This window comes from Labrys sedimenti, assembly GCF_034424805.1.
Taxonomy (GTDB): Bacteria; Pseudomonadota; Alphaproteobacteria; order Rhizobiales; family Labraceae; genus Labrys; species Labrys sedimenti.
The window spans coordinates 171,231-227,934 of record NZ_JAXOUF010000007.1 but is presented as its reverse complement, the minus strand read 5'-3'; the positions used below and the strand labels follow the sequence as shown (position 1 = coordinate 227,934).

The window sequence follows — 56,704 nt, the reverse complement described above, 5'->3', positions numbered from 1 at the left end:
CTGACGGTGGAGGGGATTTCCCGCCGCTTCCGCCGAGGCGGCAAGGCCGGAGGCACGCTGCAGGCTCTCGACCGGGTCTCGTTTGCCCTGCGCGAGGGAGAGATCCTGGGCGTGGTCGGCGAGTCCGGTTCGGGCAAGTCGACCATCGGCCGGATCGTCGTCGGACTGGACAGGCCGGACGAAGGCCAGGTCAGGCTCGGCGACAGCGTCTATGCCCATGCCGGCGCCATGACCCTCACCAGGCAGCAACGTTCCGCCATCCAGATGGTTTTCCAGGATCCCTATGGCAGCCTCAATCCGAGGCGACGGATCAGTGCCATCCTGGCGGAGCCCTTCATCATCAACACGGATCTGTCCGCACCGCAGATTCGCTCGCGCATCCGCGACCTCGTCGAGGTGGTCGAGCTGCCCCAAGACGTGCTCGATCGCTATCCCGCCCAGCTTTCCGGCGGGCAGCGCCAGCGCATCGCGATCGCCCGCGCGGTGGCACTGGAGCCGCGCGTGATCGTGGCCGACGAACCGGTATCGGCCCTCGACATCACCACCCAGGCCAGGATCATCGCGCTGCTGCGCTCCCTCAGAAGCCGGCTCGGCGTCTCCATCCTGTTCATTTCCCATGATCTGGGCGTGGTGGCCGATCTGTGCGATCGCGTGCTGGTGCTGCAGGCCGGCCGCATCGTGGAGGAGGGGGCGACCGCGCAGGTCTTCCGGCGTCCCGGGCAGACCTATACGCAGGCGCTCATCGCAGCCATTCCGGGGCAGAAGGCGAGGGATCTCAACCGGCATGAAAGGCTGGTCCTGCATGGTTGAGGCGACCCGGACTTTTACCGAGGGCCCCGAGCAGGTTTCCTCCCGCCTTGAACTGAGGCGGCCGCCGAGCGGCCTATGGGCGGTGCTGGCGGAGCCATCCGTGCGCTTCGGCGGACTGTTGGTGCTCGCGGTAGTGGCTGCGGCGCTGCTGGCACCCCTGGTGGCGCTCTGGCTCGGCCACGGACCGACGGAGCAGTTCAGCGACATCGCCCTGTCGGAGGATGGTTTGCCGATCGGGCCGAGCTGGGCCTTTCCGCTCGGCGCCGACGGCGATGGCCGCGATGTCCTGGTCCGCACGCTCTATGGTGCGCGCGTTTCCCTGCTGGTTTCCATCCCCGCCACGACGCTCGCCATGGTGGTGGGAACCTCCATCGGCCTGATCGCCGGCTATTTCGGCGGGCTGGCGGACCGGGTGATCTCGCAGGGCATCGACGTGGCCTTGTCCTTTCCGTTCGTGGTGACGGCGCTCAGCCTGCTGGCGCTCAACCGCGGCGCCAGCGGCCAACCGATCGCCGATCCCCTGCTGGTGGTGGTGCTGATCATCGCCTTGTTTTCCTGGACCTATTTCGCCCGCCTGACACGGGGGCTGGTACTCTCGCTGCGGCACAGCCCCTTCGTCCAGGCCGCACAGACACTGGGGGCCAGCCGTAGGCGGATCCTGATCCGGGAGATCCTGCCCAATGTCGCACCGGCTGCCCTTGTCTATTGGGCGGTGCAACTCCCCAACAACATCGTGGCGGAGGCGACCCTGTCCTTCCTGGGCGTCGGCATCCAGGCCCCGACGGCAAGCTGGGGCAACATGATCGCGGATGCCCAGCGATCCTCGCTCTACCAGCTGCAGCCCTGGTTCCTGTTCGGGCCCAGCATCGCCCTGTTCCTGACGGTGGTGGGCTTCAACACGCTGAGCGCGGGCCTGCGCAACATCCTTGATCCCCATCGGCGCTGAGGGAGGGATCATGCTGCGCTTCATTCTTGGCCTGGCCGTGCGGGCGATCTCCACCCTGCTGATCGTCCTGGTCATCGCCTTCTTCATCACGCGGCTCGCCTACCAGAATCCGGCGGTGATGCTGGCGCCGCGCAATGCCAACCAGCAGGCGATCGATGCGGTCGCCCATGCCCTGCGGCTCGACGAGCCCTGGCATGTCCAGCTCTGGCAGTATCTCTATCGCGGGCCGGACATCCAGGGTGCGGCGATGGGGCTTGCGCACTGGCCGCCAGGCCTCGGCTATTCCTTCCGCAAGCAGACGGGCGTTGCCGAGTTGATCCTCGACAAGGTGCCCGTGACCTTCTCGCTCGCTCTGGGAGCGCTGGTCATCTGGATGGTGGTCTCGCTGGTGCTGGGTATCCTGGCGGCGCGGCGGCCGGGCTCCCTGCTTGACCATGCCCTGGCGGCCATCGCCTATGTCGGCCTGTCGGTTCCCATCTTCCTCTCCGGGATGCTGCTGTCCTTCTTCCTGTTCTACCAGCTCTCGACCGTGGGCATCGACTGGTTCCCCAGCAGCGGTTATGTGCCCTTCTTCGACCATCCCTTCGAATGGGCCCGTCATCTGGCCTTGCCCTGGCTGACGCTGGCGATCGCGGAGATCGGCATCTTCCAGCGCGTGGTGCGCGCCGCGATGCTGGACGTATTGGGAGCGGATTATATCCGCACCGCCCGGGCCAAGGGCCTCAGCGAATGGCACGTCCAGGTCGGCCATGCGCTCAAGGCCGCCCTCAACCCGATCATCACCCTGGCCGGGCTGGAACTGGCGGTGATCATGGGCGGGGCGATCGTCACCGAGCAGATCTTCGGTCTCGATGGTGTCGGCAGGCTGGCGATCAATGCTGCGCTGGACGGGGATTTTCCCGTGGTGATCGGCACCACCATCTTCACCGCGGCGATCTTCGTGGCCTGCAATTTCCTGGTCGATGCCGTCACCCGGCTGCGAGACCCGTTGGCGATGGCTGAATGAACTGTCGGCGGGGTTCTACAGGCTTGGTATCGCATAGGTGCGCATTTGAAACATTGAGCAGGGAAATGGCACGTTTCCCGTCCCAAATTCGAGGAGGGGCAGCCTTCGCTGCGGTGCGAAACAACCCGCTGCCATATTCCGTGGGATCCTGTCCGATGCTGTGGGTCAGCGTACCCTCAGCGTGACCGGATGATGGTCAGACCCGTGCCGGCTTGCCTCGCGCGCGGCGGGAATATCCGGGCGTTTCATGTTCTTGAACATGAAACCATCGAGATGTCTTTGCGTACCGTCGCTGCCCAGATGAGTTGGCTCTTCGGGCATTGCGTAGCCGACGCTATGGTGACGCATTCTGTTCGTTTCATAAGAGCCGCTCGCCTGAAGCGGGGTTTCGCTCATGAGATCGAGCCGCGCCACATTCCACTTGTGCTGGACCTGTCGTTCGGACCGCACTTTCCCGTCGACAAGGCGCCTGCCGCTGCCCCCTTGCAGCGGCTGCATCAGACTACCATCGGCAATCTGCTTGGCGAGACCCGTCTCCACGGCCTGTTTCTGCGCGTGCTGTCGCAGATCAGAATTGAAGTCGCCTGCCATGATGATGCGCTGATCCTTGAACGCGCGGCCGAGTGCCGTCAACGTCGTGTGCGCATCGCTGATGGCGGCCTGGCTGGCCTCCGCATGAAAGGATGTCACGACGCATCCTCCATATTTCACGCTGACCGCGGATCGCCCGGTGGCACTGTTCACGCCGGCACTCTCGTCCCCTGGCAGGTCCTCCAGGCGATCAATCCTAGCGATGATGCCGACGGTGCAGCGATTATTGTTGAAATGTCCTGCCTGCTCACGCGAAACGAACACATATTTTGCCTGAGGGTTTCGTTCCTTCAGGTCAGCAACTCCGCACCTTCGGCCACTCGTGCGGTTCTCCCTGCTGTCCCAGTCAACGACGGTGCCATGAGCGCCTCCCAGCATTTCCGCGACCTGCTCAGGCTTGAGACCGCCACACTCCTGCAACGCGACGACATCGTTTTCCGCACAAAGCTTGGAAAGACCTCTCTCCTTTTCCGGGTTCCCCGATGGGTTTCCCTGCATGTTCCATGTGGCAACCCGGAATTCGGCCGTATGATCCGGCATCACATTCTCCATTGGCAAATCGTTGCGAAGTTCGCCAACGTCAACGATGCCCGACCTGGGGCGATCGGGGCAGGCGAGGGCAGCAGGTCAGGAGTAGAGTTCGTCAAGACTTCTGCGCAGCAGCTCTCTATGAGCCTGTGAGCCATCGACCGGCAGCAGAGTTCGCTTTGCGATCTTCCAACAGCTATCATGGCGTTCCAGCTCCCAGCGGTTCACCACGGCCCGATGGATCCGATATCCCATCGACACGCCATGGTTGGGGAGAGCTTTTGGCTGGCCATCGTGATCGAGGTGAACGATCTGAAGGTAGGACGTCACCACAGCGCGATCGCCTCGCAGGTCGATCAGCGGCAGGCCGGCAAAATGGGCGAGGCCGCCGGCAATCGCCTGGCCATGCTCGGGGCGCTCGATAAATGCGGCGATGTCCCTGGCGCCCTTTGCACCATCCAATGCCGGGCCACGGTCAAAAATACCGTCCTGTGTGTAGACAGAGAGGGTGTAATCGGAATGTCCAGTGTCGGCACTTGGCGGGTGAGAGGCTATGAGCTCGTAGATCGCAAGTTTGTCCTCGACGGTGCGCAGGCGGCTCTCGAGACTGTTCTGGGCAGGTGAATTCATATCCAATGTCTTTTGTCTAAATTCATGTTGGCAACGGAGGCACCTGTCGCCGAACTGCTGGAAACGAGCTGGAGAAAAGGAAAGGTCGAAGCGGGAGTTTTTCCACCCCATGACAAGATCCGGTTTTTCCTCGCGTGCGACCGGGGGCAAACGCACGGACCGGATTAGCTCTGGGGTGCTGTTTCTCGTCTCGCCTGGTGTTCTGCTGCGATTTGATTGTGTCGCTGAACAACTTCCTCGATGATAAATTTCATTAGATTTTCAACGAAGTCATGATCGAGGCCGGCATTCTCCGCAAGGATTCTCAATCGGGAATATTGACGGCTTTCCCGGTATTTATCCACGGCGGGCAGATTATATTCAGCCTTTAATACGCCAACCTCATTGGTGCACCGGAACCGTTCGCCCAGAATACGAAGAAGGGCAGCGTCGATATTGTCGATTGTATGCCGGTATGATTCAAGCTGAGCCGCAACGTCGCAATTTTTCATGAAATAAACCTTCTACTCACCATAAACTGGGAGGCGCCAGAACAGAGCACTGTCTTCGGCGGCAGAGTTGCTCTGCCTACCTTCTGAATGGTAGATTGTCAATATTGTCTTGGAGGATTGGGCTGAAGTCACGCATCGCCGGGCTCCCGAAGGCTTGTGCAGGCAACCACGGATGATCTCGTCCAGCCTCCACTGCAGCGGCCGGCAAAGTGTACCGCTCGGCAAGCGAGTGCCACCACAAACATGGCGGGCAGCCAACCCAAGTTCGATATTTCGCTCTCTTTTTCGGAGGAGGAAGGCGGGAGAGCGCCCATGCAGATATCAGGACCGGGGCAAGGCAAGCATTTCTTCTCCTGCATTTTATAGGTACACGCTTCGCTGGCTGACTTGGCGTGGCTGGCTGACTTGGCGTGTTACCCTCACAATATCGCGCTGCCATCGACATGAGGGCGGCAGATTTCAGACAGGCTGGACGCGCTGGGCTGGCTCTTGGGATGCCTAGGCCGCGCACGCTCAATTGCGTGGCAGAGGAAAATCAGATTCACGCTTGACAGTCTCCCTACTGAAAGGTAGACAAATTCCATGAGCAATCTTTCGACGACGTCTGACGATATCCTGGCCTCTGCGCGTTCACACATCATGAATGGCGGCTATAACGGCTTCAGTTACGCCGACATTGCGGAAGTCGTCGGGATCCGCAAGGCCAGCATCCATCACCATTTTCCAAGCAAGGTGGATCTGGTCCGTGCGCTCGTGCGGCGATATCGTGAAGAAGCCGAAGCGGGGTTGGCGGGGCTTGAGCGGAACGTGCGCAACCCTGTCGAACTGCTCAATGCCTATGCAGGCTTCTGGGCCAGGTGCATTGAGGATGCGAGCATTCCTTTTTGCGTTTGCGCTTTGCTTGCCAGTGAGTTGCCAGCGCTCCCGCCGGAAGTTGCGGTGGAAGTAAAGGCCTTTTTCCGGTTTCTATCGGCTTGGCTGACGGCGGTCATGGAACGCGGCTCGAAAGAGGGAGCCTTGAAGCTGTCAAGCGAGCCTCGGATCGAGGCCGAGGCGTTCATGGCGTCCGTTCATGGGGCAATGCTCTCCGCCCGCGCTTACGGAACTCCGGACGTGTTCGCCGCCATTCTGGCGCCTACGCTGAAGCGGTTGTCGTCGACTGCTGCTTGACAACGCTCGGGGCGGCGCAGTCTGCCCCGCGCAGCAATTGCGATTGAAAAAACTACCAACTAGTAGGAAGTTATTGTGATGATCAAGAATTTTTTTCCTGCGCTTGCCCTCGGTCTGTCGGCTCTCTCCTCGGCGGCCATGGTGGCATCGCCCGTACATGCCGAAGATAAGAAGGCAGGGCAGATCCATGTCCGGGGCAGCATTCTCAATTACAGCGGGTCTACGCTCAAAGTGAAGACTCGCGAGGGAGAGACACTCGATGTCGCTCTCGCCGATGGCTGGAAAGTATCCAGCGTGGCGAATGCGAAGGTAGCCGATATCAAACCCGGCGATTTCGTTGGTATTGCATCACTGCCCAAAAAGGGGGGCGGGGACGGTGCGCTCGAAGTGCTCATTTTCCCGCCGGCACTCAAGGGCACGGGGGAGGGCAGCTATGGTTGGGATCTCAAGCCCAACAGCAGCATGACCAATGCGACCGTGGCGGATGCGGTCAAAGGTGTCGAGGGCAGGACGGTCACCGTGTCCTATTACGGTAAGGAAAAGAAGATTTCCATTCCGGACGGTACGCCGGTCGTCACTTTTGCGCCGGCGACCGCGGACGATCTCGTTCCCGGTGCTGTCGTCTTCGTACCTGCCGAAAAGGCCGGGACCGGTACCGGTACCATCGCCCATCAGGTCCTTGTCGGAAAAAATGGCGTAGTTCCGCCCATGTGAGGCGCGTCGCTGTCGGTCGATCCGGTCGCTCGGCCGGTTCGATCGGCGCGGCCTGAAAATACCGTCTGACCTGAGAGTAATGAAGGCCAAGAACAGAGGGCGTTGTCGTGAACGGGAATGCTAGCAATGATAATACCCAATGTCGGCGAACGGTGTTCATTCGCCGCCACGCCCTCAGCACGCGGCTCACGCATTGGTTGAACGCGCTTTGCCTGAGTTTCCTCCTCTTGAGTGGACTTCAGATCTTCAACGCTCATCCCGAATTGTACTGGGGTCACTATGGAGCGGACGGTGATCATACGGCCTTGACCATCGGTTCGCAGGGCGAAGGCGACGAAGCGCGCGGCTTTGTGCGAGTCGCGGGCGTGCAATTTGCGACAACCGGTGTTCTCGGAGTGTCGGACGTGGAAGGCGAGCCGACATCGCGGGCTTTTCCGGCATGGGCCACGATACCTTCGTTCCAGGATCTGGCGGCAGGACGGCGCTGGCATTTCTTCTTTGCCTGGCTGTTCCTCATCAACGGCATCTTCTACTTCGGTTTCAGTGTCTTGAACGGCCATTTCAGGCGAGACCTGGCACCGACGACCCGAGAGCTTTCACCGCGCCATCTGTGGCGCGAAGTCCTGGATCACGCCCGTCTCCGCTTCCCGGAGGGCGAGGAGGCAAGACGCTATAACACGTTGCAAAAGCTTACCTATCTCGCCGTGATTGTCGTTCTGCTGCCCCTGATGGTCCTTACGGGCCTGACCATGTCGCCCGGCATCGACGCAGCTTTTCCCGCATTGGTCGATGTCTTCGGGGGGCGTCAATCCGCCCGAACCATCCACTTCATCACGGCATCGCTTCTGGTGCTGTTCGTCGTCGTCCACATCGTGATGGTCGTGCTGTCGGGCGCTTGGAACAATCTGCGCTCGATGATCACCGGCCGCTACGCCATTCACGCAAAGAGTTCCAAATCATGAGTCACCTTCTTACCCGTCGCCGGTTTCTGATTGGCGGCATGCTGGGGGCCTGCGTCCTGACCCTTCCCGGCTGTGACGCGTTGGAGGAAAATACCGATATTGATGCCGCCCTCCGTTCAGCGGAGAAGCTGACCATGACGGCTCAGCGGCTGCTTCAGGGGCGTGATGCTTTGGCCCGCGAATTTGCGGAGGCCGATATTTCGCCATCCTTCCGGATGAACGGTACCAATGCTCCTGACAGCGACGAATATGCCGAGTTGGCCGAAGGCAAGTTCGAGGACTGGAGATTAAGGATAGACGGCTTGGTGGAGAGGCCTCAGGAGGTCTCCCTTGTCGAGCTCAAAAAGCTCCCGGCACGCACCCAGATCACGCGCCATGACTGCGTCGAAGGATGGAGCGCCATCGGCAAATGGACTGGTGTTTCGCTTCTGAGCCTTTTGAGTTTGGCCGGCCTGAAGCCTACGGCGCGCTACGTGGTCTTCCATTGCGCCGATGAGCTCGAGAAGACGCTCGATGGGAGTGGTCGGTATTACGAGAGCATCGATCTCGTTGACGCGTTCCACCCGCAGACCATTCTCGCCTATCAAATGAATGGCAAGGACCTGAGCATCGGCCACGGTGCTCCACTGCGTCTGAGAGTCGAGCGCCAACTCGGTTACAAGCAGGCGAAATACATCATGCGCATCGAACTCGTCGATAGCTTTGCCGGCTTATGGGGTGGAAACGGCGGCTATTGGGAGGATCGAGGATATGAGTGGTACGCAGGGATCTAATTCGTGCGCACCCAGGCTCGGCCCACGTTCTCCCTGCTTTGGCGCAAATCACATCCGCTGCCGGCAAATGGACCGTCGAGACCGGAAGAGAGAGCAGCGCTACCCGCGGGATCCAGCCTGTTCAACCGAGCCGATATGCACGGCATCACACGCTGACATCAGCCGATAAACAAACCCCTTTCGACATCTCATAGGAAATTATCATGCCTGTCGATCAGACGAACTTAGCGGCAAGTGACAAGGATCATTGGTTGAAGCGATATTATTTCGTCCGAGCTGTGTTTTCCGGAATCTGGGTTGCAGCGGCATTGACTGCCGGTCGCCATTCTTTTCCCGTCGCGGCGGTCCTGCTCATCCTGTATCCGGCCTGGGACGCCGTGGCCAACTTCGTCGATGCAGCGCGAAACGGCGGCCTGGCAAATAACCGGAGCCAGGCGATCAATGTGGCTGTCAGTTCGGCGATGGTCGTTGCCGTGATCATCGCGCTCACGATGAACATGAATTGGGTTCTCGGCGTCTTTGGTCTCTGGGCTATCTTTTCGGGTCTCCTGCAACTGGGCACGGCGCTTCGCCGCTGGAAGACGAGCGGTGGCCAGTGGGCAATGATCCTCAGCGGCGGCCAGTCGGCTGCGGCAGGTGCCTTCTTCATCGCCCAGGCGCGAATGCCGGAACTGCCGTCGATTGCCGACATTGCAGGATATGCGGGCCTCGGAGCCTTTTATTTCCTGGTTTCGGCTCTATGGCTCAGCTTCAGCGATATGCGTCGCGCAAGAGCATAGATGCGGCCTGTCGTTCGACTATTACTGACAACCTATTCGCCGGCTGCGCTCAGAGCTTGGAGCCATAGTCCGACGCCTGATTGAGCGCGGTGTGGCTGAATCATCATGTGAAGACCCATCCTCATCATGTCAGGCAGCCTTTCTGACTGGTCGTCATGAGAACGATCGACCTAGCGTGAGCAGGCGATAGGCCTGCGAGGCTGAAATTCCTTGAGTGCCCACCCCCTTCAACGATGGGAGGGTGGGCATTCGGCTGCGCGCCGGTAAGGCGCCTACCAGCCCTGATCGATTGGCAGAACGAAGAGTTCCGCAACGTTGACATGAGCCGGCGCTCGGGTGGCGAACAGGATGGTCTCGGCGATATCCTCGCCCTTCAGGAAGGTCATCTGCTTGGCAAGGCCGTCCATCTGCTGGCGGTAACCGGAATCCGTGATCTGGTCATAGAGTTCGGTGGCGACGGCGCCGGGCTGGATACAGGTGACGCGAATATTGTGCATTTGCCCGACCTCCATACGCAGGCCATCGGAGAAGGCGGTCACCGCGTGCTTGGTGGCGCAATAGACCGAGAGCCCCTTGAAGACCTTGCGGCCGGCGATCGAGGATGTATTGAAGATGTGCCCTGAATGCTGCTTGATCATCTGGGGCAGCACCGCCGCCGTCGTATTGAGCAGGCCCCCAATATTGATGTCGATCATGCGATGCCATTCGCCAGTCTTGAACTGGTCGATATCGGAGAGCGGCATCAACCCGGCATTGTTGAAGAGAATGTCGATCGAACCGTAGGCTTCGATCAGCCCCTTGACGCCAGCCTCGACGGAGGCCGGATCGACCACGTCCATCGGGATGACGAGAGCTTCGCCGCCCTCCTTGGTGATGTCGGTTTTCAGCGCTTCGAGGCGATCGGTACGCCTGGCAGCAATGCCGACCTTGACGCCCGCGCCGGCGAGCTTGAGGGCCGTCGCCGCGCCAATACCGCTCGATGCGCCGGTAATCAGCGCGACCTTTCCATTGAGGTTGGTCATGGCTTGTCTCCTTGTTGCCGCCGAACCCGATCCGGGGAGCGGAAGGGCGTTCGCTTTCGGCAAGGTGGAAGCTAGGAAACTTCAGTCTTTCTCTCGCCCGGCGCCTTGCGGAGGCTGTCGGGATCTTGCTCGTTTCTGACTTCCGGTGAGCTTGGCGCTTCAGCCGCGGCGGTAGTCGCTTGGCGAGAGGCCGGTTTCACGACGGAAGATCTGAGCGAAATGGCTGGGGCTGGAGTAGCCGACGGCCATGCCGATCTCGAGGATGCTGGAGTCGGTTTCCTGCAGCAATTGCTGCGCCTTGGCCACTCGCTGGCGGATGAAGTGGAGCGACGGAGAAAGACCTGTCGCCTTCTTGAAAAGCCGACTGAAATGGAACTCGCTCATTCCCACCTCATGTGCCAGGCTGCTGAGATCGAATGGCTGATCGAGCCGGGCTGTCATGAAGGCGGTTGCCCGCCGCAGTTTCGAGCCGGGTAAGGCGTTTTTGATGCGCATATCGGTATCTGCAACCGCATAATGGCGTACCAGATGCACGGCTAGGCCCTACGCCAGCCCTTCAACAAACAACGCGCTTGCTTTTCCTGGCATGGCCAATTCTCCATGAAGGAGGCTCAGGATGTGCGTGAGCGTGGTGTCGCGCCCCCCGGAGACGTCCTTCACGGTGACGTCACTGCCGGCTTTTCCGAGAAGCCCGCGCACGACCCTCTCGAAGAGTGGGACCGAGAGATAGAGGTGCATCACCTGAAAGGGTTGATCGCCATCGGCCTGCCATTGCAGTTCATAAGGAGTGGGCGACCTCGTCAGGAAGAAGTCGCCCACGCTGACGCGACTCGTGGCCCATTCACCTCCAAGATCCCGTTCCGCGACGGTGGCGCTGCCCGACACGACCCAGACGATGAGTGGTTCGGCAACGGCAGGAACGAGGAAAAAGTGTTGATCGCGATTGCGTGAGAAGACCTGCACGAAAACGTCTTTCCATGCCGGCCCGTCGCCGGTGATCAATCGAGTGCCGCTGATATGGTTCTCGAGCCCGATTGGAGAGGTGCGCTCCGGGGGCGGAGCGGATACGTCCTTCAAAGTCAATATCGTCTCCGTTTGGATGGGTATCGGATGCGGTCGAAGAGGGCGGTCGCGAGCGTCGTGGGATCATCGCATGTGTTGAGGCTTCCGTTCCACCGGTCGAGCGGCGGTCCACCTGCTTCTTCTCGGCGCCAATGCCGGGAACACGGAGACGCTTATTCGGTAGCCGAACTCGGGTATCTCGCTATGGAAGAACTGAAGCTCGCAATGCAGCTTCGCGTCAGGAATGGCGCGATCGAAAATCAGACCGTCAAGCGCATCCTCGCTTCAACCGATGAAGCGGCGCGGGCAGCGCGGGGACTGATCGTGTCGCAATGCTGAGTGTTACAATGCGATTTTAAAGCTGGTTACGGGACCGGCATGTCCCGATATCCAGAACGCGATCGAGCTTATCCATGAGAAACGCAAGGTCCTGATCTCCCAAAGCACTAGCCAGCCAAAGCCATGTCGATGGCAGCCTCGCAATGGATCAGCGCGGTATCGAAGACGGGCACGGAGACATTGCCCTCGTTGAGCAACATGCCGACTTCCGTGCAGCCAAGAATCAAGCAATCGGCGCCGTTCACGATCAAACGCTCTGCGATCGCCTCATAGATCGAGCGACTGTCCTCTGTCGTAATGTCCTTACAAAGTTCATCGTAGATGATGCGGTGTACCTCGGCGCGGTCGGCGTCAGCGGGAATAACAGGTTCGAGCGCGGCCGCCTTGAGGCGATCGGTATAGAAAGTCTGCTCCATGGTGAAAGCGGTCGCTATCAGGCCAGGCTTGGTGAGGCCGGATTTGACGATCCGATCCGCGGTCGCATCCGCGATGTGAATCAAGGGAATATTCACGCCGCTCATCATCTGCTCAGCCAGTTTGTGCATCGTATTTGTCGCCAGGACGAGAATATCCGCGCCGCCGCGTTCCAGTGCTTGTGCCTCGACATTCAATCTGCGCCCAGCTTGATCCCATTGACCGTTGACTTGCAGCATTTCGACCTCTGCGAAGTCGAGTGATCGGATCAAAAGTTGCGGAGAGTGCAAACCACCAAGGCGCCGGCGTGTGATATCGCAGAGTTCGCGATAGTAGATCTGCGTCGATGCGGCAGACATTCCTCCCAATATGCCAATGGTCTTCATGTATTTTCCTAAAAAAATTACGATTTTTAAATTCTCACAGAATTCAGATGTTTATATAAATTTCTTCAATCATGTCTCATCTTAAGATCATCCCCTGGGGTATATTATTGGCTATGAGCTGTTTGCGCGCGACTGTATCAGGCTTCCAAAGGCTTCGTGTCTTGGAGCGCAGCTTCCTGCGGTGGCGCTCCTGCTCAACCACCGCGCAGCAACCGATTTCAGGAAGCAAGCCAAGCATGGCTATGCGGCGGATCACCCATGGAAATTGCGTTACAACACGAAACCGCCCGTTTCTAGCCCGTGATGCGAGGTCCAGTAAACATCGATAGGCTGAGGGAAAACACAACGTAAGAGCAAATCCTGCCCGAGCAATCACCGATACCCACAAGCCCCGCCCGTGGACAGAGCTCGTTGCATTGAGGCCGGGCCTTGCCGCCACTCCGACCCAGCCAGCCCAGGATCGTGCCCAGGTTGCCGCGCAGCCTCGCATGGAGATCGTTCCATCACGGTCCGGCCGTTGCGGACTGTCTCCATGACGCAGACGATCTCCGTCACACCTTGCAATATCGCCAATGTGACAGACACAGCCTCTGAGAAGCAGCTCGCCCATCCTCCCCAGGTGGTTTGGCCCCATCCTCAACGCGGCTCTCGAAGCGAATAGCTGGACGGATTGCCCGGTGGAGCTCCCGATGCGAATTCCGCCCGTCGCTACGCCGCCTGACCGGCAGCTTCGAGGATCAGCCCGGCTATGTCATCGGGCCGAGAGATCAACGACAGGTGGCTTGCCGCCACCTCGAGGGTCTTCGCCCCCATGCGCTTGGCCATGAAGCGCTGCAGATCGGGATTGATGGTGCGGTCTTCGGTGGAGACGGCATAGAAGCTCGGTTTGGACCGCCACGCCGCCTGGGACACCTTACCAGCCAGCAGAGCCTTGTTGAAAGGCTGCTGCGTGGCATAGAGCACTCTTGCCCTGGCCTCTGGCAGATCGCCGGCGAAGTCGCGCAGGAATGCTTCTTCGCCGAGGCGCCCCTCATCACCATCGAACAGGATGCCGGCGCTCGCCGGGGGCGTGGGATAGGTCTTGGCTAGCGCTGCGTAGTCTTCGTTCGCATCCGGAGCGCGGGCCGCGACATAGACCAGCGCCGAGACGTTCGGATGCATACCCGCCTCGGTCACGATCATACCGCCGAACGAATGCCCGACCAGCACGGTGGGTCCCTCCTGCCGTGCCAATACGCGCTGAGCCGAAGCGACAGCATCCGGCAATGTCGTCAGTGGATTCTGCACCGAGGTGGCGTTCAGCCCTTTCACCTGCAGGCGGGCGATGACGTCGCTCCAGCACGAACCATCGGCGAAGAGGCCATGGACGAACACGACGTTGCGTGCGGCGACGGGCTTGTCGGCCGCGGCTGCGGAACGCGACGCGAAGAGGGAAGTGGCGACCCCGGCGAGGACGGCTTTCGAGAAGGTACGACGACTAATCATGGCAATTGTCCCGATGTTTGTTCGATCCGGCACGCTGGAGAGCAGCATGCTTCTCTCGGGTCTTTCGTCCTGTCATGCGCCCGCGTTACACACGCAAGCTGTAGTTGCCCTGCAATCCGCAAAGGAGAAACGTCTCTCTCGCGTAAGAGACCGGCATGAATGCGCGCGAGACTATATGGAGCCAGGTCATGCGCGGCCGGCGGGAGGAAGCCCGGTCGCGCCATCGCATGGATCGGGCAGGACTTCGGGAGCGGTTCAGCATCGAACCGCTCGTCGCGGAAGTAGGTAAGGGCCCGCTGAGCCTGCACGAGCATTTTCGCGCCGTGACGGCGATACCGCCGCTGCAATTCCAGAAACAGCGTCGTGTGCAGGACGTGCGCAGCCTGATGCTGGTCCAGGACATCGACACCCGGCTGCACTCTTCCGCGTAGGCCACCAAAGTCCTTCGCAGTTCAGTCGTGAATATCGCCACCACTTTGGAGAACCGCCGGCGCGTGACATAGCCCGCTTGGCCGTAGGCTTGAGCCTGAGGGCGAGGTTCAGCGCTTCGAGGTGATTACCGGCGCGGTGGCCGAGGGCGCAGGAGCGCCGATGACCGAGGGCGGGCTTGCTGCGACACTGGCATTATCGTCCCGCCTTAAGGGATCTCGTGCCGAATATGGTCGCCCATGAGAGTCGTTGCTTGCGCAGGAGCATGATGGCATCGATTACCACCACGATCACGAGGACGAGACCGATCACCGAACTCTGCCATTCGGAGGGAACTTCGAAGAGATTGAAGGCATTCGTCATCAGGCTGATGAAGCCCACACCCAGCATGGCACCGATCAAGGAGCCCTTGCCGCCGGCAATGCTGCCGCCGCCCACGAGGCAGGCGATGATGATGTTCATCTCCAGTCCGACGCCGAGATAGCGATTGGCCATGCCGATGCGTGCCGTGACCAGCACGCCGGCCAGAGATGCCATCAAGCCGGAAAAGACGAAGACGCCGATGCGCAGGCGGGTGGCGTTGATGCCGATCATGCCGGCAGCTTCGGGATTGCCGCCGAGGAAATAGAGCCGGCGCCCCAGCACGGTGCGGCGCAGGATGAACTCGCCGGCAATCACCAGCCCCAGCGCGAAGATGAACATGCCGTAGATCCCGAAAACCTGGCCATTGCCGAGCAAGGTGAAGGTGGCCGGAAATTCGGTGAAACCGCCGAGGCCGGTACCAATCAGCATGACCTCGACCAGCCCGCGGACCATGTACATCATCCCGAGCGTGGCGATCAGGTGGTTGATCCTGAAGACCGCGACAAGGATGCCATTGGCGAGGCCGATCACCGCACCGACCGTGAGCCCGCAGACGATCGCTCCGGCCATGCCGAAGCCGGCCGACAACGCATAGGCCGTGACGATGCCGGACAGGCCCATGACCGCCCCGACGGACAGATCGAACAGCCCGGTGATGAACAGCACCATCATGCCGATGGCGATGATCATGTTCGGTGCAAGGCTGGTCTGCAGCGAGTCGAGATTGTTGGCATTGAGGAAGGCCGGTGCGCCGAAGGCCAGCAGCAGCACGAGTGCGGCGACCACGCCCAGCGTGATCGCCTCCTGTTCCAGTCGCCAGCGCTTCAGGAAGGGCATCGTCTCGGGGGTGGCGGAGTGGGCTGCCATTTCTGTCTCCCTCAGACGCGATGACGGTTGAGGAGCGTGTCGATCGCGACGGTGGCGATCAGCAAGGCTCCCACGACGAATTGCTGGAAGACGGGTTCGATGTCGTACATCGCCATGCCGTTGATGATCACGGCAAGCAGGAAGAGGCCGAGCACCGATGCGGCGGCATTGCCGCGCCCGCCATAGAGGCTGGCGCCGCCGAGCACGGCGGCGGTGATCATGCTGAATTCGAGCCCGACGCCCATGTTGGAATCGGCGTGGGTGATGCGCGAGGCGGTATAGATGCCGGCGATACCGGCCATCAGGCTCGACGCCACGAAGGCAAGCAGCTTGATGCGGCCTGTGCGGATGCCGTAGATCGTCGCCGATTGCAGGTTTTCGCCGATGTAGCACATCTGCCGGAACAGCACGCTGCGCCATTGGAAGAGCAGGGCGGCGATCACCAGGACGGCCATGGCGATGATGGTGAGGTTGACGCCGAAAAAGGCCTGGCGGGCCAGGCTGCGGAACTCGCGCGGGAAGATGTTGCCGCGCAGCGTTGTGGTCATCACGCCGACGATGCCGCGCACGATCAGCATGGTGCCGATGGTCAGCATCAGGGAATTGATGCGGAACCGCACCACCAGGAAACCGTTGACCAGGCCCACCACGGCGGCAGCACCCAGGGCGAGCGCGATGGCGAGCGGCAGCGAGAGACCCTGCAGCAGGAGATAACCCGAAAGGACGCCGGAAAGCGCGTAGACCGCGCCGACGGAAAGATCGATTTCGCGCAGCACCATGACATAGGTGAAGGCAAGCACGACAAGCGCCTCGATCGAGACGGCGAAGGCGAGCGAATAGAGATTGCTGGCAGTCAGGAAATTCTCACGCGTGACGGCGAGAAAGGCGCAGAGCGCGATGGTGATCACCAGGAGAGGGATCGTTCCGAGGCGGGCGCGTCGGCGGGCAGGGGCCGCGGGCGCCGCGGCGGCAAGCGGGGCTGTCTCTTGCTGGCTCATCCGATCCTCACTTGTTGCCTGCGGCCAGCGCCATGACCTGCTCTTGCGTCATCGCGGCGCCGGTGAGCCAGCCCGCGACCTTGCGGGCGCGCATCACCAGGATGCGGTCGGCGAGAAGCAGGATCTCGGGCAGCTCGGATGAAAACACCAGGAGGCTGCGCCCCTCGTCGGCGAGGTCGGTCAGCGCCCGGTACACATCCACCTTGGCGCCGACGTCGATGCCGCGCGTGGGCTCGTTGACGATCATGACGGTAGGATCGCAGGACAGGCAGGCGCTCAGCATCACCTTCTGCTGATTGCCGCCGGAGAGTTCCCGGGGCGGCACGTTCGTGCCGGCGACACGGATGGCGAAACGCTTGATCGCTTCGCCGGCCCGCGCCGCCAGGCTCCTTTCATTCAGAAAGCCCAGACGTGAGAAACGGCGCAATACCGGTGCCGAAACATTGTCGGCAACGCTGCGCTGCATGAAGAGGCCGGCATCCTTGCGGTTGGCGTTGAGATAGGAGACACCCGCCGCCATCATGCGGCGCGGCTCGGGCGAGGCGACGGCCCTGCCGGAGATTTCCATCTGCCCCCCTTCGAGCGGATCGAGGCCGAAGAGGGAGCGCGAAAGCTCGGCCGTGCCGGAGCCTTCGAGCCCGTAGACGCCGACGATCTCGCCGCGGCGCAGCGAAAGGGAGACGTCCTCGAAACCGTCCTGCCGCTTTGCCCCCTCGACCTTGAAGACGACCGGTTCCTCGCTTGCCCTGGCAGGGCGGTCGCGGTGATGCACTTGCGCCAGCTTGCGGCCCACCATGCGGCTGACGAGGTCGCTTTCCTGCAGACCCTGATTGTCGAGGGTCTCCACCACGGCGCCATCGCGCAGGACGGTGATGCGGTCGGAGATGCGCATGACGTCACCGAGCCGATGGGAGACGAACAGGATCGTCTGTCCCTGGGCCCGGAGCCTGGCGAGCAGGTTCAGGAGGATATCGGAATCGTGGGCGTTGAGGCCGGAGGTCGGCTCGTCGAGGATGACGATCTTGCGCTCGACATTGACGGCCCGCAGGATTTCGATGATCTGGCGCTGACTCGGAGTGAGCTCCAGCACGCGGGTGCGCGGATCGATGTCGAGCTCGAACATCGCCAGGAGTTCGGCCGTGCGCCGGTTCATCGCCGTGACGTCCACGAGCCCGCCTCGCAGGGGCGGGCTATCGACGAAAACATTCTCGGCTACGGTCATGTTTTCGAAGACGGCGAGTTCCTGGTGCACCATGGCAATGCCGTGCCGGGCGGCATTCGAGGGCAGGAACTCGGTGACGGTCTCGCCATCGATGACCACAGCGCCGGTCGTCGGGGTGACATCGCCCTTGATGATCTTGAGCGTGGTGCTCTTGCCGGCCCCGTTCTCGCCGAGGAGCGTGTGGATCTCGCCGCGCCGCACGGAGAAGCTGATGCCGCCGAGGGCCTTCACCGCGCCGAACGACTTGGTGACATCCTTCAGCGAGAGGACGATGTCGGCCATGGCTGGCATTCCTGTCTTGATGATCCGAAGCGGTCTTCGCGACGGACCTTCGCCCGCAGAAGCACGTTCTGCAGGCGAAGGAGCGAGATTGGCGAAGGGCGGGCTTACTTGAACTTCGGCATGTTGGCGGCCAGGAAGTACTGGATGTTGTCCTTATCGATCACCTGAGTTCCCATGTAGATATATTGCGGGAAGGGGATGACGCCGGCTGCCTTGTTGTCGCTGGAGATCGGCACGGTGGCGAGGCCGACCTTCTCGTCGTTGTAGGCTTCCAGCAACTGGATCGCCATATAGGCCTGCAGCGCCGTCTTGTTGACAATGGTGGCATCGATGTCGCCGCTCTGGACGCATTCGAGGACCGGCGCCTCGCGATCGTGCACGATAACGGTGAGGGGCTTGATGTCCTTGTCGAGCTCCTCGGCCGCCAGGCAGATGCCGGTCCCGGACGAGGAATCGAGCCCGATGACGCCGGTCATGTCCTTATAAGTGTTGAACATGGTCTTGGCGGCGTCGATCGCGGTCTCGGTGGTCGCCTTGTCGTCGACGCGGCCGAGCAGCTCCCACTGCGAATTGGCCTTGAGGTAGTCCATCAGGCCCTTGAACTTGGCGTCCGTGTTGGAGGCGCCCCAATTGCCGGAGACCACCAGCTTGCCGGTTTTGCCGGCCCGCTTGATCAACTCCTTGGCCGTGTCCACGCCCGCCTCGTAATTGTCGAGGCCGACGAAGGTCAGCGCACCGCTGTCGGGTGTTACCGCCTCGATCACCACCACCGGAATGCCCTGGCTCATGGCGCGCTTGATCGCCGGCACGGCGCCCGGCTCCCACAGCGTGGTCACGATGCCGTCCGGCTTCTTGGCGATGGCCTGCTCCACAGCTTCCGCATGGGCCACGGGATCCCAACTCTGGGGGCCGAGCGTGACGATGTTCACACCGAATTTCTTGGCGGCATAGTCCATGCCAAGTAGAGAATCGAGAAGATAGGGGTGTCCCTGCAACTGAGAGGCGTAGTAATACGTCCTCTTATGCTCCTGAGCTGTGCTCTGGCCACTGAAGACGGCGGTCGACAGGGCAAAGGCTGCTGCTGCCAGGCAGGAATATAGTCTTTTCACGGGCTTTCTCCCTCACAAGTTCTTGTCGCTTCCCACTTCGCGGGGAAGTTCGATTGGCTGAAACGCTAGCATCGGCGATGTGGGGTGTCTAGATAGAAATTTCCTTGCATGGTGCAAAGAAAGAAAGTTACTTTCACAAATGAGGGCTCCGAATGATGCTAAGCAGAGCGCCCGACGAACGGTTTTTGGGAGTGGCTCGTGCAAGGACCGCAAACGGAGATTACGCGACGCATCAACGCCCTGCGCGGCGGACTCAATCCGACCCTCAGGCGCATCGCCGATTTCGTGCTGGACAGGACGGCCGATGCCAAGGCCATGAGCATCAAGGAACTGGCCGAAGAAGCCGGCGTTTCCCAGTCTTCCGTCAGCCGTTTCGTGCGCCTGGTCGGCGCCGACTCCTATCAGGAATTCCGCATCATGCTGGCCGAAGGGCTGACGCGCAAAGCGGCCCGGGGCAGGGCGGCCGAGCACGAGGTCTATGAGGGCATCGCGCCGGGGGACGATGCCGCCGCGATCATCGCCAAGGTGTCGCGTCGCCAGGCCGAGATCATCACGGGGGCCACGATGACGCTGGATCCCGCCGAATTGTGGAAGGCCGCGCTTCTGGTTTCTGCGCACCACACCATCGTGTTCTTCGCGGTCGGATCCTCGCTGCTTGCCGCCGAGAATGGCGTCATGCGCTTCCTGCGCATCGGCAAGGCCTGCATCTTCAACCGCGATGCCAATATCCAGATGTTCTCGGTGGCCGGCCTCGCCGGGCGCGCCGTCGCCATCGGGATCAGCGACAGCGGCCGTACCAAGAGCACGGTGGAGGCACTGCGCGAGGCGAAGGCTCTGGGCATGCCCACCATCGCCATCACCTCGGCAGGCAGTTCGCCTCTCGCCAAGCAGGCGGACGCCGTGCTGACCCTGCCAGGCGCCGCACCCGAGCCGACGGGTGGCGAAGGCATGTATGAATCGATGGTCTCCAAGATGGCGCAGCTTACCGCCATGGATGCGCTCTACGCGCTGGTGGCCCTCCAGGATCACGAAAAGGCTCTCGAGCGCCTCGACTACACCGATGGCGTCATTGCCAGAAGCCGATTGAAATAAGCGAGTATCTCATGCGCCGTGCCGCCTTTCCCCAGATTTCCGCGCCCTCCGGATTGCCCGCCTTTAATCGGAGCTGGCCCTTTGCCGGCGGCGGTATCCGCGATATCGGCATGGGTGGGCGCTATATCGAGGAGCGGCAGGTGCCGGCGGGGCCGGACGAGGTGATTGCCCGCATCGACGCCGTCTGCATCTGTTCTTCGGACATCAAGATCATTCGCATGGGCAAGGCCCATCCGCTGTTCGCCGATCGTGACCTTGCCGACAGTCCTGCGGTGCTCGGCCACGAAATGGCGCTGACGATCGTCGATGCCGGGGCCAATTGGCGCGATCGCTTCCGGCCCGGGGACCGGCTCGGCCTGCAGCCGGCCATCATGGTCGAGGGCAAGCGCCGCACCGTCGGCATGGATCTGCCCGGGGCTTTCGCCGACCATATCCGCCTCGATGCGCGCGTGCTGGCAGGCGAAGGGCCCTATGTCTTCCCGGTGCCGGCCGATGTCAGTGCCGCCACCATTGCCATGCTGGAGCCCTATGCGTGCGTGGAGGCGGCCTATCGTCCCAATTGCCGTACGAGCCTGAAACCCGGTGGCCGTCTGCTGGTAGTGGAGACCGCGCCGGGGACGCACTTCGATCTGCCGGCGCCGACGGGCGAGGTCGTCCTGGTCGGCGCCGGAGAGGCAGCGCGGGCCTGGGTAGCCGGCGCTGCGACGGTCACAAGCCATGGGAGCCTGGATGGCTTTGCAGCCTCGGAAGCTGGGCAGGCGAGCTATGACGATATCGTTCTCTCCGGCCCGCTCGACGCGGAGGCGACGGCCCAGGTAGCGGGTCGCCTCGCCAAGGGCGGCCTGATGGTCCTGGTCGGCGCACAATGCGCGCGCGAGAATGTCATCCTCGATGCCGCGCGCATCCACTATCACGAGCTCTCCTTTCTGGGCGCGCCCGGCCCCTCGCTGTCGGACGCCTTTCTGCCCGCGCGCACGCGCTTCGAACTGCGCTCCGGCGGCATAGCGCTGGTGCTGGGTGCGGGCGGCGCCATGGGGCGCATTCACACCCACCGTGCCCTGGAGCTGAAGGACGGGCCGGCGACCATCATCGCCACCTCGCGCAAGGGTGCCCGGCTCAAGGCGCTGGAGGAGGACTTCGCACCGCTTGCCCGCCAGCATGGCAAGACGCTGGTGGTGATCGAGGACAGAGAGGTCGAGGCCTGCGTCGGCCGGCTGGCCCCCGAAGGCTGCGACGATGTGGTGGTGGTCGCGCCGGAGGTCGCGGTGATCGAGCGCGGCGCCCGGCTGATGCGGGCCGACGGCATGCTCGTACTGTTCGCCGGCATGCCCTTCGGCCAGGCCTGCGCCTTGCCGCTTGGGCTGGTCTCCAGCGGCAATGCGCGCATCACCGGCTCCACCGGCTGCACGGTCGCCGACCAGCTCGCCGTCCTCGATCGCGTGATCGAAGGCTCGCTCGAACTCTCGGGCAATCTGGAGGCGGTGGCAGGGCTTGGTGCCCTGCCGGATGCGCTCGAAGCGGTCAATGCTGGCAAGGTCTCGGGCAAGATCGCCATCTATCCCGCTTTGCTCGACCTGCCGGTGACGCCGGTGCGTGACCTGCGCCAGCGCGATCAGCCGGTCCGCTGGTCGCTGGAGGACGAAAAGCGCCTTTTCGACGGTGGCGCGTCCAGGGCTTCGCAAGGCTGAGCCGACACGACTATCCGCCGGCGCGCAACGGGCCGGTGGCGCGATAATGGCGGGATGAAACTGCCAAGGCCAATTCAGGGAGAGACGCCATGGCAAACGCCGTGATCGGCATCGATATCGGCACGACCGGCACGAAGACCGGCATCTACGACGAGACCGGAAAGCTGCTGGGCTCGGCTTTCGAAGAGTCGGTCCTGATCTATCCCAAGCCAGGATGGGTGGAGCAGCGGCCCGACGATATCGAAGGCTCTGTTCATCGGACCATTCGGACGGCGATGGAAGCGGGTGGGGTGAACCCCTCCGATGTGGTGGCAATTGCCCTCGATGGCCAGATGGGCGGTGTATGCACCGTCGACGATGATTGGAATGCACCTACGCATTACGATTCCTGGCTCGACAATCGTTGTGCCGCCTATCTGCCCGGGTTGAAGAAGCGTGGCATGGAGATCCTGCAGGCCTCCGGCTGCACGCCTTCCTATAATCACGGGCCGAAGATCCTCTATTGGAAACACGAATTCCCCGAGGTCTGGGAACGCATCCGCGCCTTCGTGCAACCTGCCGCCTATGTCGCCGGGCGCCTGGCCGGTCTCAGGGGCAAGGACGCTTTCATCGACAGGACCTATCTCAATTTCTCGGCTTTCGCTGACACGGCCAATTGTCGGTGGAACGAGGATCTGCTCGCCGATTTCGGCCTCGACACGGCCAAGCTTCCCCGCATCGTCGAGCCATGGGACGTGGTGGGCAGGCTGACGCATGCGGCGGCCGAGGCCACCGGCCTCGTCCAGGGAACGCCGATTGCGGCCGGGTGCGGCGATCAGGCTGCGAATGTGCTCGGGGGCGGCATCGTCGATCCTGGCATGATCTACGATGCTTCCGGCACGGCTTCGGTGTTCTCGATCGTGCTCGATACTTTTGCCACCGATACCACCCATCAGGCCCTGATGACCTGTCCCCATGTCGTGCCCGGGCTCTACTATGCCATGGCCTATGTCGCCGGCGGCGGGTTGAATCTGCGCTGGTTCCGTGATGCGATCTGCGACGCGGAGAAGCCGCAATGGGAGAAAGAAGGGCTCAACCCCTATGACGAACTTGGTCGACTGGCCGAGTCCGCACCGCCCGGTGCGGACAAGCTGATCTTCCTGCCGCACCTAGGGGGGCGCAATACGCCCAACAATACGGATATGCGTGGCGCCTTCGTCGGCCTGACCTGGCGTCATGGAAAGGCTCACATGGTCCGTTCGATCATGGAAAGCATCGGCTATGAATATCTGCTCTATCTGCGCTCGGTGAAGGCGCTCGCTCCCGATCTCGTGCCGACGCGTGTCACGAGTATTGGCGGAGGAGCCCGTAGCCAGACCTTCCGCCAGATCAAGGCCGACATCCTGGGCCTGGCTTATGGGCGTCTCGATCGCGACGAGTTCGGGACACTGGGCAGCGCCATCGTAGCCGGCAAGGCTGTCGGCCTGTTCAGCGACATGGCCGATACAGCGCGCCGGTTCGTAAGGGCAGAGGGGGAACCGACCTGTCCAGACCCCGAGCGGACGGAATTCTATCAAAGCTATGCGAAGTTCTATGCCGACATGCTGGACGAGTCCGCCGACTTTTTCGGCAGACTTTCGGCGATATGATCTGCGATTGGCGGATGGGCCCGTGTGCCCCAGGTGCTTGAAACCAGACACCGGAACATCATGCCGTCGAGACCTGCGACACCCGACACAGGCAATGTCAGGGCAAATTGCGCGTCACGCTTGAAATCGTCGCCGAAATGTCTCGGCCCCAGCATGGCCTCCTTGCCTCAAAATGAGAGAAGGAGGCGTCCACAAATCTGGGGGGTGTCAATCTTCGCCCAATGCTCTTCCCATCCGTTTCAGTCATGTCTTTCGGTCTTGTTGGCATTGTGGGGGCCAAGGCGCTGCCGACAGACGACTGCCAGCACAAGGAGCGCTGCGATGATTTCCGCCGGATGGGGAGCGAGTGCGGCGCTCGCTAGGATCAGGGCGGCTGCGACGACAAGAAGCCATTGCATGGCGCCACGATGGATTGCGCGGTCACGCACCAGCCAAAGCGACCCGAGGTAGAGCGCGATCGGAATGGCGATGGCAAAGGAAGCGATTTGCGCAGGAACCTCGGTGCGCTTGGTAGCGAGAGCTAGGAAGACTGCAAAACCTGCCGCCGTTGCAGCGCCGGCCGCGAAGAGCACGTAGTGGCCATAGGCCCAGACCAGGACGGAGCCGAGGTTGCGACGAAGCAACTGCTCCTTTCGGTCGAAATAGAGGCCCCACATGGAAAATGCGATAACGGAACACAGGCCAGCCAGCCAGAAATGCCCGAGGTCCGGCGTCCCAGAGTCCGCGATGATTTTCGCAACCGCGGCGAAGCATTCGCCGAGGACGATGATATTGAACATATTGTAGCGGTCGACGATGTGACCATGGTGCCAGCTGGTGGTGGTCTGCCGCTCCGCGAACGCGGGCACCGCCAGCTCGCCAAGAACACCCAGCACGAACAAAAGCGGATATATGGAGCCCTGCGGCGGAAGGATGGCGATCACCATCATCCAATAGAGTTGCATCGTGCCGATCCCTGCTGCATAGCGCAGGGCCATCGTTCGGGCGGTTCGATCGCCATTGGCGGCCCCCAGCCATAACACGATCATGCCGGCCCGCATGATGACAAAGCCGGCAAGCGCAAGCCAGATCGGCTGGTCGCCGTAAGCGATCTGGATCCCGGCGGCCAGCACCAGCGATCCGAACATGATGATCATCGTCAGAACGCGAAACGCGGTCGACTTGCTGTCATAGGCCGAAGCGAACCACGTGTAATTGGCCCAGGCCAGCCAGGCCATGAAGAAGCTGCTCGCAAACCGGACGGCGCCGGCGGCAACATGGCCACTGCCGACTTCCTGCGCCAGGCCATGGGCGGCGGCTGCGACTGCCACGGCGGTCGCCAGGTCGAACATCAGTTCCAGCGAGGTCGAGCTGCGGTTCGCCTCATGCTGATCGCGGGGGATGAGTTGAAAGATCATCGCCGGAAATGCCAAAGGCCGCCCGCCGCGCGGACGCCGGACCTCGCGATCGGGACAAGGGGTGGCCTGGTGAGCTGACTCATTGTGTCAGCTCGGCTTCTGGGCGCTCTGCGGCGAATAGAAAGCCCCGATCAGGAACAGCAGAAGCGTGGGCAAGAGCATCCCGGCGACACCGACCGTTTTTTGTGCGAAAGCGCCCGCGCCGCATCCTGCGACGAAGCCGATGACGAGAATGATCGAGGTCAGCGACTGCCCCCACTCTTCGGGGCGCTCCTTGTAGCCGATAAGGCGGCGCATGCCCGCGACCGCCAGACCGGCGATATTGCCTGTCATCAACGAAAATGGCGGCCCGAGCCTGGGATCGAGGCGCTCGATCGCCGTCAGCATGCCCATCGCAACGACAGCGAAGAGCGCACAGGCCGAGTCAGGGCCGGTTTGGGTGATTGCAAGAACCGCCGAGATCGCGAACGCGCAGGCTGCGAGGACGATCGTGCAGGATGTGGCGCGGCGCAGCGGCCCAATCCAGGCGACCAGGATCGCCGCCAGGCCGGCGCCCAGCATGAAGAGCGGGAAGGTCAAGAGCTGCAGTCCGTGCAGGCCGCCTTTCTCATGCCCGATCAGCCCCAGTCCGAGGAGGATTACATTGCCGGTGACCAGGCCGACGAAGAGCCCACCCAGATGAATGAAGAACAACGCATCAGCGAAGCCGGAGATGAACGCCAGAATGAGTGAATTGCCTTTGCTACGAAGTGTTTTCAGCATGTTCTGCTGCCACCCCTTTCTTTTTCTGAGATGTAACTCGACGGGACCGGGACGCGCATTTCCCATCGGTCAAATCGGGGTCAGGCGATATCCGGCTCAGGATCAAGGTGGATCGAGACGACGGTCGCGAGCGCGATCAATGGCGGGAGGAGGAAGGCATGAAGGCCAAACAGGATGAAGATGAGCGCGGCTGCGCCGCAGCCGGCTGCAAAAGCGACGATGGCCGGCACCATCTTCATGAGACGGCCTCGGATGTCTGAACGTTGCTGCTGCGATGCGCTTGCGGACAGCAGATCGGCCAAGTCCAACATGATTTGAGTGGTCGTGCCCGTCATGAGTGTCGAGGGAGGAATTTTCGGCAGATGAACGCGATGGGAGGCGTTCTGAATAGCCATCGCACAGACCAAAATCATGCCGGTCAGGATGGCCCGCCAGCTGTCGCCATCGGGGAACGGCCCCCAGGTCAATGCAAGAGCCGCGGCGATGGCGAGCAGCAGCACCTTGATGCCGAGCATGGTCTTCAAGGCCGCGGGGCCCGATGCACCGAAGCGAAGGCTGATCATCCGCGCCAGCAGGATCGTCAGGCAAAACACCGGAAGCGCGAGAAGCTTGGCGAAAGCACCTGAGGTGCCGTTCACGAGTGCGGCGCCGAATGTCACGAAGTTGCCTGTCACATGCGCTGTAAATAGCCCCTGCAGCGCAAGGAAGCCGGCGGTATCGACATAACCGCCGTTAAGACTGAGCAGGAATGATGTGCCCTGTTTCAATTGCTGATTCCTTCTTTCCGACGGCTGCGGAATATCTCCATGTGCTTATCGGAAGTGGCTTCGCGTCATCGCGGCCTTTGCTGCAAGATCAGAACGATATCGCTGCCCAAGCCGCGGCGAACGATCCGGACTTTCCGCCCGCCTGCCGAATCCGCTTTCCGGGCGTGTAGTTTACATAGGTGCCGCCGAAGGTCAGGTGTTTGGTCGGCGTCCAGGTGAGGGCCGTGGAAACCTGCTGGCCCATGTACCGGCCTGTGCCGCCAGCTGTAGCTGCGACCGGGGTAATTGCCGGTCCATAGAATGCATCGGCCGTCGCTTCCTTCCAGAGCGGATTCCAACCGACGTTCAGCACGACGTTCTTCACCAGCGTCAGCGTCAGATTGGGCTGGATGTCGACGAGGTTGGCGGGACCGACCAGATTTGCTTCGGAGAAATAGGGCAGCTTCGGGAACAGCGGATTGAAGGTTCCGAGCGTGCCATCGTGCAGATTGTGGTCACCGCTGATTACATCGGCGTTGAGACCGATCCGAGGCGAGAACGGTACGCCCTGGAACGTGTAGCCGAGCTCGGCCGAGACGGTCCACGCCCGGATATCGGCTGCGCCGAAGCGGCCGAATTGGTAGGCGCCTTCCAGGTCCCAATCGAAATTGTCGGTTTTGCCGAACAGGCGTGCGCCAACAGTGTGCCGATGCTCATTGCCGGTGCCCCGGGCGAACTTTGCATCGTCGCGGTCGAGGCCGAAATAGTAGAGATCGGCCTTTAATGCAGGGACACCGGGAACGGGACTTGTGGCATAGACGCCCCAGAAGGCCTGGCCGGTGTCCGATTTGTCGTCGAGCGCGCCGGGGAGCAGCGAAACCGGGCGCACGAGAAAGGCATCGATGCGCGTGTCCGGCGACGCTATCCAGGCGGCGCGGACACCATCGAAGGCGCGGCGGATGTTCGGGCTTTCACGCACGGAGACGAGGCGCGAAGAACCGAAGCTCATCTCCTGTCGCCCTGCCCGAACCATGAAGCGTCCAGCGGCGGAAGGGAGCGTCAACTCGCCATAACCTTGCATGAGATCGAAGCGATCAAACTGCGTTGCCGGAGGCGTGCCGTTCCAGGAAGGAGCCTGCCCGCTGCCCAGTTGGACGAAGGTTCTCAAATAGGGCCCGAAATGAAAGTCCGCCGAAAGGAACGAGCGGATGAGCAGGACGTCATTGTGTTCGGGCTTGGCCAAGCCGAAAACCGGATGGTTCGAGGACTCTGCGCGAAGCCGCAACTGCCCCCCGAAATCGACATAGACGCTGCCGTCCGAGGAGAGCGGGATGTTCTTCAACGCGTCGAAGGGATCCTTGTCGGATACACCGTTTGAATTGGTCTCCTGCGCCATTGCGGCGCCACCCAACGTCAGGCCGCACAAGGCAAGTGCGACACAGGATAGACGCGCCATGGGCAACTTCCTTTCTTTTGGCGTGAGGAGCCAGGTGATCGATCAGGGCTCATTGGGACGGCGCCTGCACGCACGGCTCGCATGTGCATTGCGCCGGTGGTCAGGCGAACCTGCTGGAGCTTGGGGGCGACAGCCGGCTTAACGCTGTCCGTCACGCGCGCTGTCCTTCGTCCTGGTCAGATCGTCGATGGCGACGAGAATGAATCCGCCGATGAGGCCGAGATGCTCGAAGAAGGCGTTCATCGCCATCATCCGCCCCTGGCCGGCGGGGATCTCCCAGAAGCGCAGGGCAACGAAGGTCGCTATCAGCGTGAACCCCGCCAAGGCGAGGGCTGCGAGCCAGCGCCAGAGACCGAACAGGATCATCGCGCTGGCCGCGAGCTCGAAGACGATTACTGCCACCGCGAATGTCGGTGCCGGTGACAGTCCGAAATGCGTCATCTCCGCGATCGCGCCGTCGAAATCGAGGGCCTTGGTGACAGGACCCTGGATGTAGGCCGCGCACAGGCCGAGATAGGCAAGGCTTCGCATGGCGGCCGATCCGAAGACCGGACGCACGGCCGTGGCCAGTCTGGCCACGACGGTTGTTGGGGCATTCGGCGAAGCAGTCACGTCACACCGCCCAGCAGGAGCATCCGAGCGCTCCCCAGAAGCTCCTGAGGTCGGAGATCGGCAGCTTCGAGCCCCAGGCGCCGGCGTGGTCGTGACCATGTACGCCGCAGGAGGATCGACATCCGCACGAAGCGGCCGCCATGCGCTGCAGCGAATTCTTGCCTGCACCCTCCGGTTCACCCCAGGCCGCATAGCCCTTGAAGCTGCGTACCGGCGACCAGTCCGGCATCGCCGGCGGGACCGGGTTCTCGTCGAGCTTGGAGAAATCCCCGGCGCCGTAGACGATCTTGCCGCCCACCATCGTCAGGTCCGAGGTGAGGAAGGAGATTTCGTCGTCCGAGCAATCGAAGAAGTCCTTGCTGGGCACGATTGCGTCGGCGAGCTGGCCCTTCTCGATGCGTCCCCTCTTGCCCTCATCGTTGGAGAACCAGGTGACGTTTTCCGTCCACATCCGCAGCGCGGTCTCGCGATCGAGGCAATTGCGTTGCGGATAGAGACGCAGGCCGCCGATCGTCTTGCCGGTGATCATCCAGCTGAGCGAGACCCAGGGATTGTAGGACGCAACGCGTGTCGCGTCCGTACCCGCCGAGACCTTCACGCCCTTTTCGAGCATGCGGGCAACCGGCGGCGTCACCTCGGCCGCGCCGGCGCCATAGCGCTCGACGAAATATTCGCCCTGATAGGCCATGCGATGCTGGACGGCGATGCCGCCGCCAAGCGCCGAGATGCGATCGATGGACTTTTCGGAAATGGTCTCGGCGTGGTCGAAGAACCAGTTCAAGCCCTGAAGCGGGATATCCCTGTTGACCTTCTCGAACACGTCGAGCGAGCGCGAGATCGTTTCGTCATAGGTCGCATGCAGGCGCCATGGCCAGCGGTTCTGCGCCAGCACGCGCACGACCTCCTCGAGTTCGCCCTCCATCTCCGGCGGCATGTCGGGCCGCGGCTGGCGGAAGTCCTCGAAATCAGCAGCCGAGAACACCAGCATTTCGCCGGCGCCGTTGTGGCGGAAATAGTCGTCGCCCTGCTTGTATTTTACTGAGGAGGTCCAGTTGAGGAAGTCTTCCTTCTCCTGCTTCGGCTTCTGGGTGAACAGATTGTAGGCGAGGCGGACGGTCAGCTGGCCGTCGTCCGACAGCTTCTGGATGACGGCATAATCTTCCGGATAGTTCTGGAATCCGCCACCGGCGTCGATGGCGCCGGTCACGCCGAGACGGTTGAGCTCGCGCATGAAGTGGCGGGTGGAGTTGACCTGATAGTCGAAGGGAAGCTTCGGGCCCCTGGCCAGCGTGGCGTAGAGAATGGAGGCGCTTGGCTTGGCGAGCAGGAGGCCGGTCGGATTGCCGTTGGCGTCGCGGGTGATTTCGCCGCCGGGCGGCTCGGGCGTGTCCCTGGTATAGCCGACCGCGCGCACCGCCGCCGCATTGAGCAGGGCGCGATCGTAGAGATGCAGCAGGAAGACCGGCGTGTCGGGCGCGGCGGCATTGATCTCCTCGATCGTCGGCAGGCGCTTTTCGGCGAATTGATGCTCGGTGAAGCCGCCGACGACACGGACCCATTGCGGAGGGGGCGTCACCGCGACCTGGCGCTTCAGCATGTCCATCGCATCGGCCAGCGAGCGAACGCCATCCCAGCGCAACTCCATGTTGAAGTTCAGCCCGCCACGAATGATGTGCAGATGGTTGTCGATCAGGCCGGGCAGCAGGCGCCGGCCCTTGAGGTCGATTTTCCTGGTCTTGTCGTCGGCGAACGCGAGCACGTCCTTGTCGCTGCCCACGGCGAGAAACTTGCCATCCTTGATGGCGACGGCGCTCGCGACCGGGTTTGTCCGGTCAAGCGTGGTGATCTTGGCGTTGTGGATGACGGTATCGGCATTCATGGCGGGATCTCCGTTTGAATTGCTGTCGCCGGCGCGGGCCCGCGAGACGATCGTCGGGAGCGCGAGGCCGGATACCCCGCCGAGAAAGGCGCGACGGGTGGTCTTCATCAGGTCTTTTCCTTCGATGTTTCGGAGGCCTGCGCGATATGGCGGCCCGGCAGCTGGCCGAAGACATGGGTGATGGCATGGCTCTGGTCGCAGGCGGAGGCGAAGGCCTTGCCGGAGATCACCTGTTTGCCGACCGGGATGATCTGCTCACCGACGAGAATGCCCAGGAGACCGACGAGCGCTACGACCGGAGGCGCGGGCGAACGAACATCCAGGAGGCTGTAGATCAAGCCGACCAGCAGGCCGGCGCCCAAGGATACGAGATAGAGTTTCATCAGATAGCTTCCTCCGAGATCGGAGCCATGCATGAACCTGCGGGCGACGGCGCAGCGCGTGCTCCGTCGCCCATGCCCCTTCGAACCGTCCGGATGTTGGTTCGCAGCGGGGAGAGAGCGGTTCAGATTTGCTTTGCGGGATTGGGGCCGATGCGCTCGCCGTGCTTCACGCGCTCGGGCGCCTTGTGCACCATGGTGTAGGCGTAATCGACGCCCATGCCGTAGGCGCCGGAATGCTCCTTCACGATGTTCATCACTGCGTCATAGGTGTCCCTGCGCGCCCAGTCGCGCTGCCATTCCAGCAGGACCTGCTGCCAGGTCACCGGCACGACTCCCGCCTGGACCAGACGGTCCATGGCGTATTTCTGGGCATCGGCGGAGGTGGCGCCGGAGGCATCGGCGACCATGTAGATCTCGTAGTCGGTGTCACGCATGCAGGAGAGCGCGAAGGTCATGTTGCAGACCTCGGTCCACAGGCCGGAGCAGACGATCTTCTTGCGGCCACCCTCGGCGTTCTTCGCCAGGGCATCGCGAACGTTCTGGTCGTCCCAGGAGTTCATCGACGAACGCTCGAGAAGCTGGTTCTCGGGGAACACGGCGAGCAGTTCGGGATAGGTATTGCCGGAGAAGGCCTCGGTCTCGACCGTCGTGATCGTCGTCGGAATCTTGAAGGCCTTGGCGGCCTTGGCCAGGCCGACGACATTGTTCTTCAGTACTTGCCGGTCGATCGATTGCACGCCGAAGGCCATTTGCGGCTGCTGATCGATGAAAATGACCTGGCTGTTTTGAGGTGTCAGAACTTCGTGAAGTTTGCTCATGTCTAGTCTCCGTTAAAAGCTCGGGATTGGTTGGCCGGCCTCGCGCCCCGTGCCATCAAGCGCGAGATCAGCGCGCCGCGACGAGGGCGGACAAAAGCGCACGGATGTGATCGACTTCGTCGTCGTTGATCTCGTGGCCCATGCCCGGATAGATTCTCTCGACGACTTGGCCGCCGAGGGCCGACAACACGCGGCTGCTTTCACGCACCCGTTCGACAGGGATGTGCGAGTCGATGTCGGAGCAGCCCAGGAAGACCGGCGTATCTGCGAGCGAGCCGGCGTAGTCCCGAGGCGTCTTGTCGGGACCGATGAGGCCTGCGCTCAGGCCGATGATCGCGCCGTAGCGGCTTGCGTTGCGGGCCGCAAATTCCAACGCCAGGCAACCGCCTTGGGAAAAGCCGAGCAGCGCGATCCGGGCTGGATCCACATTCTTGTCCCGCAGCCACGAGACGGCATTGCCGACCTCGGCGAGCGAACTGGAGAGATAGGGTTCGTTGCGATCGAGCGCGGCCAGGAATGACTGCGGATACCAGGTGCCGCCTGGCGCCTGCGGCGCAAAATAGGCGATATCGGGCTGCTCGAAGATGTCGGCCAGACCGAACATGCTCTCGGCGGCGGCCCCGCGCCCATGCAGAAGAATGACGGCCGCTTTGGCCTTGTTCAGCGATGCCCCCGTCGTTGCAATGGAGTAGTTTTTGCTCATGCTTCTCTCCATCCATTAAACGAAGTGGCTGTGCGTGCGGGAACAGCCGTTATTCGCGACTGATCGCGTTCGACGAGATAATTATCGGTGTGTCGTTTTCGGAATAAATTTCAGATCAGTTGGCGAAATACGTCACCGTTACTTGAGGTCATTAGAAATCATACTTGTGATCTCAAGAACATGTGCCGCAACACCTCGCGAATGCAATCTTTATCTCACGCGGCGGACGATAGTTTCGTTCCGATGTATTGACAATATCAAATCGTATGGCGTACTTGTCCACGATATGGCGACAATCTGACGGCATCGACCGAGCACCGATGGTTGGCGCGGCCGGTGTGGCAACCTGTGGAGGCACGCTTGGACAAACTGACCAATATGAAGGCGTTCACGAGGGTCGTGAACCATGGCAGCTTCAGCGAAGCGGCGAGAGAGCTGCGCCTTTCCAGATCGGCCGTCAGCAAATATGTCATCGATCTCGAGATCGAGCTCGGTGTGCAACTGCTCAATCGCACCACGCAGAGCGCTGCGCCAACCGAAGTCGGCATGCGTTATTACGAGCGATGCCTGGCCATCCTCGCCGAGATCGAAGATGCCGAAACCTCGCTATCGCAGTTCCAGGTCGAGGCTCGCGGGCTGTTGCGCGTCAATGCGCCGATGTCGTTCGGGACGATGTTTCTGGGACGGTTGATCGGCCAGTTCATGGCCCAGCATCCGGACCTCCAGATCCAGCTGGTCCTGAGCGATCAACAACTTGATACGGTGCAGGAGGGCTTCGACGTCACGATCCGTTTGACGGATTCGCCGCCGCCCAATCTCGTGACCCATGAAATCGCGTCGGCGCCGCGGATCATATGCGCATCCCCGGCCTATCTGAAGGAGAAGGGCATTCCCCAGCATCCAAGGGACCTGCGGGACCATGCTTGCCTGCACTACGGCTATCTCGAAACCGGTGCGCAGTGGAAGCTCACCGGCAAGGACGGTGACCACTGGGTACCGGTGTCGTGGTGCCTGTGCAGCAACAATGGCGAGGTGCTGCGCGACATCGCCGTCGAAGGGCGCGGCATTGCGCTGCTTCCCACTTTCATCGTTGCCTCCTGCTTGCGCGACGGCACCCTGAAGGAGGTATTGTCGGATTATCATGCGCCCGAAATGTCGATCCACGCGATGTTCCCGCCAACGCGCTACCTGCCGTTCAAGCTGAGGGTCTTCATCGATTTCCTCATGAAATCACTCGCCGACGGTTTCAATTTGCCAACAGGCGTCATGCCTGAGCAGGATGGCAGCAGGAATTCTTGATTGCCGGGCCGAGACTCACGGCGATTGCGCATTCTCCGTTTGCTCGGTTCTGATTGTGCGTCCGGTGCTACTCCGATGATCTCGGCGGCTGCCTTTTCAAGGCCGGCACGGGGTGAAGACCGAAACAGCGGTGCTTTCGCGCGCTGTTGTCTCAATTCGTCCCTGTTCCACGCCTTGCGCCCTCAAGCAATTTCATTCGCACGGTGCGATAATCGAGTATACGTTCGATATTCGAACGGCAGCCGAGGATGATGAAGGTGGAAAAGGACGGTGACATGATGGGGGGCTTCGCCAAGGGGCTCGCGGTCATCGAAGCTTTCGACGAAGACCATGAAGCCCTTTCGATCGCCGATGTCAGCCGCTTGACCGGGCTCGACCGGGCAACGGCGCGCCGTTGCCTTCTTACCCTGCTCAAGGGGGGATATGCCAGCACGGACGGGCGGCTTTTCACCCTGACGCCGCGCGTGCTGCGCCTAGGCTATGCCTATCTTTCGGCCGCGCCCTTGCCAAGGCGCCTGCAGCCCTTCCTCGAAAGGCTGTCCGAAACCACGCAGGAAAGCGCTTCCGCCGCCATAATGGACGGAAGCGACGTGATCTATGTCGCGCGGGCTGCCCAAAAGCGGGTGATGTCGGTCGCCCTCAATATCGGCAGCCGCTTGCCGGCCTATTGTTCATCCATGGGCCGGGTCCTGCTCGCCGCCCTGCCGCCCGAAGAGGCGCGGGCCTTGCTCCAGGGCAGCGAACGGCCAGCGATGACACCAAGGACACTGACCGATGTCGACGATCTCATGGCCGAGCTCGAAAAAGTGCGCCGGTGCGGCTACGCCCTCGTGGATCAGGAACTCGAACTCGGCCTGCGCTCGATCGCCGTGCCGATCGTCACGACGGGCGGGCGGGTTGTCGCGGCCCTGAACACCGGCGCCCAGGCCGCCCGGGCCTCCAGCACGCGCCTGAAGGCGGAAGTCCTGCCGCTCCTGCTCGATGTGCAGGCGCAATTGCGGCAGGTGCTGGCCTGACTGAAGCGGCAGCAGGTCCCGCGTTCACGTTCGCGCGCGTTCGCGCCATGCCAGCGGCGTCAGCCCCAGCCGCCGGCTGAAGGCACTCGTCATGTGCTGCTGGGAGGCAAAGCCGCAACTGGCGGCGATTTCCCGCAGTGGCACCGAGGTTGCGGTGAGCTGATGTTGCGCGACCTGCATGCGCCGTTCCAGGACGAACTGGTGCAGGGGCAGGCCGGCTTTGCGCTGGAAGCGGCGGCGCAGCGTGATCACCGGCATGTCGAGCAGATCGGACAACTCGGCCAGGCTCAGCCGTTCGGCGATATTGGCGTCGATATGCTCACGAAGACGGGCATATTCGCGGTCCGAAAGCGGACCACAGGCGGTCTTGCTGACAAATGCGCGCAGCGAGCGGAAGACATCCACCAGGGCAAGTTGCGAAACGGCCTCCACGGCGATGTTGTCGGGATGCGAGGAGGCATTGAACAGGGTGCGCGCATAGGCTACCAGGCCGGCAATCGAAGGGGAGGCGATGTTGTCGATGCTGGTGGGGACGGGATCGAGGCGGTAATCCGCGCCCAGCAGTTTCTGTTGCAGTGCGGGTGCAAAGCGGAAGGCGGCAAAGCCGGCGGATACTGTACTGGCCTCGACTGCGACGCGGCCGCCGGCGGGGTGGAAGGCAGCGGTCAGGGCATCGAAACGCATCGCGGCCGGGCTGCGTCCGTCATAGCCCGTCTTCGCCTCGATCGCGCCGAGCAGGAGGCAGACGACATCGGCGTCGTTCTCGAATTCCAGCCGATAGGGCTTGGCTGACTCCAGATGCCAGAGCGCGCATTCGGCTTGGGCGCCGCCCGTGTTCATCGTGGCGGCGAGGCATTGCGGGGTGTCCATAGCGTCCCCCATCCGACGTGCCTTCGCGAGGCGCGCCTGCGTTTCGAGCGTTTCCAGGCAGCCATCCGATCTTGATGTTGGACCGGCCGCATTCAAACGCGCGGATACTGCCAGGAAATTGCGTCCGGTGCAATATTCGCACTCATGTGCGATATTCGAACGAAAGTCTTTCCGTGTTCGGAAGCCAGTCTTTCCGATGGCGTGATCAGTTTTTGTAACGCCCCAATCGTGAAAGACGGCGGCCCCCGATTTCCGGCAGCCTGTGCGCAACGGTCGAGCGGCACGGTCCGCGACAGACCTCGATGTTTGACGGCCCACCCCTTTCAGGCGGGCCGGGAGAGGGGAGAACGCGCATGACTGCATCCGTGAAACTGCCGGCCCGTGCCAGCGCCAAGCCGGTGACAGCGACCGATTTCGATATCGAAACCGATATCGTGGTGGTTGGCGGCGGTGCCGGCGGGCTTGCCTCCGCGCTCTTCGCGCGCTGGGAGGGCAACGAGGTCGTCCTGCTCGAAAAAGCGCCGGAACTCGGCGGTACCACGCGCAAGGCGGCGTTCTGGTATTGGGTGCCCAACAACAAGGCGATGCAGGCGCTCGGCATTGCCGACCCCAAACCCGATTGCATCCGCTACATGGCGCGTCTGGCGCGGCCCGAGCGCTATGTCGCCGATCATCCGACCTTCGGCCTCAGCCAATGGGAATACGCCATGTGCGAGGCCTTCTACGACAACGCCTCGACGGCGACCGAGCTCTTGGCCGAGAAGGGCGCGCTCGAATATCGCCATTGCCCCGACGTGCCGGACTACTGGGCCGAGTTCGGCGAGGACAAGGCGCCGAAAGGCCGGGTGCTGTTGCCCAAGGGCGCCAAGGACAGCATGTCCGACGGCGGCGAAGTCGCGATCCGCACGATGTCCGCAGCAGCCAGGCGCGACGGCATTGATATCCGCACCGGCATGCGGGTCCAGCGCCTGACGCGAGGTGGTGACGGGGCGGTGAACGGCGTGCAAGCGACCGACATCGACGGGCGCCTCACCAGCGTGAGGGCCCGCAAGGCGGTGATTTTCGCTAGCGGCGGTTTCACCCATGATGCCGAGATGCGGCGCAATTTCCTCGCCGCCCCGGTGTTCGGCGGCTGTGCGGCGGTTTCGAACGAGGGCGATTTCGTGCGGATCGGCGCGGCGGCCGGCGGGCAGTTGCGCAACATGAACTATGCCTGGATGTGCCCGATCGTGCTGGAAAAGGCGCTCAATCGCGATCCCGGCCTGATCGGCACCTTCTCGCCCTCAGGCGACTCGATGATCTATGTCGACCGGCAAGGCCGGCGCGTCACCAATGAGAAGCTCGCCTACAACGAATCCGCGCAGGCCTTCTTCCAATGGGATGCCGCCAAGGGCGAATATCCCAATCTCGTGCTGTTCGCGATCTGGGACCAGCGCAGCCAGGACCACAGCGCCAGCGACGAATATGGCCGCTTCATCGTGCCGCCCGGCGCCGATGATGCCCATGTCGTCAAGGCCGATACGCTGGAAGGCCTGGCAGCCGGCATCGCCGAGCGCCTCGCCCGCCACGCCGACAGCATTGGCGGCCTCCGCCTCGCGGCGGATTTCGCCGCGAGCCTGAGTGCCACCATCGACCGCTTCAACGGTTTTGCCGAAAGCGGCAGGGATCTCGACTTCCAGCGCGGCGAGCGGCCGGTCGAGCAGCTCTTCAACGGCCCGGTGGCCGACCCGCCGGGCAAGAACCCGACCATGTACCCCATCGCCAAATCGGGCCCGTTCTATGCGGCCCTGCTGAGCGGCGGCAATCTCGATACCAAGGGTGGCCCGAAAACCTCGCCGCAGGGCCAGGTGCTGGACGACGAGGACCAGCCCATTCCCGGCCTCTACGGCGTCGGCAATTGCGTCGCCTCGGCCTCCGCGCGGGCCTATTGGGCCGGCGGCGGCACGCTCGGCCCCATCCTCGCTTACGCCTATCTCGCGGCAATGAGGGCCCATCTCGAGCCCGTCAAGACGGCGGCGGGCAAGATCGCGGCCGAATGATGCACCGACAAGGGAGAAAACGCCGATGACCCTGACCCGGCAGACCATGACCGACGAACAACGCAAATCCGTCGCCCTCGAATATCTCAAGGCCTTCGACAGGGCTGGCGTGACCTCGGATGGCGGCTCGATCCTCGACCTCTTCGCCGAGGACGCCCAGGTCTATTTCCCCAAATGGGGCCTCGCCGACGGCAAGGAGGCGATCGGACGACTGTTCGGCGATGTCGGCGGCACGCTGAAGGACATCGTCCACCATTATGCTTCCTTCAACTGGGTGTTTTCGGGGGGCGACGTCATCGTCTGCGAGGGTACCAGCCATGGCGAGCACAAGGACGGTCCCTGGCGAGCCGGCGTGCCCGATTGGGGCGCGGGGCGCTGGTGCGACGTCTTCGAGATCCGCGACTGGAAGATCCAGCGCTGCTTCATCTATCTCGATCCCGATTATGCCGGGAAGGACACCGCCCGCTACCCCTGGCTTGGCCAATAGCGGCCATGGCGAACGATTCCGATCAACATAGCGAAAAAGGAGGAAGGGCCATGCGGCTCAAGGACAAGGTCGCCCTGGTTTCGGGCGCGGCACGCGGCATGGGCTATGAGATCGCCGAGCTCTTCGCCCGGGAAGGTGCGATCACCTATGCCGGCGACATCGCCGGCCCCGATCGCCCGCATGCGGCGGGCGTGGAGAGCGTGCGCCTCGATGTCAGCCGCGAGGAGGATTGGGCCGGGGCCATCGAGACGATCTTGGCTCGACATGGCCGGATCGACGTCCTGGTCAACAATGCCGGCATCATCGCCTATGAGCCCTTGGACGAACTCGATCTTGCCGCCTGGCAGCGGGTGATCGCCGTCAACCAGACCGGGGTATTTCTCGGCATGCGCGCAGTGGTGCCGGCCATGCGCCGGCAGAAAAGCGGCTCGATCGTGAATTTCTCCTCGATCTGGGGCAATGCCGCCGTCGGCGGTGCCCATGCCTATCACGCCACCAAGGGCGCGGTGCGCAACATGACCAAGAACGCGGCGATGAGCTATGTCGCTGACGGTATCCGGGTGAATTCCGTCCACCCGGGTTTCATCGATACCCCGCTCACCCAGGCGCAGGCATCCGACATCAATGCCTTCGTCATTGCTTCCACCCCGATGAAGCGGGCCGGCAAGCCGATCGAGGTCGCGAACGGCGTGCTGTTCCTCGCCAGCGACGAGGCGAGCTACATGACCGGTGCGGAACTGGTGATCGATGGCGGCTATCTCGCGCAATAGGCACAGACGGCCCGGCAGCTCGACTGCGACGTTGGGACCGCAGCGAGCACCGAGCCAAGGCAAGGCTGGCACAGTTGATCGAGGGTAGGGTGGCCTGCGCAGAGCGATGGTCATCCATGACCCCGATGGGCGCACGCCGGACGCTCTGCGCATGAAGGAAGAATGGTGCTTTCGACGGTGCGCCGTGCCGGATACCAGTTGAAGATATAACCAAGAAAAAGCCCGGCCCTGGTTGAGAGGGCTGGGCTAAGTTGGCTCAATGCGACGATATCCGGGTGGATATGCCGCCAGCCATATTGAGCAAGGCAACGGCCTTGGCTTTGACATGGATCAAGAAAGCCGGCCGGTGCCCGCAGGCCTTCATAAAGGTGGCAATAAGCCGGTCGCCATAGTGTCCTTCTCCAAGAAACCATCGCCTGCGGGGCTCCGGTCGTTACCGTTCGCACGGATGCCCCACGCTCGATGGTCTGGCAGCTGCCTCGGACCTGTCCTTCTCAGGCCTCGGCCGAATCGGGCGCCATGATGAAGTCGAAAGGCGAGCGCCACAGCGTCTTTGCGCCTTCGAGCCTGTCGAATGGCGCGATCAGCGATTTCTTCACGCCGAACACGGAATCGGATTGCAGATATTCATCGCCGCCGACGAAAGTATGGGTGACGATTTTCTTGAAGCCGGGCGCCGTCACCAGATAGTGCATATGCGCCGGGCGATAGGGGTGGCGCCCCACCGCCGCCAGCATCTTGCCGACCGGGCCATCGTCCGGGATCGGATAGGACACTGGCTTGATGCCGACAAAGCTGTATTTGCCGTCCGGTCCGGTGATGAAGATGCCGCGATTATTGCCCTTGGGCTGAATGCCGGGCTGCTGCACGTCGTAATAGCCGTCGGCATTGTCGGACCAGACATCGACGCGCGCGCCCTCGATGGGGTTGCTTTCCAGATCGAGCACGTGCCCTTCGAACAGGCAGCTCTCGCCCTTGCCGTCCAGCGTAATGGTCGCTCCCATCTCCCGTACCGGCGCATCGGCGACATGGAAGGGCCCGTAGACCGTGTTCTCCGTGGCGCCCGAGGGCCGGCGATTGTTGATCGTATCGACCAGCATGGACAGGCCCAGCGTATCGGACAGCAGAATGAATTCCTGCCGCTCGCCCGAACAGATCTGTCCCGTGCGGGTGAGGAAATCGATGCCGAAATTCCACTCTTCCTGTGTCAGCTCGACTTCCTTGGCGAAGGCGTGCAGATGCCTGACGAGGGCCGACATCACTGTGGCCAGGCGCGGGTCGATATCCCGGCCCATGCGGCCATTGACCGTTTCGACGGAATGGTCTTCGGAAAAATAGCTCACGGCTTACCTCGATGGTGCCTGGTCACCGAGCCGGCTCGGTGTCGATGAAGGGGGGGCGGCATGCTTGCGCCGCCCGATCGGAAGTGGCGCGGCGGTGTCAGGCCCGTGCCAGGACGTCTTTCAGCACACGGCGCAACTCTACGTCCGGCTTGTCCGGCAAGGTCTTGACGCGCCAGGCGACGTGATGATCCGGGCGTACCAGGACCGCGCCGTTCTCCTCGATCTCGCTGACCCGCGCCCACTCGCCGGCCAGGTCCTGCCATTTCTGGCGGGGGCCGATGACGTGGACCACGATGTCGAGGCCGAGTTCCTGTCCGATGGCCTGGGCTTCCCTCACCCAGTCCTGACCGCGAATGCCGGTCAGGAGAGTGAACTTGCCGTGGCCGGTCAGATCCAACGTCGAGGCCTTTTCGCCGCGTGCGCCGAACAGCCAGGCGTGCGGCAGGCGGGCGCCCGGCCATGTCGTCTGCTGGAAGTGCAATTCGGCGTCCTGCTTGAAGGACGGCTCCTCCTGCCCGTCGGGCTGGATGGCGCTCGACCTGTAGCGCTGGTTCATCTCCACGCCATGCGCGTCGAACTCGTAGATCTTGGCAGCAATCGCTTCGCGGATCGCCTTGCGCTGGGCCTCGCCCGCCTCGTTCGGATTGCAGCGGGCGTCCATGTTTTCCTGCATCTTCACCGGGTCGATCGAGTCGAGCAGGCCGAGCGCCTTGAAGATCGGCCCGAATTCCTCGATCGACTTGTTGGCGCGGGTCACGATCTGCCTGGCGACAGGCGCGCGTTCGGCCTGATAGCTGTCGAGCAGTTCCTTGCCGGCCTGGCCCTTCAGCACGAAAGCCAGCTTCCAGGCCAGGTTGAACGCATCCTGAATGGAGGTGTTGGAGCCGAGGCCGTTCGACGGCGGATGGCGGTGGATGGCGTCGCCCATGCAATAGACCCGGCCGTTCGAGGTGGTCTCCGCATACATGTTGTTGACCGTCCAGGTGGAGACCTGGTCGATCTCGACGTCGAGTTCGGGATCGCCGACCAGTTCGCGCACGACCTTGGTCGCAAAGGCTTCGTCGACCTTGGGCGCGGGCTGGTTGATGTCATAGCCCCAGACGATCAGCCATTCGTTCCACGGACGCACCATGCGCACCAGGCCCATGCCGATGCCGCCGACGTCGGCGCCGGGCTGCACCACCCAGTAGAGCACCGAGGGGCGGTGCGCGACATATCGGGACAGGTCAGCCTTGAACAGGATGTTGATCGAGCCGCCGAGGCCCATCTTGCCGCCATATTTCAGGCCGGCATGCTCCGCCACCTTGGAGTTGGAGCCGTCGGCGCCGATCAGATATTGCGAGCGGATCGTGAGCTGCTTGCCGGTGAGCCGGTCGAGGCAGGTGGTGGTGACGCCGTCCTCGTCCTGCACATGCGCGATATATTCGGTCGACAGCCGTGCCTGGGTGCCGCGCGAGCATGCGGTCTTGAACAGCAGCGGCTCCATGAAGGTCTGCGGCAGGTCGTTCATCAGGGTCGGCGAAGACAACAGGTGCTCGGCCTTGGAATGCGGGCTGGTGCCCCAGCTCTTCATGCGGCCGATCTCCTCGCCGGTCAGCGAGGTGCAGAACACGTTCTCGCCCATCAGCTCCTGATGCGCCGCGAACAGATAGGCCTCGTCCTCCACCTCGCGGCCAAGATCGCGCAACACTTCCATCGTGCGCTGGTTGGTGATGTGGGCGCGCGGCGTGTTGGCCAGCCAGCGATAGCGATTGATCGCCATGTTCTCGATACCATAGGTCGAGAGCAGCGCTGCGGCGGCGGATCCGGCCGGTCCGGTGCCGATGATGAGAACGTCGGTGTTGATGTCAGCCATGTTCCCTCTCCGTATCTAGAGCAAAATGCGTTCAGGCTGAGACGGTCGTTCCGCTTGACGTGTCGGGAACGGAAGCATTTTGCGGTTATTGATGAGTTGACCCAAAATAGAATGCCTTAGTTATTGGATTGTCTTGGTGTGAGTCTGCGGCGAACCGGGAAGAGTTGAATCCCGGTTCGTTCGGTGAACAGGCCCCACAAGCCGCGCGGGGCGAAGAGCATGACGACGATGCCGATCAAGCCGAGGGCGAGCAGATACCAGGAGCCGAAATCGGCCAGCAGGCTCTGCAGGATGTAGAGGACGATGACACCGATGATCGGTCCTTCGATCGATCCGATGCCGCCGATCACCACGATGAAGATCACATAGGCGGTCCAGTCGATCACGGCGAAGGCCGCATCGGGCGAGATGCGCGCCTTCTGCACATAGATCAGGGCGCCGGCGACTCCGGTGATGAAGGCGACGATGACATAGGTCGCCGCCTTGACCTTCAGGGCGTCGACGCCGACGGCACGGGCGGCCTGGGCGTTGTCGCGCACCGCGGCAAGACCGAGGCCCTGCCGCGAGCGCAACAGGCGATAGATGAAGACGATCGAAGCGACGGCGAGGGCCAGCGCGAGCCAGTAGCACAGAATGTCGACGGCCTGGGCCGAACGCACTCCGAAGAGATCCTGGACCAGATTGACGCCGACCATGTCACGGGCTGTGCGCGAGGGCAACGAAGTGCCAGTGCCGCCGCCGAGTGTTTTCACTTGCGCCAGTACAAGGCGCGCGACCTCGGCGATGACCCAGGTGCCGATGGCAAAATAGGCACCCTGCAGGCGGAACACGAAGAAACCCGTGGGAATGGCGAGCAGGGCGGCAGCCAGCCCGCCGGCGACGACGCCGATCAGCGGGTCGAGGCCGAACAGGATGACGACGGTAAACATGGCGTAGGCGCCAAGGCCGACGAAAGCCTGCTGGCCCACCGAAACCAGGCCGGCATAGCCCGCCAGGAGGTTCCAGCATTGCGCCAGCACCAGCATGGTCAGGATGAAGAACAGGTCCTGTATGCCGCTACGCGGCAGAAACAGGGGTGCGGCGAAACCGAGCGCCACGATCAGGAGCGCGGCGAGGAAGAAGATCGAGGAGGCGCGGGTGCGCGTCTCGACTTTCCAGGCGGTTGGGGCTTGCAGGCTCATCTCGGCTCCCCCTCAGTCGACGGCTCTGGGGAACAGGCCACGCGGCCTGAACAGAAGCACGCACAGGAAGGCGACATGGCCGGCAAGGATCTGCCATTCCGGATTGAGGCCGGCGCCGAGCGCCTGCGCCACGCCGATGATGCAGCCGCCGGCGAGCGTGCCCCAGAAGGAGCCGAGCCCTCCGATGATGACCGCCTCGAAGGCGTAGATCAGGCGCGCCGGACCGATGGTCGGGTCGAAATTGGCGCGGGCGCCGAGATAGAGCGCGGCGATGGTGGCGACCACGAGCGCCAGCCCCGTCGCGATCGCGAAGATGGCGTCGGGGCGAATGCCCATCAGCCCTGCCGTGACGCGATCGTCCGAGGTGGCGCGGAAGGCGCGGCCGAGCGCGGTGCGGTAGAAGATGAGGTTCAGGACCAGGATCACGCCGACCGCCGACAGGAAGGTGAGCAGGGGCATCACGCCGACCGTGGCTACGCCCAGGTCGAGCGAAGCCGTTTCGATCGGGCCCAGCGCGATGCGGCGGCTGTCGGCGGAGAAGGTCCCGAGCAGCCCGTTCTGGATGACGATGGAGAGCCCGAAGGTGACCAGCAGCGGCGGCAGGATGTCGGGCCCTAGCGTCCGGTTGAGCACGAAATATTGCAGTGCCCAGCCGACGACGAACATCAGCGGCATGGCGATCAGCGCCGCCAGGAAGGGGTTCAGGCCAAGCGATGTGACCAGGAACAGGATCGCGAATGCGGCCATGACGATGAGGTCGCCATGCGCCAGGTTGACGAGGCGCATGATGCCGAAGACCAGCGCGAGGCCAGCCGCGAACAGGGCGTACAGGCCGCCCAGCAACACGCCTTGAATGATCGTGTCGATGAGGTTCATGCGTGGGCTCCGAAATAGGCGGCGTGGATCTGTTCCCGGCTGATGTCCGATGGCCTGCCCGACAGCGTGATGCGGCCTTCCATCATGCAATAGACATGGCTGGCGACTTTCAGCGCCTGGCCGATATCCTGCTCGACGATGACGATGGATGCGCCGCTGTCGCGGATTTTCGGGAAGGCGGCGTAGATGTCCTTGATCACGACCGGCGCAAGGCCAAGGCTCAACTCGTCGCACAGCAGCACGCGCGGATTGGACATCAGGGCGCGGCCGATGGCGACCATCTGCTGCTGTCCGCCCGACAAGGCGCTGCCCGGATTATGGCGGCGCTCCTTCAGGATCGGAAACATCTCGTAGATCGCCTCCAGCGACCAGAAGCCGCCGACCGCCCGTCCGTATCGGCCGATCAGCAGGTTTTCCTCGACGCTCAGCGAGGGAAAGAGCTTGCGGCCCTCCGGCACCATGGCGACACCCAGCGCCAGCACATCGGGTGCGGCGAGATCGCCGACGGGGCGTCCATCGAATCTGATCTGGTCGGCGGCGTTCTTCAGCACGCCGGCGATCGAGCGCATCAGCGTCGTCTTGCCGGCCCCGTTTGCGCCGATGATGGCGACGGTCTGTCCCTCGGCCAGCGCCATGTCGACGCCGAACAGCGCCTGGAAGTCGCCATAGAAGGCCGTGAGGGATCTTGTTTCGAGCAGGGCCATCACACATCGATTCCCAGATAGATTTCACGAACGGCCCTGGAGGCCATGATCTCGTCCGGCTGGCCGATACCGATGACCTTGCCGAAATCCAGCACCAGCAGGCGGCCGACGACCGCCGTCAGGGCATGCAGCACATGCTCGATCCAGACGATGGAGACGCCGGTCGCATGCACGGTGCGGATCGTATCGACGAGCTGGCCGCATTCGCCTTCGGTGAGACCGCCGGCGATCTCGTCCAAGAGGAGCAGCATGGGCCGGGTGGCGAGGGCACGTGCAAGTTCGAGCCGCTTGCGTTGCAGGAGGCTGAGGCCGCCCGCCATGTCGTTGGCGCGGGGCGCAAGCCCGGTTTGCCACAGAATGTCGGCGCAGCGATCGGTGGCTTCGCTCTCCGACTGGCTTGCGCCGAAACTGCCGGCAACCAGCAGGTTTTCGAACACCGTCAGCTTGTCGAAGGGCTGCGGGATCTGGAAGGTGCGGCCGACGCCGGCCAGGCAACGCGCCATCGGCGGCATCCTGGTGACGTCGCGGCCTTCAAAAGCGATGCGTCCGCCGTCGACGTCCACATTGCCGGTAATGAGGTTGAACAGCGTCGACTTGCCGGCCCCGTTCGGGCCGATGATGCCGAGAGCCTCGCCCTTCTCCAGCGCGAAGGAAACGTCCTGCGTCACCTTCAGGGCGCCGTAGCTCTTCGAGACGTTTTGCAGAGCAAGGATCGTCATGATCTTCTCCTGTCCCTCTCCGCGTCGACAGGGAGAAAGGGCCGCGACAGCACTGGACGACGAGTGTCTTCAGGCGATTGCCTCCATCCTGCCGCCGGTCGGGATGTTCGGCGCGGTCTGGTTGTCGGTGATGATGAGATCGTAGCCGCCGCCATCCCTAAGCCGCCACTGGCCGCCGACCAGCGGGGTCTTGGCGACGTTCTTCGCCGCGAAGGGCGGCAGGTTGGCGCCGTCCCATGCGACCCTGCCGACGATGGTGTCGAGCCTGCTGGCGGCGATGGCCGCGGTCACTGCCTCCGCATTGGTCGGATCGGCGCGTTTCATCACATCGGCAGCCAGCTCGAACAGGGCGTGCACGAAGCCGATCGGCTGGGTCCATGGACGGTTCGTCGCCTTGGTGAAGCCCGCTGCCAGGGCCGCCGAGCTGTCGCCCGTCAAGGAAGACTTGAACGGATGGTTGGGCGTCCACCACACCTCGGACGACAGGTTGTGGCCGGCTCTGCCCAGCGCTTCGACGGCCTGCGGGAACAGGGTCGCCTTGCCGATCGAGGCGATTTTCGGCTTGAAGCCCTGCTGCTGCGCTTGGTTCCAGAAGGTGGTGAAATCAGGCGGGATCATCACGCCGGTGATGATCTCGGCCTTGGCCCGCTTGAAGGCGTTGATCTGGGCGGAGAAGTCGTCGGTCAGGTTCTGGTAGCGGCCGGGATCGGTGAGGGTGAGGCCCTTCTTTTCGAGCACCGGCGGGAAGCCGACTTTCGGATCGCCCCAGGCATTGCCGTCGCCGTCATTGGGGAACAGGCCACCGACGCTCCTGTTGGTTTCGAGCTGGCTCCACATGTTGGTGAAGACAGCGATGACGTCTTCCAGGCCCCAGAAGAAGTGGAACACGCTCTCGAACGGCTTCCAGGAATCCGGTGCGCCGGGATTGCCCTGCTGGCCGATGAACCAGGGTTGCCAGGGCGCCACGGTTGAGATGCAGGGCATGCCCTCGGCCTCGCAGATCGTCGCCACGGGATTGGTGGTCTCCGGCGTCGAGGCGACCAGCATCAGGTTCACCTGGGAATCGACCACCAGTTCCTTGGCGACTTCGGCGGCACGGTTCGGATTGGATTGGCTGTCCTTGACGATGACCTCGAAGTTCGCGCCCGCGGCTTTGGTCGCCGCCAGGAAACCGTCGATGATGAACTTGTCGGCTTCGGCAAAGGCGGCCAGCGGCCCTGTCTGCGGGCTGACATAGCCGAGCTTGATCGCAGCGCCTGCCGCGATGGCCGGTTGGGCGAGCCCGCCGAAGGCGGCGGTCGCGCCGGCTGCGGCGGTTGTCTTCAGGAAGTGACGACGCGTGATCATTGATTTCCTCCCCAGGAATGGTATCGAGAAACCAGAAAGAAGTGCGATTTCTCGGGATCGCATCTTTTCTCTAACTCTTTGTTTTTGATCGTTATTTTATCAAAAGGCCTGGCGGCCTTTTTTAAAGACGCTTCAGCCGTTTCAAAGTGGTGGCCGGCTTCCCTCCCAGGCGTCCTGGAGCAGGGCGCGGATGGAAGCGCGGTCGATGGGTCGAGGGTTGGCGTAGGGGTTTTTGGTGGCAATCTCCGCCGCGCGGTCGAGATCGGCTTCCTTCAGGCCGAAATCCTTCAGCGCCGTGGGCGCGCCGACGGACCTGGCGAAATCGTAGAGCGCCTGTCCGGGTGTGCCGCCAAAGATGTCGGCAACCGGCTGCAGCTCTTTTCCCGCCGCCGCCGCGTTGAAGCCGATGGTATGAGGCAGCATGATCGCATGCGTCTCCGCATGCGGGGTGTCGAAGCTGCCGCCCAGCGTGTGGCAGATCTTGTGGTGCAGCGACATCGCGACCTGGCCCAGCACCGAGCCGCAGAGCCAGGCCCCGTAAAGCGCATCGGAGCGGGCTTGCCTGTCCCTGGCCGAGGCGACGATGACCGGCAGCGCCTGCCTGATGGCACGCATGCCCTCGGCCGCCATCAACGAGGTGATCGGGTTGCCGTCAGGCGCATAGAGCGCCTCGGCAGCATGGGCGATGGCGTTCAGGCCGCTGGTCACGCTCATGGCGACGGGCAGGCCCAGCGTCAGGCCGGGGTCGTAGATCACCACTTCGGGCAGGACCTTCGGGCTGCGCAGCGTGGTCTTCTCGCCGCCTTCGGTCTGGCCGAGAATGGGCGTCACTTCCGAGCCGGCATAGGTGGTGGGCACGACGATCTGCGGCAGGTCTGTGCGATAGGCGATCGCCTTGCCGAGCCCCGTGGTCGAGCCGCCGCCGAGCGCCACGACCACGTCGGCCTTCAAGTCCAGGACGCGCGCTACGGCCTCTTCGGTCACATCGACCGGGGTATGCATGGTGGCGTTGTCATAGGTTCCGACGGCCAGCCTGCCGAGTGCAGTAGCCATGGTCTCGCCATCGGCCCTTTGATGCGGAGTGGTCAGCACCAGCGCCTTGCTGGCCCCGAGCTTTTCGACCCATTCGCCGACACGCCTGGACGAGCCCTCGCCGAAGACGATGTGCGCGGGGCTGCCTTGATAGACGAATGAGAGGCTCATGCTGCGCGCCTTTCCTGCCTGGCCCGGGCCATGACGAACGTGAAGTCGAGCGCCCAGCCATCGCCATCGCGCCTGATGTCTCCGATGAGCTCGGGCTTGACGCCGAACAGGGCATCTCGCCCCAGTTCTGGATCGCTGCCGTCGAAGACATGCGTCGAGATGGTCTCGAAACCGTTGGCGCTGATGATGAAATGCAGATGGGCCGGCCGCCGCAGTGAAACGCCCAGGCCCGCCAGCATCTGGCCGACGGGACCGTCGGCCGGCGTCGCATATCCGGCAGGGCGCACGGTTCGGTACATGAAACCGCCAGTGCCGTCGGTCTTCAGGACGCCGCGCAGGTTGAATTCCGGCTGCCGATCGGGTTGCTGGTTCTCGTAATATCCGTCGGCATTGGCCTGCCAGGTCTCGACAAGGGCGCCCGGAATGGCCACGCCGTCGAGGTCGACGACACGGCCGCGCACCAGAAGTGCTTGGCCCACACCGTCGAGCGAGATCGATCCGCCATTGGCGATGGCGGGTGCGTCCGGGCGATAGAACGGCCCGCGCACCGTATTGGGCGTGGCGCCCTTGTGGCGCTGCGCGTTGATCTCCTCGACGAGGGCAGTGACGCCCAGCAGATCGGAGGCCAATACCCACTCCTGGCGCCGATCGTCGGTGGCATGGCCGATATCGGTCAGAAGCTGCATGGCGGAGCGCCACTGGTCCCTGGTCGGGCGTGTCTCGCACACGACGGCATGCAGATGCCTCACCAGCGAGTGCAGGAAAGCCGCGGAGGTCTCCTTCACGCCGGGGCCGACGCGTTCCATCACCACATCAGCCGAATTCTGTGCGTTCAATGACTTGATAGCCACCGGCGGTTCCTCCCGAGGAGCAACATACCCGGCGCCAGCCCGCGCATTGATCATTTCTCGATAAAATTATATAGCAAATTGCTATGAAACTCGATGAGCGCCATCTTGTTCAACTTGCCGCCGTGGTCCAGGCCGGCGGCGTGACGGAGGCTGCGATCCTGCTCGGCATGACGCAGCCGGCCGTGTCACGAACGATCGCGATGCTGGAGCAGCGTATCGGCGAGCCTCTTTTCATCAAGGGGCGGCGGCCCCTGCAACCGACGGCCTTGGGACAGGCGCTGGCGAGCCACGGCCAGACCATGCTTTCGGCCTCGCGCAAGGCGTCCGCCCTCGTCGCCGGCTTCCAGAAAGGCTCTTTCGGTGTTGTCAGGGTGGGCGGATCGCCTTTCTTCTCGGATGCCTTGATCTCGGGCATGATCGCCGAGTTCCAGGACAAGCGGCCCGATGTCCGGGTCGAACAGAGCTATGGCTATCTGGGGCAGTTGCGGGCCGCACTGGACGCTGACCGCATCGATATTGCGATCTGTCCCATCGACGTGCTGAAGGAAGGATCGGGCCTGCGTTTCGATGTGGTGCTGCCCGGACGCAATGTCGTTGCCTGCCGCACGACGCATCCCTTGCTGATGAAGCGACGTCTCGATCCGGCAAGCCTGCTCGACTATCCCTGGGTCGGCCCGCCCGAAGGCAGCCCTCTTTATGCCGACCTCAATAGCCTGGCGCTGTCGCTGGGGGCCACGGAAATCAAGATCCGCTATTCCGGCGGCTCGCTGTCAAGCGCCATCAATTATCTGAAATCAAGCGATGCGCTCACCGTGCTGCCCCACAGCGTGGTCTTCGCCTATCGCAACGAGAAATCGATCACGGCGCTACCGGTCAGAATTCCCCACCCCGAGCGCGCCTTGGGCATATTGCAGCAGAGCAACGCGCCGCGGGCGCCGGCCGTGGATGCCTTCGTCGCTCATGTCACCAAGCGCTTCAAGGATCTGGCACTGCTGATTGAACGCCATGAGAAGGCCATCGTGTGGGGCCTATAGCCATTTGCTCGCGAGGCCTTCAAGACCGAGACCATAAATCCGCGGTCGATAGCGAAAATAACAGCCTCCGGCTTTAGGCTGAATGCCTGGGAGGCTTTCTCCCATCAGAATACCTGCTCATGTGAGTTCGAATGCCTCGACAATGGCTTGTGAGGTGGGATTCAGGATCGCGCTCTTTGCGTCGTCGAGGCAAAAGGCGAACGGGCTGCCGATACGGGGTGGAAGGATCGACATGGAAGCCCGCGCGATCATCCCCCTTTTCCAGATCGTGAAGGCTCGGATTGCAGGCCGGGTACAGGCGCACACCTAGCGGGATCGCCGAGCGATCGAGTTGGTGCGAAAACATCAACACCCTTCGGTGGAAGTGGGGGATTTCTGAGTCTCAGCCTAATTCTAAAGTTTATTCGCATAAATATCAGAGTAAATTCAAAATATGGAACGTGTTTTATTGCAATTCTTTGATCATTTTAGTGTATGAAGTTGTGTGCCAAATTTGCAACATGAAGTTGCGAAATTTTGCCATAGTGACGATGAAATGCCTTATTTTGTTGCCTCGAACTCCAGAGTGAGATCACCTTGAGGAATGGTTCCTTGGAATCTTTTCGGGGGCGCAAAAAGGCGCTCACGGTCTCGCAATCGATTGAAGTGCTGCGAAGCGCTCTTAATCAGAAATCGCACTGTCTCGGAGGTCATCAAATGACCATAAGGTCTCTTCTCCTCGGCGCATCTGCCGGATTCGCTCTAATCGGCGCTGCCCAGGCCGCCGATCTGCCCATGACCAAGGGCGAAGCCGTTGAGTATGTGAAGGTCTGCTCGGCCTTCGGCCCCGGCTTCTTCTACATTCCAGGTAGCGATACCTGCCTGAAGATCGGTGGCGAAATTCGCGCCGATTATCGCGCTTTTGCCGGTAATGGTTTCAGCCGCAACGACGATCGTTCGGCCTTCAACACCCAGGCTCGCATCTGGTTCGATGCCCGTACGGAGACCGATTGGGGTCTGCTGCGTTCCTACTTCCAGATCAATGCCGACTCGCATCCGATCAGCAATCAGGGTCGCGGTGGCATCTATAACGACAACCGCTTCACCATTGACAAGGCCTTCATCCAGTTCGGTGGCCTGACCGCTGGCTACGCCCATTCCTTCTTCGGCTTCTACGACAACGAATATGGCGACACGATCTGGGCGCCGTATTACGCAGAGCAGAACACAGTCAACTTGATCGCCTACACCGCTCAGTTCGGCGGTGGCTTCAGCGCCACGCTGTCGATCGAAGACGGCCGTGACCATCGCGTCGGCGGGACGAGTACGCCGGTTGATATCAACGGGACGCTCTATGGCTACCGTGAAGGTGGTCAGCAGGTTCCCGACGTCGTCGCCCAGTTGCGTTGGGATCAATCCTGGGGCTCCATCGCCGTTCAGGCGGCGGGCCATCAGTCTCGTTCGGGAACGGACTACACGATCACCACCCCCGGCGCTAACCCCGGCGATCCGCCGATAGTGACACCCGTTAACGTTCGGCGCAGCAACAAGTACGGCTATGCCGTCGGCGCCACCGGCTTGATCAAGATCCCTGCGATCGACAATGGTCACTTCATCGTTGAAGGCCAGTATGCGAATGGTGCGCTCGACTATCTGGGCGCAGGCGCCACTTGGCTTGCGAATTCCGATTCCTTCGTGAACAGCCGTGGTCGAATTGACCGCGGCAAGGGCTGGTCGATCACGGCGGAACTCGGCGGCAATATCACCCCGGTTCTGGGTGCCAACCTCGTCGGTTCTTACATCGATACGCAGTATGACCACTATCTGGGCAACGGCAAATACGGCCTGAAGGAATACACGATCGCAGGTAACCTTACCTATACGATCGTCAAGGGCCTGACCGTGGCCGGTGAAGTGGCCTGGACCCATGGCAAGGTGGACGACGGCATCATCGACGATGGCGAGTTGAACGGCCGCAGCAAGTACAATGTCTTGCAGGGCGGTGTCCGGCTCAAGCGGACTTTCTAAGTCTAGCTAAATATGTTTTGATTGAAGGCCCAGTGCAAATTGGGCCTTCTTCATGCCTATTCTAATTAACTTATCAATGCAGGACGGCAATTTTCGATCGATACGCTAGAGATAATCTGAATAATTTAATGATTTAAACGTGGATTCAGTCCTGGCGTAATGGATGAATTTATGCATTAATTGGAATCTGGTTCGCGAGACCAGATAATCATATACGACTTCCACACTTTCCTTTCGAAATGGCCCGGCTTTGTCCGGGTCATTTTTTATAATGGAAAGGCGCAACCGTGAAACATACGGACTGTTGTCTCGTGCCAAAGCGTGTTGGTGCATGTTTGTCATAGATCGATCGCCATCTGGGTCTAACAGCCTTGATGGCATTTTGCGTTTGAACCCATCAATTCGGGTGAGTTCCGCCGTGCCGTAGCCTTGCCGCACCCGACAGAAACGCTGCCCTGGCTGCCACGGGGTAGGACGATGGCCCACCCGGCATACGCATGCGAGTTCACCCGACCTACGGTGCTTATTGCCTGGCCGGGACGATCACAACGCGCCCAAGGATGGAATTGCCTTCGGCATAGGCGTGGGCCTCAGCGGCGGCTTCAAGTGGAAACGTCCTGTCCACGATCATCTTGAGATCCCCCGTGGTTGCCAGCTCCAACATCCTGGAGATCGTGAGGTGGACATCCGGCTTTTCCAATTGCGTTCCCATGAAGACACCGAAAAGCGATTGGTTCGCCTGTAGTGCTGGCCATAGATCAATACTGAGTTGCGAACCGCCGGCGTTACCCACGAATATCAAACGCCCCTCCGGCCTGATCGTCGCTAGGGAACCTTGCAGGGTGGCTCCCACCGGGTCCAGGACGAGATCCACGCCACGACCCTGTGTCAGGCGCATGATCGTATCGACGACGTCGGCTGAGTGATGATCGATCGCATGATCAAGGCCGAGCCCGATGAGGCGTTCGGCCCTCTCGAGCCCGGAGACAGTTGCAAGCACAGTCGCGCCTGCCAGATGGGCGAGCTGGATGGCGGCAAGCCCGACACCGCCGGCGCCTGCCTGGATGAGGACCGTTTCGCCACGCTTCAAACCGCCCCGCGCAAAGAGGCAGTGATGAGCGGTTCCGAATGCGATAGGCAGGGCTGCAGCAGCAGCCATGCCGAGTCCTTCCGGCACAGGCCAGGTCCGGCTGGCGACAACGCCACGCAGTTCCGCATGCGATCCGGCGAGGTCGAAGCTCGTCACCTTTTGGCCCACCTGGCGATTCTTCACATCCTCTCCGACCGCGATGATTTCGCCAGCGGCGGCATAGCCGACCACGAAGGCCGGGTGGGGTGGAGCCATGGATGCGCGATTGATCAGGTCGCCGCCCTCGATGGCGGCCGCCTCGACGCGGATCAGGACGCCATCGCTTGGACAACCCGGATCGGGCACATCCGCGTAGCGAAGGACATCGGGCGGGCCGGGGTGATCGTAGATGGCTGCTTTCATGGTTCTCTCGCTGCGCCATAGCTCGCCAGGCGGGCGGTTGGGATCGATCCATGCTCCACTCGCCGGACCCGGCATCCGGGCATAGCATTCATCGCTGGCGTCGAGGCTTGCCTGCGAGGTGAGATTGGCGAGGCCCCAGATACGGATCGCTCTGGATTCGAAGCCAAACTCGCCATCCCGGCCCGGGATCAGCCTTGGCTCGGCACAGGCGTTTTGAGCAGTTGTTGCTCCCAGAGGAAGGCAATGCCGCTGCCGGCAGCATGGTGCACCAGTACCTCCGAAAGCTCTGCGGCATGCTCCGTACGGGCCCAATCGCGCTGCCATTCCGAAGCCACAGCCAGCCAGGTCATCATGTTCGCACCGGCCATGATCATACGCTGGATAGCGACCTCGTGGGCCTCGACCGAAGTGCCGCCGGACGCATCGGTGACAACCGTGACGTCCCAACCTTCGCCGAGTGCCTGGATCGTCGGCATCGCAACGCAAATCTCGGTCCACAGGCCCGCGATGATCAACTGCTTGCGGCCGGTGGCCTTGACGGCGTCGACGACCTTCCGGTCTTCCCAGGTGTTGATAAACGTCCGGTCGATCACTTCCTGGTCGGGGAAGACATCGGTGATCTGGGGGAAGATGACGCCGCCCCGGTCCGCGACCACGCTCGTCAGGATGGTGGGGACGCCGAACGCCTTGGCGGCCTTGGCCAGTGCCGTCGAGTTGTTGACCACCATATGGGGATCGTGGCTGTTCAGGTTGGCGAGCTGGTAGGGCTGGTGGTCGATCAGAACGAGGACCGAGTCTTCGGGCCGAAGAAGCGAAGCAAGGCCGTTACGAAAGGTCATTGTTGCGTCCTTTGCAGCCGCTTTGTGCGGCATTGGGTTTGCAGGAGACATGCGCCGGCGGCGCGACGCTTGCCAGCCACAATTTGTCGTTCCTTTTGATGATGCGGTAGCGGCATAGTTCGGCACGCTGTGTCGCGAAATGAGGAACGCCGAGTTGGACATCGAAGATCTACAGACATTCGTTGCGGTGGCCGATGCAGGGGGTGTATCGGCGGCCGCGCGCCGGCTCGGCGTCTCCAAGTCAATCGTCAGCCGGCGGCTTTTTCGGGTTGAAGCGGAGCTTGGCGTCCAGCTCCTTGCGCGAACGACCCGCGGGGCCGCGCTTACGGAAGCGGGAATCACGTTCAGAGACCATGCGGCCAGAGCCAGCGCCGAAATCGATACGGCCAGGGAAGCGATCCTCCCTACCGGCGAGTTGCGCGGCGGCCTGAGGGTTGCCATGCCGCTTACCTTCGGCGTGACCCATTTCGCTCCTGTGCTCGCGGAAATGGCGCGTCTGCACCCGAAGCTTCACATCCATACGTCCTACAGCGATCGCTTCGTCGATCTCATCGCAGAGGGTTTCGATTGCGCGATCAGGGGCGCTTATCTTCAGGACTCCAACTTGATCGCCAAGCGTGTCGGGCCGATCCATGGAAAGCTTGTCGCAAGCCCGGACTATATCGAGTTGCACGGATCACCTGAAACTCTGGGCGAACTCGTCGCCCATCAGGCCCTCATGCAGGGAACCGAGGCCTGGCAGTTCATGGATGGCGACAAGATCGTCACGGTTCAGCCGCAAGGCAGGTTCAAGGCCGACAGCGCCCTAGCCCTTGCGGCGGCGGCGGCAGCAGGTCTCGGCATCGCCTGGCTCCCCGATTGCATCACCTATGAATATCTGGCATCCGGCGCTCTGGTTCCTATCATGACACGCTATCCGGTACCTCCGGGAGCCACCTATGTCGTCCGCCCGCCGGGGCAGTATCCCACGCGGAAAGTGCGGGTGCTCACGCAGATGCTGATTGAGTATTTCAAGCGCAACCCGGACCTCTGGGGCCGTGACGGCTAAGACCCGATGGTTCCTCCAGCTGCCCCGTCGTACGACGTGGAGGGACCAACACCGCTCACTGCCTCGACCTCATCAAAAGGGAATCGGAGACGCTATTCACATCGCCAGGCTGCGGATAGCTTTTGACGAAATTGCACGACGATCCCAACTGCGCCGGTTGCCGATGTCATGATGCTCTACCGTGACGACCGCAGTGCCGCGGTCGATCGCTTCTTGATAGAAACGCGCCACTATTTCCGGCCCTGACGACAGGCCATTACCCGGTTCGGTTCAGCTCCTTGTTCGGTCTTCCGCCCGGCATGGCAAGAGCGGCATGGGGCATCCAGACAACATACCGATAAATAGGTTTCAGATATAATTCTATCCGAAGGATATATTGGACGTATAAATATTCTCTCGACATAACGCGCCTGCATCTCGGGAAATCAGGGGAGGTCGCAGTGGACTCGACCGCTGGGACGGCGCAGCGCCTGTGGGAACTCGGCGGTCACGAAAATGGCGGCGCGGAACGGGGAACGCCTGCGCTCTTGAACGGCGGCTATGAGATCTCAGGTGGCCACGGCTGCGTGCAGGCGGTCCTGCGTGCCATGTCGATCCTCAAATGTATCGCCCAAGACCCCAATGGGATGACGCTACGAGAAATTGCTCGAGGCACGAATTTGGCACCCTCGACCGCCCATCGTCTGCTGACAACGCTGCAAAGTGAAGGTTTCGTGCAGTTCAAGCCGGAGGCATCGCGCTGGCTGGTCGGTCATGGCGCCCATCTGGTCGGCGTCGCCTTTCTCCCGCAATGACGCCGGCCGCTTGCCTGACGTCGCGCGTTGATACGATCGAGGTTTGCGTGGAACGATACTTGTGCATTCCACGATGTGAAAACACCCGGCCAATCGTTGGCTTTTGTGCTCTAACTTGCTGGCAGCCAGTCGCTTCCTTGTGGGGCGCGCGGATTGGATTGGCGGATTGGATTGGGGGAATCTAGCAGGCCGAAGCATGGGAGGGCGGTGTCATGAAGCCGGACGTCATTGGACTGGGATCACGGGAGCGCCCATGGCGGGCCATCTGATCAAGGGCGGGCATGAGCTTCATCCGGGCGCCGCCGCCTGTGCCACTGGCTATGAGCTGGCCGGGAAGGCCGGCATCGTTTTCATTGTGGCGCCTGGCCGGATCGCCGGTAAGATCGCT

At 62.1% G+C, this 56,704-nt stretch carries 55 protein-coding genes and 1 pseudogene (2 of these 56 only partly in view); 23 read left to right on the top strand and 33 right to left on the bottom strand.

The window, feature by feature from the left end; all coding sequences use genetic code 11:
• The 3 genes in view from U1R88_RS21365 to U1R88_RS21355 are tightly spaced (at most 10 nt apart) and all read left to right on the top strand, a layout consistent with a single transcriptional unit that may run on beyond the window.
• Positions 1–810: the 3' end of an ABC transporter ATP-binding protein gene (locus U1R88_RS21365; RefSeq protein WP_322433043.1), read on the top strand. The gene continues 819 nt to the left of window position 1, outside the view; only the last 810 of its 1,629 coding nucleotides appear in the window; its start codon lies beyond the left edge, outside the window; its stop codon occupies positions 808–810.
• Positions 803–1,756 (top strand): ABC transporter permease, encoded by a 954-nt coding sequence (locus tag U1R88_RS21360; protein WP_322433042.1) that lies wholly within the window; start codon positions 803–805, stop codon positions 1,754–1,756. The genes U1R88_RS21365 and U1R88_RS21360 overlap by 8 nt, the downstream gene beginning before the upstream one ends.
• A 10-nt stretch (positions 1,757–1,766) precedes the next feature.
• Positions 1,767–2,762 carry an ABC transporter permease gene (locus tag U1R88_RS21355; RefSeq protein ID WP_322433041.1) on the top strand — a complete coding sequence of 332 codons (996 nt, stop codon included), beginning with the start codon at positions 1,767–1,769 and terminating at the stop codon, positions 2,760–2,762.
• A gap of 165 nt (positions 2,763–2,927) precedes the next feature.
• Here the strand turns inward: U1R88_RS21355 and U1R88_RS21350 are convergent, their stop codons facing one another.
• The 3 genes from U1R88_RS21350 to U1R88_RS21340 form a co-directional block, all read right to left on the bottom strand.
• Positions 2,928–3,893 carry an endonuclease/exonuclease/phosphatase family protein gene (locus U1R88_RS21350; protein WP_322433040.1) on the bottom strand — a complete coding sequence of 322 codons (966 nt, stop codon included), beginning with the start codon at positions 3,891–3,893 and terminating at the stop codon, positions 2,928–2,930.
• Positions 3,894–3,980: 87 nt separating this feature from the next.
• Entirely contained in the window at positions 3,981–4,622 is a 642-nt protein-coding gene (locus U1R88_RS21345) for a nuclear transport factor 2 family protein (RefSeq protein WP_322433039.1), read from the bottom strand.
• A 53-nt stretch (positions 4,623–4,675) separates the two neighbouring features.
• Positions 4,676–5,002 (bottom strand): chorismate mutase, encoded by a 327-nt coding sequence (locus tag U1R88_RS21340; RefSeq protein ID WP_322433038.1) that lies wholly within the window; start codon positions 5,000–5,002, stop codon positions 4,676–4,678.
• A gap of 582 nt (positions 5,003–5,584) precedes the next feature.
• Between U1R88_RS21340 and U1R88_RS21335 the strand changes: the two genes are divergently transcribed.
• From U1R88_RS21335 to U1R88_RS21315, 5 genes are all read left to right on the top strand, one after another.
• Entirely contained in the window at positions 5,585–6,172 is a 588-nt protein-coding gene (locus tag U1R88_RS21335; protein WP_322433037.1) for a TetR/AcrR family transcriptional regulator, read from the top strand.
• 78 nt (positions 6,173–6,250) lie between these two features.
• A complete protein-coding gene (locus U1R88_RS21330; protein WP_322433086.1) occupies positions 6,251–6,886 on the top strand; it encodes a hypothetical protein in 636 nt (211 codons plus the stop codon).
• A 107-nt stretch (positions 6,887–6,993) separates the two neighbouring features.
• The gene (locus U1R88_RS21325; protein WP_322433036.1) at positions 6,994–7,848 is read left to right on the top strand and encodes a cytochrome b/b6 domain-containing protein; all 855 of its coding nucleotides are present in this window, start codon (positions 6,994–6,996) and stop codon (positions 7,846–7,848) included.
• Complete coding sequence (locus U1R88_RS21320; protein WP_322433035.1) at positions 7,845–8,621, top strand: molybdopterin-binding protein; 777 nt, start codon at positions 7,845–7,847, stop codon at positions 8,619–8,621. Before U1R88_RS21325 ends, U1R88_RS21320 begins: the two co-directional genes overlap by 4 nt.
• A gap of 203 nt (positions 8,622–8,824) precedes the next feature.
• Positions 8,825–9,400 (top strand): DUF308 domain-containing protein, encoded by a 576-nt coding sequence (locus tag U1R88_RS21315; protein WP_322433034.1) that lies wholly within the window; start codon positions 8,825–8,827, stop codon positions 9,398–9,400.
• A 272-nt stretch (positions 9,401–9,672) separates the two neighbouring features.
• Here U1R88_RS21315 and U1R88_RS21310 read toward each other — a convergent pair whose 3' ends face one another.
• Positions 9,673–10,422, bottom strand: coding sequence for an SDR family oxidoreductase (locus tag U1R88_RS21310; RefSeq protein ID WP_322433033.1), 750 nt, complete (start codon positions 10,420–10,422; stop codon positions 9,673–9,675).
• 159 nt (positions 10,423–10,581) lie between these two features.
• Positions 10,582–11,523: pseudogene (locus tag U1R88_RS21305) on the bottom strand (helix-turn-helix domain-containing protein).
• A 165-nt stretch (positions 11,524–11,688) separates the two neighbouring features.
• On the opposite strand from U1R88_RS21305, the gene U1R88_RS21300 reads away from it, so the two are divergent.
• Entirely contained in the window at positions 11,689–11,823 is a 135-nt protein-coding gene (locus U1R88_RS21300) for a hypothetical protein (RefSeq protein ID WP_322433032.1), read from the top strand.
• Between the two features lie 107 nt (positions 11,824–11,930).
• Here the strand turns inward: U1R88_RS21300 and U1R88_RS21295 are convergent, their stop codons facing one another.
• Both U1R88_RS21295 and U1R88_RS21290 read right to left on the bottom strand, forming a co-directional pair.
• Positions 11,931–12,623, bottom strand: a complete 693-nt coding sequence (locus tag U1R88_RS21295; protein WP_322433031.1) for an aspartate/glutamate racemase family protein — start codon at positions 12,621–12,623, stop codon at positions 11,931–11,933.
• Between the two features lie 708 nt (positions 12,624–13,331).
• Positions 13,332–14,108, bottom strand: a complete 777-nt coding sequence (locus tag U1R88_RS21290; RefSeq protein ID WP_322433085.1) for an alpha/beta fold hydrolase — start codon at positions 14,106–14,108, stop codon at positions 13,332–13,334.
• Between the two features lie 155 nt (positions 14,109–14,263).
• Between U1R88_RS21290 and U1R88_RS21285 the strand changes: the two genes are divergently transcribed.
• Positions 14,264–14,539, top strand: a complete 276-nt coding sequence (locus U1R88_RS21285) for a hypothetical protein (protein WP_322433030.1) — start codon at positions 14,264–14,266, stop codon at positions 14,537–14,539.
• Between the two features lie 193 nt (positions 14,540–14,732).
• Here U1R88_RS21285 and U1R88_RS21280 read toward each other — a convergent pair whose 3' ends face one another.
• From U1R88_RS21280 to U1R88_RS21265, 4 genes are all read right to left on the bottom strand, one after another.
• A complete protein-coding gene (locus tag U1R88_RS21280; protein WP_322433029.1) occupies positions 14,733–15,767 on the bottom strand; it encodes an ABC transporter permease in 1,035 nt (344 codons plus the stop codon).
• 11 nt (positions 15,768–15,778) lie between these two features.
• Entirely contained in the window at positions 15,779–16,765 is a 987-nt protein-coding gene (locus U1R88_RS21275) for an ABC transporter permease (RefSeq protein WP_322433028.1), read from the bottom strand.
• A 7-nt stretch (positions 16,766–16,772) separates the two neighbouring features.
• Positions 16,773–18,269 carry a sugar ABC transporter ATP-binding protein gene (locus U1R88_RS21270; protein WP_322433027.1) on the bottom strand — a complete coding sequence of 499 codons (1,497 nt, stop codon included), beginning with the start codon at positions 18,267–18,269 and terminating at the stop codon, positions 16,773–16,775.
• A 104-nt stretch (positions 18,270–18,373) separates the two neighbouring features.
• The gene (locus tag U1R88_RS21265; protein WP_256390514.1) at positions 18,374–19,378 is read right to left on the bottom strand and encodes a substrate-binding domain-containing protein; all 1,005 of its coding nucleotides are present in this window, start codon (positions 19,376–19,378) and stop codon (positions 18,374–18,376) included.
• A gap of 198 nt (positions 19,379–19,576) precedes the next feature.
• Between U1R88_RS21265 and U1R88_RS21260 the strand changes: the two genes are divergently transcribed.
• From U1R88_RS21260 to U1R88_RS21250, 3 genes are all read left to right on the top strand, one after another.
• Positions 19,577–20,470: a MurR/RpiR family transcriptional regulator gene (locus tag U1R88_RS21260; protein WP_322433026.1), complete on the top strand. Its 894-nt coding sequence runs from the start codon at positions 19,577–19,579 to the stop codon at positions 20,468–20,470.
• Between the two features lie 11 nt (positions 20,471–20,481).
• Entirely contained in the window at positions 20,482–22,158 is a 1,677-nt protein-coding gene (locus U1R88_RS21255) for an alcohol dehydrogenase catalytic domain-containing protein (protein WP_322433025.1), read from the top strand.
• An 89-nt stretch (positions 22,159–22,247) separates the two neighbouring features.
• Positions 22,248–23,786 (top strand): FGGY-family carbohydrate kinase, encoded by a 1,539-nt coding sequence (locus U1R88_RS21250; RefSeq protein WP_322433024.1) that lies wholly within the window; start codon positions 22,248–22,250, stop codon positions 23,784–23,786.
• A gap of 239 nt (positions 23,787–24,025) precedes the next feature.
• Here the strand turns inward: U1R88_RS21250 and U1R88_RS21245 are convergent, their stop codons facing one another.
• From U1R88_RS21245 to U1R88_RS21205, 9 genes are all read right to left on the bottom strand, one after another.
• Complete coding sequence (locus tag U1R88_RS21245) at positions 24,026–25,183, bottom strand: low temperature requirement protein A (RefSeq protein WP_322433023.1); 1,158 nt, start codon at positions 25,181–25,183, stop codon at positions 24,026–24,028.
• Between the two features lie 87 nt (positions 25,184–25,270).
• Positions 25,271–26,011 carry a YoaK family protein gene (locus U1R88_RS21240; RefSeq protein WP_322433022.1) on the bottom strand — a complete coding sequence of 247 codons (741 nt, stop codon included), beginning with the start codon at positions 26,009–26,011 and terminating at the stop codon, positions 25,271–25,273.
• A 14-nt stretch (positions 26,012–26,025) separates the two neighbouring features.
• Entirely contained in the window at positions 26,026–26,712 is a 687-nt protein-coding gene (locus U1R88_RS21235) for a YoaK family protein (RefSeq protein ID WP_322433021.1), read from the bottom strand.
• An 88-nt stretch (positions 26,713–26,800) separates the two neighbouring features.
• Positions 26,801–28,147 (bottom strand): alginate export family protein, encoded by a 1,347-nt coding sequence (locus U1R88_RS21230; RefSeq protein ID WP_322433020.1) that lies wholly within the window; start codon positions 28,145–28,147, stop codon positions 26,801–26,803.
• Between the two features lie 138 nt (positions 28,148–28,285).
• Positions 28,286–28,678 (bottom strand): DoxX family protein, encoded by a 393-nt coding sequence (locus U1R88_RS21225; protein WP_322433084.1) that lies wholly within the window; start codon positions 28,676–28,678, stop codon positions 28,286–28,288.
• An 82-nt stretch (positions 28,679–28,760) separates the two neighbouring features.
• Positions 28,761–30,746 carry an amidohydrolase gene (locus U1R88_RS21220; protein WP_322433019.1) on the bottom strand — a complete coding sequence of 662 codons (1,986 nt, stop codon included), beginning with the start codon at positions 30,744–30,746 and terminating at the stop codon, positions 28,761–28,763.
• Positions 30,746–31,021 carry a XapX domain-containing protein gene (locus tag U1R88_RS21215; RefSeq protein WP_322433018.1) on the bottom strand — a complete coding sequence of 92 codons (276 nt, stop codon included), beginning with the start codon at positions 31,019–31,021 and terminating at the stop codon, positions 30,746–30,748. The genes U1R88_RS21220 and U1R88_RS21215 overlap by 1 nt, the downstream gene beginning before the upstream one ends.
• Before the next feature lie 122 nt (positions 31,022–31,143).
• A complete protein-coding gene (locus U1R88_RS21210; protein ID WP_322433017.1) occupies positions 31,144–31,839 on the bottom strand; it encodes a hydrolase in 696 nt (231 codons plus the stop codon).
• 67 nt (positions 31,840–31,906) lie between these two features.
• A complete protein-coding gene (locus U1R88_RS21205; RefSeq protein WP_322433016.1) occupies positions 31,907–32,542 on the bottom strand; it encodes an alpha/beta hydrolase in 636 nt (211 codons plus the stop codon).
• A 360-nt stretch (positions 32,543–32,902) separates the two neighbouring features.
• On the opposite strand from U1R88_RS21205, the gene U1R88_RS21200 reads away from it, so the two are divergent.
• Complete coding sequence (locus tag U1R88_RS21200) at positions 32,903–33,841, top strand: LysR family transcriptional regulator (protein WP_322433015.1); 939 nt, start codon at positions 32,903–32,905, stop codon at positions 33,839–33,841.
• Between the two features lie 275 nt (positions 33,842–34,116).
• A complete protein-coding gene (locus U1R88_RS21195) occupies positions 34,117–34,857 on the top strand; it encodes an IclR family transcriptional regulator domain-containing protein (RefSeq protein ID WP_322433083.1) in 741 nt (246 codons plus the stop codon).
• Positions 34,858–34,881: 24 nt separating this feature from the next.
• On the opposite strand, the gene U1R88_RS21190 is transcribed toward U1R88_RS21195, so the two are convergent.
• A complete protein-coding gene (locus U1R88_RS21190) occupies positions 34,882–35,727 on the bottom strand; it encodes an AraC family transcriptional regulator (protein WP_322433014.1) in 846 nt (281 codons plus the stop codon).
• 353 nt (positions 35,728–36,080) lie between these two features.
• Between U1R88_RS21190 and U1R88_RS21185 the strand changes: the two genes are divergently transcribed.
• From U1R88_RS21185 to U1R88_RS21175, 3 genes are read left to right on the top strand one after another with little or no spacing between them, the layout of a single operon-like run.
• Positions 36,081–37,766, top strand: a complete 1,686-nt coding sequence (locus tag U1R88_RS21185) for an FAD-dependent oxidoreductase (protein WP_322433013.1) — start codon at positions 36,081–36,083, stop codon at positions 37,764–37,766.
• A 25-nt stretch (positions 37,767–37,791) separates the two neighbouring features.
• A complete protein-coding gene (locus U1R88_RS21180; RefSeq protein ID WP_322433012.1) occupies positions 37,792–38,253 on the top strand; it encodes a nuclear transport factor 2 family protein in 462 nt (153 codons plus the stop codon).
• 50 nt (positions 38,254–38,303) lie between these two features.
• Complete coding sequence (locus tag U1R88_RS21175) at positions 38,304–39,023, top strand: SDR family NAD(P)-dependent oxidoreductase (protein ID WP_322433011.1); 720 nt, start codon at positions 38,304–38,306, stop codon at positions 39,021–39,023.
• A 494-nt stretch (positions 39,024–39,517) separates the two neighbouring features.
• Here the strand turns inward: U1R88_RS21175 and U1R88_RS21170 are convergent, their stop codons facing one another.
• The 9 genes from U1R88_RS21170 to U1R88_RS21130 form a co-directional block, all read right to left on the bottom strand.
• Entirely contained in the window at positions 39,518–40,318 is an 801-nt protein-coding gene (locus tag U1R88_RS21170) for a dioxygenase family protein (RefSeq protein ID WP_322433082.1), read from the bottom strand.
• A gap of 145 nt (positions 40,319–40,463) precedes the next feature.
• Positions 40,464–42,221: an FAD-dependent oxidoreductase gene (locus U1R88_RS21165; RefSeq protein ID WP_322433010.1), complete on the bottom strand. Its 1,758-nt coding sequence runs from the start codon at positions 42,219–42,221 to the stop codon at positions 40,464–40,466.
• Positions 42,222–42,337: 116 nt separating this feature from the next.
• Positions 42,338–43,402: a branched-chain amino acid ABC transporter permease gene (locus U1R88_RS21160; protein ID WP_322433009.1), complete on the bottom strand. Its 1,065-nt coding sequence runs from the start codon at positions 43,400–43,402 to the stop codon at positions 42,338–42,340.
• A gap of 12 nt (positions 43,403–43,414) precedes the next feature.
• Entirely contained in the window at positions 43,415–44,278 is an 864-nt protein-coding gene (locus U1R88_RS21155; protein WP_322433008.1) for a branched-chain amino acid ABC transporter permease, read from the bottom strand.
• Positions 44,275–44,982, bottom strand: coding sequence for an ABC transporter ATP-binding protein (locus U1R88_RS21150; protein WP_322433007.1), 708 nt, complete (start codon positions 44,980–44,982; stop codon positions 44,275–44,277). The genes U1R88_RS21155 and U1R88_RS21150 overlap by 4 nt, the downstream gene beginning before the upstream one ends.
• The gene (locus U1R88_RS21145) at positions 44,982–45,701 is read right to left on the bottom strand and encodes an ABC transporter ATP-binding protein (protein WP_322433006.1); all 720 of its coding nucleotides are present in this window, start codon (positions 45,699–45,701) and stop codon (positions 44,982–44,984) included. Before U1R88_RS21145 ends, U1R88_RS21150 begins: the two co-directional genes overlap by 1 nt.
• A gap of 69 nt (positions 45,702–45,770) precedes the next feature.
• Complete coding sequence (locus U1R88_RS21140; RefSeq protein WP_322433005.1) at positions 45,771–47,048, bottom strand: ABC transporter substrate-binding protein; 1,278 nt, start codon at positions 47,046–47,048, stop codon at positions 45,771–45,773.
• Positions 47,049–47,189: 141 nt separating this feature from the next.
• Positions 47,190–48,251, bottom strand: coding sequence for a maleylacetate reductase (locus tag U1R88_RS21135; protein ID WP_322433004.1), 1,062 nt, complete (start codon positions 48,249–48,251; stop codon positions 47,190–47,192).
• A complete protein-coding gene (locus tag U1R88_RS21130) occupies positions 48,248–49,057 on the bottom strand; it encodes a dioxygenase family protein (protein ID WP_322433081.1) in 810 nt (269 codons plus the stop codon). The genes U1R88_RS21135 and U1R88_RS21130 overlap by 4 nt, the downstream gene beginning before the upstream one ends.
• Positions 49,058–49,185: 128 nt before the next feature.
• On the opposite strand from U1R88_RS21130, the gene U1R88_RS21125 reads away from it, so the two are divergent.
• Positions 49,186–50,136 carry a LysR family transcriptional regulator gene (locus U1R88_RS21125; protein ID WP_068281813.1) on the top strand — a complete coding sequence of 317 codons (951 nt, stop codon included), beginning with the start codon at positions 49,186–49,188 and terminating at the stop codon, positions 50,134–50,136.
• A 591-nt stretch (positions 50,137–50,727) separates the two neighbouring features.
• The gene (locus tag U1R88_RS21120) at positions 50,728–52,143 is read left to right on the top strand and encodes a porin (RefSeq protein WP_322433003.1); all 1,416 of its coding nucleotides are present in this window, start codon (positions 50,728–50,730) and stop codon (positions 52,141–52,143) included.
• A 523-nt stretch (positions 52,144–52,666) separates the two neighbouring features.
• On the opposite strand, the gene U1R88_RS21115 is transcribed toward U1R88_RS21120, so the two are convergent.
• The gene (locus U1R88_RS21115; protein WP_322433002.1) at positions 52,667–53,635 is read right to left on the bottom strand and encodes a quinone oxidoreductase family protein; all 969 of its coding nucleotides are present in this window, start codon (positions 53,633–53,635) and stop codon (positions 52,667–52,669) included.
• A gap of 188 nt (positions 53,636–53,823) precedes the next feature.
• The gene (locus tag U1R88_RS21110) at positions 53,824–54,474 is read right to left on the bottom strand and encodes a hydrolase (protein WP_068281806.1); all 651 of its coding nucleotides are present in this window, start codon (positions 54,472–54,474) and stop codon (positions 53,824–53,826) included.
• Positions 54,475–54,628: 154 nt separating this feature from the next.
• Between U1R88_RS21110 and U1R88_RS21105 the strand changes: the two genes are divergently transcribed.
• Positions 54,629–55,522: a LysR family transcriptional regulator gene (locus U1R88_RS21105; protein WP_322433001.1), complete on the top strand. Its 894-nt coding sequence runs from the start codon at positions 54,629–54,631 to the stop codon at positions 55,520–55,522.
• A gap of 96 nt (positions 55,523–55,618) precedes the next feature.
• Here U1R88_RS21105 and U1R88_RS21100 read toward each other — a convergent pair whose 3' ends face one another.
• Positions 55,619–55,753, bottom strand: coding sequence for a hypothetical protein (locus U1R88_RS21100; protein WP_322433000.1), 135 nt, complete (start codon positions 55,751–55,753; stop codon positions 55,619–55,621).
• Between the two features lie 209 nt (positions 55,754–55,962).
• Between U1R88_RS21100 and U1R88_RS21095 the strand changes: the two genes are divergently transcribed.
• Both U1R88_RS21095 and U1R88_RS21090 read left to right on the top strand, forming a co-directional pair.
• Complete coding sequence (locus tag U1R88_RS21095; RefSeq protein WP_322432999.1) at positions 55,963–56,316, top strand: helix-turn-helix domain-containing protein; 354 nt, start codon at positions 55,963–55,965, stop codon at positions 56,314–56,316.
• Positions 56,317–56,569: 253 nt separating this feature from the next.
• Positions 56,570–56,704, top strand: partial view of a hypothetical protein gene (locus U1R88_RS21090; RefSeq protein ID WP_322432998.1) — the 5' end (the start) only. 237 nt of this gene lie beyond the right edge of the window; the window shows 135 of its 372 coding nt (coding positions 1–135); its start codon is at positions 56,570–56,572; the stop codon falls past the right edge of the window.

Excerpts from the sequence above, each read along its gene's own strand:
- U1R88_RS21335 (WP_322433037.1), top strand. The coding sequence starts at position 5,585 with ATGAGCAATCTTTCGACGACGTCTGACGATATCCTGGCCTCTGCGCGT.
- U1R88_RS21180 (WP_322433012.1), top strand. The coding sequence starts at position 37,792 with ATGACCCTGACCCGGCAGACCATGACCGACGAACAACGCAAATCCGTC.
- U1R88_RS21170 (WP_322433082.1), bottom strand. The coding sequence starts at position 40,318 with ATGGGCCGGGATATCGACCCGCGCCTGGCCACAGTGATGTCGGCCCTC.
- U1R88_RS21220 (WP_322433019.1), bottom strand. The coding sequence starts at position 30,746 with ATGAAGACCACCCGTCGCGCCTTTCTCGGCGGGGTATCCGGCCTCGCG.
- U1R88_RS21165 (WP_322433010.1), bottom strand. The coding sequence starts at position 42,221 with ATGGCTGACATCAACACCGACGTTCTCATCATCGGCACCGGACCGGCC.
- U1R88_RS21300 (WP_322433032.1), top strand. The coding sequence starts at position 11,689 with ATGGAAGAACTGAAGCTCGCAATGCAGCTTCGCGTCAGGAATGGCGCG.
- U1R88_RS21310 (WP_322433033.1), bottom strand. The coding sequence starts at position 10,422 with ATGACCAACCTCAATGGAAAGGTCGCGCTGATTACCGGCGCATCGAGC.
- U1R88_RS21210 (WP_322433017.1), bottom strand. The coding sequence starts at position 31,839 with ATGAGCAAACTTCACGAAGTTCTGACACCTCAAAACAGCCAGGTCATT.
- U1R88_RS21340 (WP_322433038.1), bottom strand. The coding sequence starts at position 5,002 with ATGAAAAATTGCGACGTTGCGGCTCAGCTTGAATCATACCGGCATACA.
- U1R88_RS21240 (WP_322433022.1), bottom strand. The coding sequence starts at position 26,011 with ATGGGAAATGCGCGTCCCGGTCCCGTCGAGTTACATCTCAGAAAAAGA.
- U1R88_RS21195 (WP_322433083.1), top strand. The coding sequence starts at position 34,117 with ATGATGGGGGGCTTCGCCAAGGGGCTCGCGGTCATCGAAGCTTTCGAC.
- U1R88_RS21225 (WP_322433084.1), bottom strand. The coding sequence starts at position 28,678 with ATGCGAAGCCTTGCCTATCTCGGCCTGTGCGCGGCCTACATCCAGGGT.
- U1R88_RS21135 (WP_322433004.1), bottom strand. The coding sequence starts at position 48,251 with ATGAGCCTCTCATTCGTCTATCAAGGCAGCCCCGCGCACATCGTCTTC.
- U1R88_RS21115 (WP_322433002.1), bottom strand. The coding sequence starts at position 53,635 with ATGAAAGCAGCCATCTACGATCACCCCGGCCCGCCCGATGTCCTTCGC.
- U1R88_RS21330 (WP_322433086.1), top strand. The coding sequence starts at position 6,251 with ATGATCAAGAATTTTTTTCCTGCGCTTGCCCTCGGTCTGTCGGCTCTC.
- U1R88_RS21350 (WP_322433040.1), bottom strand. The coding sequence starts at position 3,893 with ATGCCGGATCATACGGCCGAATTCCGGGTTGCCACATGGAACATGCAG.
- U1R88_RS21290 (WP_322433085.1), bottom strand. The coding sequence starts at position 14,108 with ATGATTAGTCGTCGTACCTTCTCGAAAGCCGTCCTCGCCGGGGTCGCC.
- U1R88_RS21130 (WP_322433081.1), bottom strand. The coding sequence starts at position 49,057 with ATGGAACGCGTCGGCCCCGGCGTGAAGGAGACCTCCGCGGCTTTCCTG.
- U1R88_RS21355 (WP_322433041.1), top strand. The coding sequence starts at position 1,767 with ATGCTGCGCTTCATTCTTGGCCTGGCCGTGCGGGCGATCTCCACCCTG.
- U1R88_RS21280 (WP_322433029.1), bottom strand. The coding sequence starts at position 15,767 with ATGGCAGCCCACTCCGCCACCCCCGAGACGATGCCCTTCCTGAAGCGC.
- U1R88_RS21190 (WP_322433014.1), bottom strand. The coding sequence starts at position 35,727 with ATGGACACCCCGCAATGCCTCGCCGCCACGATGAACACGGGCGGCGCC.
- U1R88_RS21255 (WP_322433025.1), top strand. The coding sequence starts at position 20,482 with ATGCGCCGTGCCGCCTTTCCCCAGATTTCCGCGCCCTCCGGATTGCCC.
- U1R88_RS21275 (WP_322433028.1), bottom strand. The coding sequence starts at position 16,765 with ATGAGCCAGCAAGAGACAGCCCCGCTTGCCGCCGCGGCGCCCGCGGCC.
- U1R88_RS21140 (WP_322433005.1), bottom strand. The coding sequence starts at position 47,048 with ATGATCACGCGTCGTCACTTCCTGAAGACAACCGCCGCAGCCGGCGCG.
- U1R88_RS21250 (WP_322433024.1), top strand. The coding sequence starts at position 22,248 with ATGGCAAACGCCGTGATCGGCATCGATATCGGCACGACCGGCACGAAG.
- U1R88_RS21125 (WP_068281813.1), top strand. The coding sequence starts at position 49,186 with ATGAAACTCGATGAGCGCCATCTTGTTCAACTTGCCGCCGTGGTCCAG.
- U1R88_RS21155 (WP_322433008.1), bottom strand. The coding sequence starts at position 44,278 with ATGAACCTCATCGACACGATCATTCAAGGCGTGTTGCTGGGCGGCCTG.
- U1R88_RS21230 (WP_322433020.1), bottom strand. The coding sequence starts at position 28,147 with ATGGCGCGTCTATCCTGTGTCGCACTTGCCTTGTGCGGCCTGACGTTG.
- U1R88_RS21185 (WP_322433013.1), top strand. The coding sequence starts at position 36,081 with ATGACTGCATCCGTGAAACTGCCGGCCCGTGCCAGCGCCAAGCCGGTG.
- U1R88_RS21110 (WP_068281806.1), bottom strand. The coding sequence starts at position 54,474 with ATGACCTTTCGTAACGGCCTTGCTTCGCTTCTTCGGCCCGAAGACTCG.
- U1R88_RS21270 (WP_322433027.1), bottom strand. The coding sequence starts at position 18,269 with ATGGCCGACATCGTCCTCTCGCTGAAGGATGTCACCAAGTCGTTCGGC.
- U1R88_RS21150 (WP_322433007.1), bottom strand. The coding sequence starts at position 44,982 with ATGGCCCTGCTCGAAACAAGATCCCTCACGGCCTTCTATGGCGACTTC.
- U1R88_RS21320 (WP_322433035.1), top strand. The coding sequence starts at position 7,845 with ATGAGTCACCTTCTTACCCGTCGCCGGTTTCTGATTGGCGGCATGCTG.
- U1R88_RS21245 (WP_322433023.1), bottom strand. The coding sequence starts at position 25,183 with ATGATCTTTCAACTCATCCCCCGCGATCAGCATGAGGCGAACCGCAGC.
- U1R88_RS21345 (WP_322433039.1), bottom strand. The coding sequence starts at position 4,622 with ATGGGGTGGAAAAACTCCCGCTTCGACCTTTCCTTTTCTCCAGCTCGT.
- U1R88_RS21285 (WP_322433030.1), top strand. The coding sequence starts at position 14,264 with ATGAATGCGCGCGAGACTATATGGAGCCAGGTCATGCGCGGCCGGCGG.
- U1R88_RS21215 (WP_322433018.1), bottom strand. The coding sequence starts at position 31,021 with ATGAAACTCTATCTCGTATCCTTGGGCGCCGGCCTGCTGGTCGGCTTG.
- U1R88_RS21175 (WP_322433011.1), top strand. The coding sequence starts at position 38,304 with ATGCGGCTCAAGGACAAGGTCGCCCTGGTTTCGGGCGCGGCACGCGGC.
- U1R88_RS21360 (WP_322433042.1), top strand. The coding sequence starts at position 803 with ATGGTTGAGGCGACCCGGACTTTTACCGAGGGCCCCGAGCAGGTTTCC.
- U1R88_RS21295 (WP_322433031.1), bottom strand. The coding sequence starts at position 12,623 with ATGAAGACCATTGGCATATTGGGAGGAATGTCTGCCGCATCGACGCAG.
- U1R88_RS21160 (WP_322433009.1), bottom strand. The coding sequence starts at position 43,402 with ATGAGCCTGCAAGCCCCAACCGCCTGGAAAGTCGAGACGCGCACCCGC.
- U1R88_RS21205 (WP_322433016.1), bottom strand. The coding sequence starts at position 32,542 with ATGAGCAAAAACTACTCCATTGCAACGACGGGGGCATCGCTGAACAAG.
- U1R88_RS21145 (WP_322433006.1), bottom strand. The coding sequence starts at position 45,701 with ATGACGATCCTTGCTCTGCAAAACGTCTCGAAGAGCTACGGCGCCCTG.
- U1R88_RS21315 (WP_322433034.1), top strand. The coding sequence starts at position 8,825 with ATGCCTGTCGATCAGACGAACTTAGCGGCAAGTGACAAGGATCATTGG.